Raw genomic sequence first — 57,671 nt, forward strand, 5'->3', positions numbered from 1 at the left:
CGCTCGGCGGCGTCGGGTCCGTGGCCGGCGGCTCCGCGTCCTGGCTTGGCGGCAGATCGCCGATGTCCGGTGGGAGCGCCGGAGGTCCAAGCACCGACAGGCTCCAGAGCGCGACCGCAGCGACCAGCATCCCCTCAGCCATGCCACGCCACCGCGCGCAGCGCAAAAGCCAGCAGAAGCTGCGCCGGGCGCTTGCGCTCGATCGCCGCTCTCACGCCGCTGAGCCGCGTTTGGGTCGCCCAGGACGGCGCGATCGCCAACCTAGATGCAGACGGGCGGCCGGGGCCGGCTGGGGGTCGAAACCAGCTACTGTCGGGCTGTGAGCGAGCGCGAGTTCAAGCCCCTCCGCGTCGCGGTGATGACCGTGTCCGACACCCGCACGACCCACGACGATCGCAGCGGCGCCCTGCTCATCGAGCGCCTCGAAGCCGCGGGTCACTCGCTGGCCGCGCGGGCGATCGTCCGCGACGAGGTCGAGCTCATTCGCGCCCAGCTGTCCACGTGGATCGAAGATCCCGGCGTCCAGGTCGTGCTCGCCACCGGGGGCACGGGCCTGACCGCGCGCGATGTCACCCCCGAGGCCCTCGCCCCGCTCGTGACCAAGCCGATCCCCGGCTTCGGCGAGCTGTTTCGCTGGCTGTCCTACGCCGAGATCGGGACCTCGACGATCCAGAGCCGCGCCGACGCGGCGCTGTGCGAGCAGACCTTGGTGTTTGTGCTGCCCGGCTCGCCGGGTGCGTGTCGGACCGCCTGGGATCAGATCCTCGCGCAGCAGCTCGACACCCGCCACCGCCCCTGCAACTTCCCCGAGCTGTTGTTCTGACGCGCAGCGTCGCGCCCGGCGACGTGGTTGCTCAGGGCGAGATCCGCTGGCCAGAGTTCAGATCATAGACGTGCCCAGGCAGCCCGATCCGAAACCCCAGCCGCTCCACCAACGCGCGGTGCACCTCGATGTCATCTTCGTGATGCATCAGCACCATCTTGTGCCGCACTGACTCCGGTAGCTTCTCGAGCAGCGTGAACGCCCCGTGGACCTGCCCGGGGTAGTCCGTGAAGGTCGAGTCGTGAAAGTACACGCTGGTCCGCGGCTCGATCGACACCAGGAAGTCCGCGTCGACGGTGCAGTCCCCACTCCACCAGGCGATCCGATCCCCACGCCCCACTTCGATCTCGAGTGAACACGACGGCTTGCCAGGCACGTGCTCGCTCTCGCGTGCGACGATCTGATGCCCGTTGCAGTCAAACCGCTCGCTGTGCCGCCACGGGTTGGCGCCCGGCTCCTCCCACCCGCTCGGCTCGACGATCTCGAAGTAAGAGTCGAGCGTGCCTGCGCGGGGGTTGTTGCCAACCTTGAGGTAGCGAAGGGAAGCCGCGAGCGACTCCCACACCTCGTCTCTCACCGCACGGTGCGCCAAAAATTTTGGGCGCTGACCGCCGCTCATGATCGCCGGCGTGTCACCGCACGCTTGGTAGTAGCGCTGGAACGCGAAGTCCTCGAGCCCGAAGATGTGATCACCGTGGACGTGGGTGACGATCTGTCCGTCGATCTGATGCCAGTCGAGTCCCGCGTGCCACAGCTGATCCGGCGCTTGGCGACCGCAGTCGATCAACCACCGCTCGCCGTTCGGGAACCGCACCATTGAGCAGGTGGTCCCGTAGCGGCGCGAGAAGGCCCCCCCGGATCCGAGGAAGCGCAGCGTCATGGGTGAGCCGTCGACCACGGCCGTGGCAGTGTACAGCGTCCGGCCCCGATCCAAAGCAGAAGCGGATTTCTGCGAACCAATCCCGTCCGGCTAGCTCGATTCATGCCAACTCTAGACGGTGGCCAATAGGCCAATCGAGCCCGACGAGCGCCCGCGCCTCGCTCGCTCAGCCCTCGGTCAGCTGATCACGCCGACGGCGCAATGCAGCTACAAGCGCCCAGCCGTTCAGCGTCACGACCCCAAGGACCGCCCCAAACATCACCGCCGAAGGCCAGACGTCCTTCGGGTGCTGATCCACCATGAGCAGGTACCCATCGGGGTTCGCGGATAGCGGTCGCTCGATCCGCACTGCCACGATCGAGGCCGTTGGGACCGTCAGCCGGCCATCACTGAGCGCCACGGGCTCGAGCCGCGCGCCGCTGGCATCGAGCTGCCAGCCGGTCTCGGCCGTGTTGTCACCATAAGTGAACGACAGCTCAGCACCGGATGCCGCGAGGTCTTTGAACTCGAGCAGGTAGGTGGCCCGCCGCGGGAGCACCAAGCCCCCCACCATTGGATCGGCGCTGGCGAGGTCCTCGCCGTTGTTCAGCGCGCGGGTGAGCTCCTGGTACAGCTCGACGTTCGGCTCGACGGCGCCTGACCCAAGCTCGACCGCGTACACCCACACGGTGTCACGCTTCTCGACGAACGCCCAAGGCTTGCCGAGCACACCGATGATCTGGTCCGCCGACTCGCGCGTGGGCCAGGTCGTGCGCCCCAGCTGAACCATCGCGGCCGACTGGGCGACCACGACGCGGAGCTTGTCGTTGGCGCCCAACTCGACCTCACCACCAGCCGCGAGCGCGACCTTGTTGCTGCCCGCAGCCACCGCCGCGGCCGTGGCTGCCGGGTCGAGGTCAACGATGTCGATCAGCTCTTCCGCGTTGAAGAAGGTCTGCAGCTTCTCCCACTGCGGGACCTCGTCGATCCGGCGCATGCGGCCCTCGAAGCGGCCGGGAAACTCGTTGTCGGCGTTCTGCGTGGCCCGAGGGATCGCCACGAACAGGCTCGCGTCGGCCTCGATCAGCCGCATGAAGCCGATCCAACCTTCACTGCTCTGCATGCGCGCGGCGTGCTGCACATCGGGATCACCTTCGAGGACCACCCACGCGTTGTCGAGGCGCTCGGTGAACTGCCCGTCTTTGTAGATGTCGCCGACGTGGCCAAGATCTCGCGGCTCGGACTGCAGGCTGCGCAGGAAGTAACGAAAATCGCTCCAGGTCGCGGCGAGCAAGAACATGCCAACGACGACGACCACGGCCGAGACGATCGGCGAGCGGCCCCATCCAACCTTGCTCCGCATCCCCGCCTCTTCGACGGTGTAGGGGCGCTCACCCAGGTTTGGATCGAGCTCCCCGTCAAGCTGCGCCCCCACCTGATCACGCGCCTGCGCGACGACCCGATCAAACCCATCACCATCGAGCGCCTCGAGGTCGTCGTCGTCGTCGTCCTCGTCGTCCTGAGTGTGGGGTCGATTCTCGGGACCGGCCCCGTCCGCGTCGGTGGCGGTCGGGGCGATGTCGTCCTCGCGGTCCGGATCCTGTTCGTCGCTCACGGGCACCTCGCTATACCACGGGTCGGACTGACTGGCTGCGCGCACCGGGCCATCGACGCCAGACCCCTAAAAAGGTTCCAGGAGCGCGAGGAGCCCCAACGGCCCGAGGAGCGAGCAACCAGACGCGAGGGGTCCTTTACTCCTACTCCCGGAACACCCAGATGTCCCGGCGTCGCTCGACCTTGTCCTGGTCCCGGACCAGGACGGTGACTCGGTTGCTCCCCGGGCTCAGCTCGACCTGCGTGCTGAACTCGAGGGACTTGGCCGCTTCGCCCTCGAGCGCCCGGTTGGCCAGGTAGAACACCTTGCGCTCGGGCTGGGCTGGACCCGAGGGGCGAACCGTCACGACCACATCGCGGACCCGCAAGTGGTGGTGGGCGACCCCCGAGATCTCGACGGTGTCACCGGTGACGACACCGGCGATCTCCCCAAGCGACACGACCGGGGGATCGACCATGCGGTGCTCGCGAGGCACGCGGGTCAGCGCGCCCTTGCCACCGACCTCGACCATGTCCTGGGGGATCCACAGCCGCCGACCTTCGCCGCGCTCGCCACGGATCGCCAGCCACTCGCCCGCGACATCGGTGACCTCGAACACCGCGCCCGGGGGCAGCTCGGCCACGACCGGGGTCGAGCCATCCGCACCATTATAGACGCGCAGCAGCCCCTCGCCCTGGAAGCTTCGCCGACGCTCGCCCTCGATCTCCACGACGCCGTCGCGACCGGGGATCACCCGGAAGCGCAGCTTGTCGTCGACGCTCTCGTGCAGCACGCCATCGCCCACGATCAGCTCGAGCTCCAGCGGCAGCGCGGGATCGGCCTTGGGCGAGATCGAGACCCCAAACGCGCCCAGCACCGACTCGCCGTCCGCGAGCGCGCCGCCGACGTACAAGCCCTCCTCGAGCAGCCCTTGGCGACCGGACAGGTTGCGCAGCAGGACCCGGGCGTCGGGCGCAGCGCCGCCTGAATTGTGGGCCAAGAACCCAAGCAGCACGCGCTCGCCCGGCTGCAGCAGGCCGTCGCCGTTGCCTTGGACCGTGAACGGCTGCTCATCCGGGAACGGCTGCTGGTCCGGGCGCTTGGGCCCCTGCGCGACCAGCCGCGGATCGTCGATCACCCAATAGTCGTACGAGAAGCTCGGTCGCGGCGCCCCGGTCACCGCGAACTGCAGCGTCGCCTCGCCGTCGGGTTTGGGACCGGGCTCGCCGACGTGGGCTTCGACCGTGAGCGTGTCGACGAAGCTCTCGTGCCAGGCCATGACCTGCAGATCGATGTTGCGGCTGTGGGTCGCGCCCGGCTCGAGCCGGCCGATCAACAGCTCGATCCCATCGAGCTCGTCGCGCGCGCAGTCGGTGATCAGGTGCACCCGCTCGAGCGCGCGGTCACCTGGGTTCTCGACCTCGATGTGCAGGCGAAATGGCTCGCCAGCCGTGCGCGGGCCCTCGCCGTCGATCGAGACCGCGACCTTCAGCTGGGCGTCGACGTCGGTGGGATCGTCGATCCCCGACCAGTCGATCTTCCACGGCGCGATCGCGTCGCGGATCCGCTGGTCCTCGCTCTGCGCCAAGCTCTGGACGATGCCCGGCAGCGCCTCGAGCTGGGCGCGGCGCCCAACCTTGCCGCGCAGCGCCAGCGCGACCTCGCGGGCCAGACGGATCTCGGGATCTTGCAGCTCGCGCGGCCCGGCGTCGCCCGTTGGCGGCGCGCTGGGTGTGCCCGCGCTGCCAAAGTAACGCAGCGACAGCTCGCTGCGCGACATCGCCAGCTCTGCGTCGACGTGCGCGTCGTGGATCGCCGAGGGCAGGTGGGCCGTGCGCGCTCGCTCGCGCTGACGCTCGAAGCGCTCGACGTCGTACATGCGCGCGATGCCCTCGAAGCCGCTGAGGTCGACGGGCAGCAAGCGCAGATCCGGGATCACCCCCACGCTCTGGATCTTGCGGTCGCCGGCGACCCGGTACTCCGCGATCGTCAGCTTGAGCGCGACCTCCCGGCCGTAGGGGGTGGCCTTGCGCAGCTCCTGCACGGTGCCCTTGCCAAAGCTCGCGCGACCCAAGACCACCCCGCGATCGAGGTGCTTGAGCGAGCCACCCACGATCTCCGAGGCCGAGGCCGCGTTCTCGTCGACCAGCGCGACGATCGGCGCCTCGATCGGGATCACCAGCCCCTCGGTTGCGTCCTGGTGCTCGCGCCCGAGGGCCGAGCGCACGATCACGAGCTCTCCGCCCGTCACGAATTGATCGAGGATCCCGACCGCCTGGGCCAGCAACCCGCCCGAGTTGCCGCGTAGATCCACGACCAACCCCGCGAGCTCGCCCTCGGCCAAGAACCCCTCGAGCGCTTCCTTTAGCTTCTGGGCCGTGTCCTCTTGGAAGGTCGTGACCTGCACGTAGCCGACCCCATCGGGCAACATCACGGCGCTGATCGTGGGGATCGCGATCAGCCCGCGCGTGATCACGATGCGCTTGATCGCGTCGCCGCGCCGAACCTTGAGGATCACCTCGCTCTCGATCGGCCCGCGCAGCAGCGAGCGCGCGTCATCGGTGCGCAGATTGACCGTCGACTGATCATCGACCTCGAGGATCACGTCGTTGTCGAGCAGCCCGGCGGCCTCGGCTGGCGAGCCCGGCAGCACCCGCACGACCAGGATCCGGCGATCGCTGGCCGCGATCTCGGCTCCGATCCCCCCGAAGCTCCCGCGCGTCTTGACGCCGAGCTCCGCGCTCTCTTCCGGGGTCAGCAGGATCGTGTGGGGATCGAGCGATGCCAGCAAGCCGTTGATCGCGTCGTACTCGAGCTCGTGCAGCGGCTCGTCCTCGAGCGAGAGCACCTCGGCCGCGAACTCGAGCACCTTCTCCATCACGTCGGCGGCGGCGTCGAGGTCATCGACGCCGGCGAGCGAGAAGCGCTGCGATCGCGAGCGGACCGTGACCTCGAGCTCGTCGCCCTCTCGCTTGCCAAAGAACTCGGGCGTGTTGAGCCCGATGTAGTCCATCGCCGCCGCGAGCTGGGCCTTGGGATCGAAGCGCTCCTTGTCGAAGTAGTCGACCCGAACGATGTGGGCCGACCAGATCAGCAGCGGGAAGCTGCGCTCGTCGAGCCGCAGCTGGGCGAACACTTCGTCGCCCGGCTTTGGAGCCGGCTCCGGGTCCGGCTTGGGGTCGGTCGCGGATGGGGCCCCCTCGTCACCCGAGGCGGCCTTGCTCTTGCAGCCCCCCAACGCCGTCAGCGCGAGCAGGCAGATGAGAAGGTTCGCGCCAGACCAACGTCGCAGCGTGCGCATTCGGGCGCATGATAGCCCAGGAGCCCGTGGTGCAATGCCTCACGCCGCTCAAACCCCCGCCCTCTGGGGCGGCCTCATGCCCCTGGATGCCACGCGTGTACTCTGGACGCGAAAGATAGGTTTTGGAGCAATAATGCGGTGTATCGTGTCAAGACGATGATCGGAGCGCCCCTAAGATCATGAGATCATCGAGTTTGGGATCTGGCACGGGAACCGCATATGGGGGCCGCAGTGCGTACCTCCTTCTTGGCCGCCGCGATCGTGTTCTCTGGGGTCTTCACCGCCGCCTGCGCGGATGCCCCGATCACCGCGGGAGACCTCCAGGCCGACGGGCAGCTCCGGGCGCAGCCCGCCGACTCGCAGCAGAGCGTGCACGCGGCCAGTGAGACCAACCGGCCCAAGGCGCAGGTCGCCGAGCGGCTTCAGGTCACCGGGCTCGTGGCCGCGCAGGCCGAGGGCGCGCTCGAAGACGCGACCCGCTTCGCGCTCGACAGCGAATCCATCTATCTCCACTTGCGCGCTGATGGGCTCACGCAGCCTCGCCCGGTCACCTTCGTGTGGCTACACGGCGACCAGCGCCGCGAGACCATGGGCTTCTTGCAGCCCTCCGAGACCCTGTCGCTCGCGGCCAGCTTGCCCCTCGCCCGCTTCGTCGTGGAGGGCATGACCCCACCCGACCCGCAGGTCGAGCAAGAGCCTGACCCGCTCGCGCTCACCGGGGTCTGGAAGGTCGAAGTCTATGGCGCCGACCCCAGCGGTCCCAATCTCGTGTTCGAGCGCGAATTCGAGATCCTCACGGTCGAGGCCGCCGAAGCCCTCGCCCACTCCTGATTTCCTTCGTCGTGTTCTGATCCGTCCTGAGTCGAGTCGAGTCGAGTTGATTGCGCCCGTGGCCATCTGGCCACGGGCGTAAGCTTTTTCTCACACGGAGCTCGCTAGCCGTGGATCCAGGCCCGTAACGCCGGGTGGTCTAGATCCGAATGGACCGGCGCCGTAGCATCCATGTGATGGCGAACAACAACGACAGCGGGTTACGCCCCCAAGAGGTCGAGGTCTTCGCCCGCGGCCTCTGGTACCTCGCCACGATCGACGGCGAAGCCGAGGCCCGCGAGCAAGCGCTGATCCGGGAGTTTCTCGACGAAGCCAACAGCGACCTAAAATGGGAAGAGGTCACCCGCGGTGACTTCGCCCCGATCGAGGCCGCGACCGTGCTCGAGACCACCTTCTTGCGTCGCATCTTCATGAAGGTCGCGGTCGCCCTCGTTCACGCCGACGGCGTCTATACCGACAACGAGCGCACCGCGATCGGCGAGTTCGCGGACGTGTTCGGCATGAGCAACGCCGACTTCGGCGTAATCGAGCAAGAGGGCAAGAGGGTCGGGCTCGCGACGGAATGACGCTTCGAGCTCCCAGTTGGGGGGCGCACCAAGCCCCTCATCCACACACGGATCAATCGGCAGTGCAGGCACGACAGGCAGGACAGGAGAGTCAATGGGACGGATAATGGACTTCATCCGCAACGAGCTCATCGAGATCATCGAGTGGCTCGACGACACCAACTACACCCTCGTATGGCGGTTTCCAGACGAGGATCACGAGATCAAGAACGGCGCCAAGCTCGTGTGCCGTCAAGGGCAGGCGGCAGTGCTGGTCAACGAGGGCGTCATGGCCGACGTCTTTGGGCCTGGCACCCACACCCTCTCGACCCAGAACACCCCGATCCTGTCGACGCTCAAGGGCTGGAAGTACGGGTTCGACAGCCCCTTCAAGGTCGAGATCTACTTCATCAACCTCAAGCAATACATGGATCAGAAGTGGGGCACGCCAAACCCCATCATCATTCGTGATCCAGAGTTCGCCGTTGGCAACCGGCCTGGGCGCGTGCCGATCCGTGCGTTCGGAAGCTACAACTTCCGCATCGCCGACCCGGGCACCTTCTTCAAGGAGATCGTCGGGACCAACAGCATGGTCACGACCGACGAGATCGAGCGCTTCATCAAGAGCCGGGTGCTGCAGGCGTTTGGCAAGGCCGCCAACCAAGCCAAGGTCAGCGTCGGCGACATCGCCGGCCACGTCGACATCCTCGCCAGCGAGGTCAAGAACGGGATCCAGGCGGATGTGACAAGCATCGGCATCGCGCTGACCAGCTTCATCATCGAGAGCATCACGCTCCCGCCGGCGATCCAAAAAGCGCTCGAAGAGGCCGCCGCTCAGGCAGCTCGCGGTGTCGACAACACGATGGCGTGGGAAGGCATGCAAGCCATGCGCGACGTCGCTGCCAACGCGCACAAGGGCTCCGGCAGCGGGGTCATGAACGCCGGCATGGGCATGGGCATGGGCTTTGGCATGGGCAACATGATGGGCAACATGATGAGCCCGCAGAACATGGGGTACCCGCCCCAGCAGGGCTACCCGCAGCAGGGCTACCCGCCACAGCAGGGCTACCCGCCACAGCAGGGCTACCCACCGCAGCAGGGCTACCCGCCGCAACAAGGCGGCTACCCGCCCCAGCAGGGTCAGTACCAGGGCCAGCCGCAACAGGGCCAGCCGCAACAAGGTCAGCCGCAACAAGCCGGCTGGAACCCTGCGCCCGCGCAGCAAGCCGCACCCGCGGCGCCGGCAGCCGACGATCTGCAGACCAAGCTGCTCAAGCTCAAGGCCGCCTTCGAAGCGGGGCTGCTGACTGACGACGAGTACTCGGCCAAGAAGGCCACGCTGCTCGATAGCTTCTAGGTCTAGGGGGCTTTCAAAAGCCCCCTCGCTTCGGCGGCGGAGCCCTCTTCGCTCAAACGCTCGCCTGTCGGCTCGCACTAGCGCCACACACACCGTGCTGTTCGCAAGCGGCGTCCCAAGCTTGGGACGCCGTTCTCACTTCTGCTGTTGGAAACCTCCGGGTCGATCGCTGTCACGGCCCCCCCGAGGGCGACCCATGCACACGCAGCGACCCAGCCCTCCCCTCTTGGCGAGCACCTCGTTCTCACTCGCCGTCGAACAACAGCCGTATCTGCGTCGGCTCGGTGACCACCGGCGAGGCCAGGCTGGGTGCACCGGCGTCTGTGCGCGGCAACCCGCGCCAGCGCCGGACACAGGCGCTCACGGATCGCTACAGACACCGTCATCGCAGACAAAGCTGACCCCGTTGCCATACGACTCATAGCTCTCGTTCGCCATACCGTACGACATGAGCACATCGTCGGGTATGTTTTGTTCGGCGACGTCAAACCCGAAATCCGAATTGGTCACGGTCACGCCCGAAGCTCCATTGTAGAAGCTTCCGATCCACATGGCGCCACCGCCGACCCACATCCTGTCCCCGGCGGTGTTGCGGATCAAGACGGAGTCGTTGATCGTGCACTGCTCCGCGGTCTTGCAGCCGAAGTTGAGGAAGATCGCACCACCAGCACCTTCGGCGACGTTGTCGATGAGCCTCGTGTTGTTCATGTGAAAGCGGCCCCTCATCATGATCGCGCCGCCGTGATGGTGTGCGGTGTTATTGGTGAACGTGCAATCGTTAATCGTGACGACCGGGGCAGTGGCGTACGTAGCTCCAGACACACACAGCGCTCCGCCGACCCCAGCCTCGTTGGCGTCAAATTCCAGGTTCTCGAGCAGCGCGACCCGCTCTGTATTGAATTTGTCCCTCACGTGGAGCGCCCCGCCGCACTTCTCCTCGAAGCCACCAGGTACATCTGAGCCCGTGCCGCCCGTGAAGGTCATGTCGCGGACCGTCACGTCGTTGGCGTCGAGCACCAAGGCCGCGCCCGTGTTGGGCTCCCAGATCGTCTGGCCTGGGCCGGCGCCCTGGATCTCGATGTCACCGTCGACGATGACGTTCTCGTCGTAGGTGCCCGGACAGATCTGAACGAGCGCGCCATCAGGCGCGGCGAACACCGCGGTGGCGATCGTCGGATAGCGGGCAGACTGACCACCCATGAGCGTGAGGATGACGGGATCGAGGTTGGGAGCACAATCAAAGCCGGGGCCGGGATCCCCGTCCCCATCTCCGGTGTCGCCCGAGTCGCCGTCGCCGTCGCCGTCGCCGTCGCCGTCGCCCGAGTCTTCGTCGCCGTCGCCTGAGTCTTCGTCGCCGTCGTCTCCGTCGTCTCCGTCGCCCGAGTCCCCGTCGCCATCCCCATCCCCATCCCCATCTCCGTCACCCGGGTCCCCGTCCCCCTCTCCAGTTGTCTCGGTGGTCGTGTCCGCGACGCCGTCGTCGTCTCCACAGGACAGCGGACCAAGCACCAGGGCCACAACCGGAACACACAACAACGCGGGACGATACTTCACCAACCACGTGTAGCATCGGCTCCGCCCAACCTCATGAAAAGCCCGCACAACCTGGCGTCGCCCCGTCGGGCGCTGGCCTGGTCTCGAGCAGGCCAGCCATCACGAGCATCGCGCACAGAGCGCCGTCATGTGAAGGGGTTGGCGGGTTGATCGACGCCGCCGACCAAGACGGCGCCCACCGTCTGCCCACGAGGTGCCATGCGAAAAAGTGGGTCGGCCAATCTGATCCGGGGGTTGCTTACCCACCCACGCACCAGTGCACGCCTGGGGCCGTCCCTGCGTTTTCGACTCGGCGCTCGCAGTATCCCGATACAGCTTCGGCCTCGCTCCTAGTCAGGAACGGCCCCAGACGCACCCTGGCACGCACGATCTAGCGGTTCGCCTCTCTAGCAGCGCCACACACCGTGCTGTTCGCAAACGGCGTCCCAAGCTTGGGACGCCGTTCTCGCTCCTGCTGTTGGAACCCTCCAGATCGATCGCTGTCACGGCCCCCCAGCGAGAGCGACCCATGCACACGCAGCAAATCAGCCCTCCCCTCCCTCGCCACACCGGCGCCCGGATCTCTGGTCTGCGCGCCGGTGTTTGTTTGTCGTTCTCCATGCTCGCGTGCACGCCCTTCGGCGTCGAGATCGACGACAGCCTCGCTAGCCTCGACCAAGACAGCGAGCTCGTCGAAGCTGTGTTCGAGCCCTTGCCCGACGACGATCGCACGCGACCCGTCGAGACCCACGCCGCGGATCTCCGCTGCTTCAACGACACGCGCCCCACCCAAGCCTGGGAGATCGACGATCCCTCGGCGACGCCCGAGACCGGGATGATGGGCGTTGAGAAGGACGGCAAGTTACTCGCGCTGCCGCTGCAGCGGACCACCTTTGACACCGTGGTCGTTGGCACCGTCGCCGAGACCGAGATCGTCCAGCTGTTCGCCAACCCCTTTGACGAGGCGATCGAGGCTGTCTACGTGTTTCCGCTCCACGAGCACGCCGCCGTCGACGACTACTGGCTGACGATCGGCGAACGCACGATCCGCGGCGACATGCAGACCCGCGCCCAAGCCCGCGAGACCTACGAAGACGCCAAGCGCGACGGCCGAGCCGCGGGCCTGCTCGAGCAAGAGCGGCCCAACATCTTCACGCAGAGCGTCGCCAACATCCCGCCGGGCCAGACCGTAGCGATCTCCATGCACGTGGTTCAGCCGCTCGAGCAGGACCATGGCGTGTACTCGCTGGTGCTCCCGACCGTGGTCGGCCCGCGCTTCATCCCTGGCAAGCCGACTGGGCACCAGGGCACCGGCGTCGCGCACGACACCAAGCAAGTCCCCGACGCGTCGCGCATCACACCGCCGATCATGCCCGAGGGCTTCACCGCCTGCGCCGAGCTGAACGTCAGCGTCTCGCTCGAGTCCGGGCTGCGACCGCGCGCGCTGCGATCCAAGTTCCACGACGTGGACATCCGTCGCGAGGGCGACGTCGCGTTCATCGAGCTCGACCGCGACGCCGGTCCGGTCCTGGCCAACCGCGACTTCGAGCTGTCGTGGGATCTTGGCCAGCGTCAGCCGCGAGCGGCGATCGTCGCCCAGCCTGGCGGCGGCACCGATGACGGCTACTTCACGCTGACGGTCCAACCCCCGGAGCGGGTCCCGGACGAGCAGGCCGTGCCGCGCGAGCTGGTGTTCGTGGTCGACAACTCGGGCTCGATGGGCGGCGTGCCGCTCGACACGGCCAAGGCGCTGATGCGGCGCGCGCTGAAGGGCATGCGGCCCGACGACACCTTCAACGTGCTGCGCTTCTCGGAGGACGCGTCGGGCTTGTCGAGCAGCCTGTTGCCGGCCACGACCAGCAACATCGAGAAGGGGATCGAATACGTGAACGCGATGAGCGGCATGGGCGGGACCCAGATGACCGCCGGGATCGAAGCCGCGCTCGACTTGCCCCACGAGGCCGATCGGGTCCGCATCGTGATGTTCTTGACCGACGGCTACATCGGCAACGAGGCCCAGATCTTCCGGCTGATCGAGGGCGAGATCGGCGACACCCGGCTGTTCAGCCTGGGTGTCGGCGGTGCGCCCAACCGCTACCTGCTCGACGGCATGGCCCGCGTGGGGCGTGGCGCGGTCACCTACGCGGGGATCGGCGAAGACATCGAGCCCGTCGTCGAGCGCTTCTACGAGCGCGTTGCGACCCCCGTGCTGACCGACATCGAGATCGACTGGGAGGGACTCAGCGTCGCCGAGATCTTGCCCGGCAAGATCCCCGACCTGTTCGCCGGCCAGCCGCTCACCGTGTTTGGCCGGTACCAGGGCGCGCCAACCGGAACGATCCACGTGCGCGGCAAGGCTCGCGGCAAGCTCGTCGAGCTGCCGGTCAGCTTCGACGTCGCCAAGGCCGACGAGGTCCAGGGCGTGTCGTCCGTGTGGGCCCGCAACAAGGTCGATGATCTGCTTGGCTACCCCGCGCTCCCGAACGGCAGCGTCGTCGACGCTGCGACCGAGGCCGCGGTCGTGAAGCTCGCCATCGAGTACCGGATCATGACCGCCTACACCTCGTTCGTGGCGGTCGACGAGCAGCGCGTCGTCGACCCCGACGGCACCGTGCGCACGATCGTACAGCCGCTACCGATCCCCCAGGGCACCACCTACGAAGGCTTCGACGGCGGGCTCGGGCTGGTGGGCTCGGGCAGCGGCGGCGGTTCGGGCTACGGCCGGGGTGCAGGCGCCAGCTTTGGCGGACGCGGCGTGCGGGTACCCCAGGTCCGACAAGCCAAGGCCCAAATCTCCGGCAGCCTCGACAGGGACATCATTCGTCGGATCGTCCGCGCCCACATCAACGAGGTGCGCAGCTGCTACAACGCCGGCTTGGTCGCGGATCCAAACCTGATGGGCCGCGTGGCGATCGAGTTCACGATCGCCGCCAACGGCAAGGTCGGCGCGGCGACGGTGAATACCAACACCACCGGCAACGAAGCCGTCGGCCAGTGCATCGCCAAGGCCGCGAAGAAGTGGCAGTTCCCCAAGTGGACCGGCGGGGGCGAAGTGAGGGTCGCCTACCCCTTCAACCTCAGCCCAGGCTGAGCGGCCGAGCACCGCTCACACACCGTCACGCGAAGTCCTCTGGTAGCTCACTCACGAGTTGTCGCCTGCCCGAACGCGCCGGATCGAGAGCTCGGCGCGCGGGATCGACGGCCAAGGTTTCCCGGTCAACGACCACGCAGCCCGCGTGAGAGCAAATGCCAGCTCGATGCGCCCCAGCCCCGACTCAGGCATTGAGACGTCGTCGCCCGGGTCCACGCGGGTGACCCGATCCGCGCGCGCCTCCGCACGCTCTTGTCGGGCCTTGGGGCTCATGTCCACGAGCTGCTCATACCAGCCCAGCGGCTGTTGATGCGCCTCGCGGGGCCCACCTCACTTCTTGGGTTTGGCCTTGGTCTTGGCCTTCGCCTTCGAGGCGAGGGTCTTCGTCCACCCCACCAGCGCGTCCAAGAACGCCGGGTCGACCGGCCGCGGCTCGAGATAGCTGGTCTGGTTCGAGACCCCCTCTTCGCGCTTGAAGTGATGATCCAGCTCCGGGAACCGCTCGATCGTGGCGTCGCGCTTGTACTTGCGCGCGGCCGCGCTGAGGGCCGCGAGGTCCTTGACGGGATCGGTCTCGAAGTCCTTGCCGCCTTGCGCGATCCACATGGGCACCAGCGCACGAAACACCAGCGCCTCGGGATCTTCGACGAGGATCTCGCCGTACCACTGGGCCATCGGCTGCAGCTGCTTGGGCAAGCCAGTGCCGGTCTCGAGCGCGGTGAGGATGTCCTTTTGGGCGGCGAACAGCTCGCGATAGCTGCGCCCCAGCGTTGCCAGCAGCGCCACGCCAATGATCTCGCGAGGCCGCTCGGCCGCGAGCGACAGCGCCCGCCAACCACCCTCGGCGTGGCCAACGGCGATGACCCGATCGGGATCGACCTCGGGCTGGACGAGCAAGGTCCGAAAGGCCCGGCGCGCGTCGGTGCGCTGCCCAACCCAGCTCGGCTCCGCGTCCTCGCTCTGCCCGACGCCGCGCTCGTCGTAGCGCAGCACCACGAAGCCCGCGTTGGCCAGCGCGTCGGTGATCTCGTGGTAGCCCAAGTCGACCGCGGGCGGCCCGGCGAACCCATGGCGATCCGCCGAGACGCTGCCGCCCAGAAACACGACCGCTGGGTACGGACCCTTGCCGTGAACGGCCGGGTCCGGGACCAACACCTCACCGCGCAAGACCGGGTCGTCCTGTTGGCCCGGCAGCTCGACGTCGCGGATCGAGAAGCTCGCGCCCGCTGGCATCTTGTAAGTGAGCGCCGTCGGTCCCGTGACCTCCCAGTCCGGCCACTGCGGGTGGACGATCGGCGTGACCACCAGCTCGTCGTCAGGCACCTCGATCCGGGTGATGCGTCCGCTCTCCAGCCAGATCTCTTCGCCCAGGCTGGTGTCGAGCACGACCGTCTCGCCCTCTCGCTTGACCTTGGCGGACCACGGATCCGCGCGCCCAGCCGACAAGCTGATCAGCCGCCACTCGTTGTCGCCGACCTTCAGCTCGCGCAGCGCGAGCATCAGCTCCTCGTGGATCGTTGACATGTAGCCCATGTACGCGGTGCCCGGCTCGTAGCCGAGCTCGGCCTTCTCGACCGCGTCGAGGCCGGCGTCGGCTTCGATGTTGAGCAGCGATTGGCTTGGCTGGACAGCGAAGCGCAGCTCGGCCGCCATCGATCGTTCCCAGCCCTCCACGAGATCACCGCGCGCGTCGATGAGCAGCTCGGCCGCGAAGCGCAGCGGCTTGCCGCCGGGGGGCAGCAGCTCGACCAAGGTCGAGAACTTGTGGAGCGTCTGACCGTCGCGCTGAACCGGACCGTCGTAGCGCCCAAACGAGCGCCCGATCTGCTCGCCGCCCTGGATGAAGGTGAACCCACGGATCTCGCCCGGCTTGTACAGCCCGACGAGCGCGCGCGACGGCTCGACGACCTCGCCCACCTCGCTCGCGGCGTCCTCGGGCGCCGTGGCCTGCGTGCCAGACGGCGGCGTCGCCAGACACCCACACAGACCCAGCGCGATGGCGCCAGCCACCCCACGAAGGCGTCCGCGAGCGGACGAGAAGCCCTCGCCCGAGCCAACAAAAAATTGAGCGGCAATCCCTGGCCAAGCGCGACGCATCCGTCGGACTATATAGCTCGCGATGCCCTGGGACCGAGATCAGATCGCCACTCGCGCTGCGCAAGAACTGCCCAGCGGCAGCGTCGTCAACCTTGGCATCGGGATCCCAACCCTGATCAGCAACCACCTTCGCCCAGAGCAGAACATCTGCTTGCACTCGGAGAATGGCCTGCTCGGCATGGGGCCGTTCCCGCGTGAGGACGAGGTCGACGCGCAGATCATCAACGCTGGCAAGCAGACGGTCACGATCGTCGACGGCGGCAGCACCTTCGACTCGGCGCTCAGCTTCGCGATGATCCGCGGTCGCCACGTCGACGTCGCCGTGCTCGGGGCCATGCAGGTCAGCCAGCGCGGCGATCTCGCCAACTGGATGGTGCCCGGCAAAAAGGTCGCGGGGATCGGTGGCGCCATGGACCTCGCTACCGGCGCGCGCAAGGTCATCGCCGTGATGCAACAGCGCGACCGCAAGGGGCGCAGCAAGCTCCTGGACAGCTGCACCCTGCCGCTGACCGCCATGCGCTGCGTGGATCTGGTGATCACGGATCTCGGCGTGCTGAGGGTCGACCGCACTGGCAACGCAGGCTTCGAGCTCGTCGAGCTCGCGCCTGGGGTCAGCGAAGACGAGTTCATGGGCGCGACCGGGGCCAGCGTCCGACTGGGCCTGGCCAAGAGCGCGTGAGCTACCGCAACGCCGTGGGGGTTTCATCGGCGAATGGTTCGTGTAGGTTGCGACTCCTTCCGGGCTCGTAGCTCAATTGGCAGAGCAGCGGACTCTTAATCCGCGGGTTGGAGGTTCGATTCCTCCCGGGCTCATACACTGGCCGCCGAATTGGCGGCCTTTGTATTGGTTCTGCCCGCTGCCACGGTGAGTCACTCGAGCTGATCGCAACCCACTTCGGCGTGGTCGAACTTTGATCGACTCGCCCGCATTCACACGACATCTCATTGCGATGATTGCGACGAATATAGCGACTCGGTCGACAGGCCCGGGGGCTGTTTGGAAGCCTACTAGACGCGATCGATCATCCCCCGTAGCCTCGGATCGCGTGATCAAGTACATCGGCTCGAAGCGCACGCTGCTGCCGGTCGTCCTCGACGCCGTCGCAGCGGTCCCTGGCGCCGCTTCAATCATCGATCTGTTCTCGGGGACGTCGCGGGTTGGGCATGCGCTCAAGCGCGCGGGCTACCGCGTGTTGTCCAACGATCACAACACCTACGCGGCGACCCTGGCGCGCTGCTACGTGGCCGCAGATCTCGAGCAGATGCAGCGCGACGCGACCCGCCTGCTCGCCGAGCTCGACGCGCTGCCGGGCGAGCCCGGGTGGTTCACGCACACCTTCTGTGAGCGGTCGCGCTTTTTTCAGCCCAAGAACGGCGCGCGGGTCGACGCGATCCGCGACGCGATCGCGGCCAAGCAGCTCGAGCCCGAGCTCGAGGCGGTGCTGCTGGTCTCACTGATGGAGGCCGCCGACCGGGTCGACTCGACCTGCGGCCTGCAGATGGCGTACCTCAAGCAGTGGGCCGCGCGCTCGCACAACGACCTGAGCCTGCGCCTGCCAGATCTGGTCCCACGCGCGCCTGCCGGCAAGAGCGAGGCGCACCAGCTCGACGCGCTCGCGGCCGCGCACGAGCTCACGGCCGACGTCGCCTACCTCGACCCGCCCTACAACCAGCACAGCTACCTGTCGAACTACCACGTGTGGGAGTCGCTGGTGCTGTGGGATCAACCCGAGGTCTATGGCATCGCGTGCAAGCGCGTCGACTGCCGCACGCGCAAGAGCCCGTACAATTCCAAGCGCAAGTTCCACGCTGCGCTGGCCGAGCTGATCGCCGCCGTCCAAGCCAAGGTCCTGCTGGTCTCGTTCAACAACGAGGGCTACATCGAGCGCGAGCAGATGGAGGCGATGCTCTCGACCCGCGGGCGCGTGACCGTGCTGACCCACGACTACAAGCGCTACGTCGGGGCGCAGATCGGCATCTACAACCCCAGCGGTGAGAAGGTCGGCGCGGTCAGCCACCTGCGCAATCTCGAGTACTTGTACGTGGTCGAGACCGACGCGCTCGAGCAGCCGCTGCAGCTGACGGCGCCGATCGATCCATCCGCCGAGGCCGCGGACGAGCCCCAGACCGAGCTGTTCGAGTAGTCGCGGCACCCGTGAGGTCGCGCCAACGGCGGCGGGAATGCCGAGCTCCGTTCGGGCGTCGCCGGCCCCTCGCGCCGAAACCACGCACCACACGCCGCGAGTTTCGACTTCTGCCAGGCCCAGCCTAAGATCCCGCCGGACCTCGACATGTTCTTTCGCGCCCTCGCCTACATCGTGCTCGGCTGGCTGCTGCTCGCAGCGGTGGCCGGGCTTGGGCATGTGTTCGAGCTGAGCATCATGCTGCCGTCGACGACAGCGGTGCTGCTGGTCCACCTCGCGTTCTCGCGCGAGGGCGAGCTGCCGGCCAAGCTCGCGATCGCGACGGTGCTTGGCTACCTCGAGGATCTTCACCAAGGCGGTCCGCTCGGCACGCTGATCCTGGCCCATCAGGTCTCGTTCTTGGCGCTGTACTGGGCTTCCGGCCGGCTCGCGCTGCACGGCTGGCTGTCTCGGGCCGCCGCGTCGATGCTCGCCGTGGCGGTCATCGATCTCGCCACCTGGGGCACGTTGATGGTGCTCGCGGATCCCATGCGGATCCCTCGTGATGCGCTGATGGTGTCGCTGTGGCAGGCGCGCTGGCACGTGATCGCCACGTTCTTGGTCGCCCACCCGGTCTGGCTGCTGACGACGTGGCTGCTCCGTCGGCTGCGGCTCGAGCAAGCCCCCACGCCGGAACCAACGGAGGCCGCCCCGTGAGCCGCGAGAAGTCCAAGCCGCGCGCGGGCTTCTCGAGCGAGGGGTTTCGGGCTGCGATCGCCCGTCGGGCCAAGCGCTCGAGCGGCGGATCGGGATCGGGCTCGGGCTCGGGCCCCAACTCCGACTCCGGCGCGGGCTCGGGTTCCGGCTCGAGCGGCGACCGCAAGCAGCTCTCGCGCCGCAGCCCCTCCGACGACGTCCGCGTGCTCAAGCCGCGACTGCAGGCGTTCGTGATCATCGGCGGCCTGATCTTTCTCAGCCTGATCGTCCGCCTGTTCCAGCTGCAAATTCTAGAGGGCGTGCACTTCGCCCGCCGGGCCGAGCAGAACTTCGTCGACACGATCGACGTCGAGGCTCCCCGCGGTCGGATCTTCGACACCAAGGGTCGCCCGCTGGCGACCAACCACGCGACCTATGCCCTGTATGTGACGGCGATCCCCCGGGTCCAGGTGGAGTCCGACGAGCCCGGCGAAGAGCCCAAGATCGTGCGCATGCCGATCGACGATCAGCAGATCATCGACCTCGGCGCGCTGATTGACTTCGTTGACGAGGACGACCGGGCCAGCTTCGTGGAGAAGCTCGATCGCCTGCGCGCCGACGAGCGCAACGGTCGCTACGCCGTGGCCGTCCGCAACAACCTGTCGTGGGACGAGAACGCCCGCATCCAGACCCGTGGGTTCGACACCTGGGTCGAGATCCGCGAGTCCGCGCGCCGCTACTACCCCGAGCACGAGCTGGCCGCGTTCGTGACCGGCTTCATGCGAGAGATCGGCCGCAACGCGCTCGAGGACACCCGCTACATCGACTACCGCCCGGGTGATCGGATCGGGGTGACCGGGATCGAGCGACAGTGGGAAAACTACCTGCGCGGGCGACTTGGCGAGCGATCGCGGGTGGTCGATGCGCTCGGCCGCGAGGTCGCCGAGGCGCCGCCGGCCGCGGTCGCGGCCCTGCCCCCCGACCGCGAGCCGATCCCGGGCCAGGACATCTACCTCAGCTTGGATCTGGATCTGCAGCGCGTCGCCGCCACCGCCCTCGCGGGCGAGTCCATGGAGGGGCCGTCTGGCGACGCGCTCTCGCTTGGCGGGAGCCTTGGCGGCATGGGGGCGGTCAAGCGCGCGGGCGGAGCGATCGCCATGGAGGTTCAGACCGGCCGGATCATCGCGATGGTCTCGTCGCCCGCGATCGACCCCAACGTGTGGGAGGGTCGGATCACCCGGCAGCAATACGAAGACTGGCTCAACTCGCCGTTCAAGCCCTTCGTCGACAAGACCGTCCAAGAGAACTTCTACCCTGGCAGCACCTACAAGGTGGTCTCGGCCCTCGCGATGCTCGAGGAGCCAAACTTCAACCCCGAAGAGACCATCGAGTGCGACGGCTACGTCGAGTACGGCGGCCGACGCTTCAACGACACGCACAGGCACGGGATCATCAACCTCGAGCAGGCGATCGTGCAGAGCTGCAACGTGTACTTCTACCACTTGGCGATCGAGAAGGACCTCACCCTCGCCCGGATGGAAGAGGTCGCCCGGCGGCTCGGGCTGGGCGAGCGCACCGGCTTGGGCATCAACGCGGAGGTGCCGGGGGTGGTCCCAACCGAGGCCTCCGAGGCCCGCCAGGGCACGTTTCAGCGCGGCGTCCGGCTGAACTCGGCGATCGGGCAGGGCAACGTCAAGGCGACGGTGCTTCAGATCGCGGTGCTGTATGCGGCGCTCGCCAACGGCGGGTACGTCGTCACGCCCTCGTTGGTCGATCGGGTCGAGACCTCGGACAACAAGCTGGTGCTGCAGACCGAGCCCAAGTTCAAGCAATCCGAGCCCGTGATCGCGCCCTTTGATCGGCAGCGGATCCACAAGGGCCTGATCGGCGTGGTCAACAGCGAGCTCGGCACCGCCTACAGCGAGCGCCTCTCCAGCGTGACCGTGGCCGGCAAGACCGGCACCGCGCAGGTCGGCATCGATCCCAAAGAAGGCGAAGAATTGATCGAGGGTTGGGACGTGACCAAGGACCACGCGTGGTTCGCCAGCTACGCCCCGGCCGAGAACCCCGAGATCGTCGTGGTCGCGCTGGTCGCCCACGGCGGCGTCGGAGCCGACGCCGCCGCCCCGATCGTGATGCGCGTGATCGATCACTACCTGGGCTCGAAGGGCGCGCAAGGCGATCTGTCGGCCCACCCGCGCGCGCCTGGGGTCCCGCCGCCGCTGCCCGGCGAGGCCGAGCGCCAGCGCCAAGCCGAGATCGAGGAGGGCCTGTGAGCAATCCGCTGATCACGGGACCGCAGACATGGTGGACCGAGCTGCGTCGCAGCATCGACTGGGTCGTGATCACGCTGACCTTCGGCATCATCACGCTGGCGCTGATCAACCTCAACAGCACCGAGGGCGGCGACTGGAGCGGCGAGCTGGTTCGGGATCAGCTCCGCTTCGTCGGGATCGGGACGGTCCTGATGATCGGCGTGGCGGCCGTGGACTACCGCGTCTACTACCGCATGGCCTACCCGCTCTACGCGATCGGCGTTGGCTTCGTGCTGTTGGTGCCGATCGTCGGGACCACGATCAACAACGCCACCCGCTGGCTGGATCTCGCGTTCGTGCGGATCCAGCCGTCGGAGCTGATGAAGCTGTTGTTGGTGATCGGGCTGGCTCGCTACCTGCACAGGCTCACGCGCAAGGACGCGCGGCGAACCATGGTCCAGACCTTGGTGCTACCGGGCTTGTTGGTGCTGACCCCCGCGTTGATGGTCATTCAGCAGCCGGATCTGAGCACGGGGATCATCTTGATCTTGATCGCGCTGTCGATGCTCGCGGTCACGGAGTTCGACTTCAAGACCTTGCTGACCCTGCTGGTCGCTGGTGGCATCAGCTTCATGGTCGCGTGGTCGTTCTTCATGCAGGGCTATCAGACCAAGCGCATCGACGTGTGGCTGGACCCCGAGTCCCACCCGGACGAGGCCTACCAGATCGTGCAAGCGCGCACGGCGGTGGGCAACGGCGGTTTCTTCGGGCGGGGGATCGGTCAGGGCACCCAGAACGTGCTCGACTTCGTGCCCTACAAAGAGTCGGACTTCTCGTTCGCCGTGTTCGCCGAAGAGTGGGGCTTCGTTGGCTCAACGATGTTGCTCGCCCTCTACATGAGCCTGGTGCTGTGGTCGATCAACCTGGCCTCGCAGGCGCGCGATCGCTTCGCGGCGTGCCTGTGCGTGGGAATTGGCGCGATGTTCTTGTGGCACGCGGTCCTCAATGTCGGGGTCGTGCTGGAGTTCTTCCCCAACACGGGGTTGCCGCTGCCGTTCTTCTCGCACGGCGGATCCAGCGTGGTCACGCTAATGATCTCGCTGGGCATGTTGATGTCGATCAGCCGCTCGCGCGAGTGGCGGTGAGCCGATCATCACCGGGCACGCCAACAAGATCGGCGCCGCGACGGATCTCGTCACTGGCTCGCCGGCGGATCAGCTGGCTCCGGCTCCGTGACCACACCGGGCGGGTGGCGGCGCTGAAACCAGGTCACGATCCCGCGCAGGGTTGGGTAGCAGAGCACTGTCACCCAAGCCATCAGGATCGTCGCGCCCAGCAAGAACGCCGGGATCTTCGAGACGAACAACTCCCACCAGCCACGCCAGTCGTACGCGCGCACGACCGCCCAACCCGGCAGCGGATCCCCCAGGGCGACGCTGCCGACCCACAGCTCCGCGAAGTAGATCGCGGCGCCGGTGAGCGGGTTGACGATCGCGGTGCCAGCGTAGACCGCTGGCAAGCTCGCCCCCAGCATCGGCGCCAGCGCCAGCGCGACGAGCATCCCGGCGAAGGGGATCGGGATCAGCGACAGCCCCAAGCCCAGCGTGAACCCCAGCGCGATCCCATGCGGCGACGCGTGGAGCCGCAACAGCCTGCCAATGCCCTGCCGAAGCCGAACGAGCATGTGAGGGCTAGAATCGGTACTCCAGCACCAAGGGCAGGATCTGCAAGGGCAGAATGAACGCCGGATCGTTGCTGGACTCTGCGGCCGCGGGCAGGCGCTCGCGGTGGATCACAAACCCCGGGCGCAGCTCGACGTCGATCCCGAGCGCCAGCTCGCGCAGCAAGAAGAAGCGGACACCAGCCGCCGCCTGCAGACCCAGCATCCAGCTGAGCTCGCGAGTCTGCTCCCGGGTGCCGTTGAGGCGCGGGTAGGACCAAAACCCGCCGGCGACCCCAGCGCGGAAGGTTGGCACGATCCACGGGTGCTTCTCGATGAACAGCTTGTGGGTGTAGCCAACCCACAGATCCATGCCGGCAGTGGTCCCCGCCTGGCAGGTGCCAACCTGACTCTCGAGGCCGCAGCTGTCCATGCGGAAGGTCTGCCAGTCGCCACGATCGAACAGCGCCGCGGCGCCGATGTGCAGCCAGTGCGCGCGGTGCAGCTGGCGATCGTACTGAAACCCGATGCGGCCGCGGGGGATGAACCCGTTGGGGGTCAGGCCAACCTGGACCGGAGCGAGCAGGGACACCGCGTTGCCGCCGTAGACGAAGTCGGGCAGCTGGAAACCAGACGGGCTGGTCTTGTAGGTGCCGCCCGGTCCGCCGCTCCCGCGCACAGCCGGAGACGCCGAGCCCGATGCAGAGCCGGACCCCGAGCCCGACGTGGGCGGCGTTGCGAGTGCAGAGCCTGCGAGCGGAAGGCTGGCCGCGAGCAGCACCAAGGCCAGCAGTAAGCGTCGTAGAAGGGGTCGGCGGGGAAGCATGGGTCGAAGCATGGCGAACGCGGCGTCAGTGAAACACTGCCGCGGCCTCGATGCCAGCGCGTCTTCGTGGCCCACCAGTGGTCCAGCACGCTGACTCACCCGCAACCTGGCCCAAAACCTGTCGCTAGCTTCGTTGCTTGGATCCGATCGGTGATTTGTGCGCGGTGATGTGGGCGACCCATGGAGTGCCGGCCAGCATCCGCGGTTCGCGCAGCCCTGCGTTGGACTTGTTGGGCTGCAAGGCCCGGGGGTGTCGGTATCGGCAGCTGGACGCGAAGCACGGGCCAAGACCGCCGCGCTCGACGCGAGCTTCGTGCCGGCGACGAGCCCGGCATGCGGTAAATTACTCGATGCCAGTTGGGCGTCCGAACGCCGCGGGTCTAAGGTTAGGTCAGTGCTCGGGTTGCTCCTGATCGCCGCGCTCGTCGTGGCAACCGTCGCGCTCGCGCGGCAGCTCGACTTGCTCGCGGATCTGCTGCAGCTCGGCGGGGCTTCCATGCTTGTCGGTTTGGTGTTCTTGGCTGTCCACCCCAAGCTCGAGTGGATCGCGTCCCCGCCGGCAGACGACGGCAGCTGCACCGTCGACGAGCTGCCAAGCGTCGCGCCCGTCGTCGACCGCGTCTCGGTCGAGGAGGCCCAAGAGTTGCTCGAGCGATCGCAAGTGACCTTCGTCGACGCCCGTCCGGCCTACCACTACGCCGCCGCCCACATCCCTGGCGCGATGAACCTCCCCGCCGAAGACGCCGAAGGTCTGCTCGACATGCAGTCGCTGTCGCTCCCACCCGACGGCGCCGTGATCACCTACTGCGACGGAGGCAGCTGCGAGCAGTCGGAGTACTTGGGCTTGTTGCTGCGCGAGCGCGGCGTCTGCCAAAAAGTTCGCGTCCTCGAAGGCGGCTGGCAGGCGTGGGTCGGCGCGGGCGGGTCGACCGTCAGCGGTGACACGCGCTTTGGCGACGCGCCAAGCTCCAGCGTCGCGCCGGAGGCGGCCGGATGAGCGCGTCCACGCCCACCCCAAAGTGGATGCTCGCGGCGAGCTGGGCCGGTCGGCTGATCGCGGGCGGGGTGTTCATCTATGCCGCCGCGCTCAAGCTGGTCGACCCGGTCGCGTTCGCCCAAGACATCGCCAACTATCAGGCGTTTCCGTACTGGACCTGGAACCTGGCGGCCGCCGTCGTCCCGGTCGTCGAGCTGCTTGGCGGCCTCGCGCTGATCATCGGTTTCAAGCGGCGGGCCGGGTCTGTGGTGCTGGGCGCGCTGACGCTCGCGTTCATCGGTCTGATCCTCTCGGTGATCGTGCGCGGCATCGATCTCAGCTGCGGCTGCTTTGGCGAGGCCACCCAATCGAGCGCGGTCGGCTGGCCGATGCTGCTGCGGGACGTGGCGCTCTTGGTAGCGATCGTCGCCGCTTACCTGCCTCCCGAGGGGCCGCCCAAGGGCCCGCCCAACCCCTCCGACAGCTCGCCCAAGCGCTTGCTCAAGTAGTCCCGCGCGACCTGGTTGGGCGCCCCCGCGATCGCCCGCTCGTAGGCTGCGATCGCGGCCTCGACCTGGCCAGCGCGACGCAGCAGGTCGGCCCGTGCGGCGTGGAAGGGCTGGTAGTCGTCGAGCGAACCAGACCCGCCAAGCTGATCGAGCAGCGCGAGCCCAGCCTCGGGGCCGTGGGTCCGGGACACCGCGACCGCGCGGTTGAGCTCGATGATCGGCGACGGATAGCGGCGCGCCAGCTCCGTGTACAGCGCGACGATCTGCCGCCAGTCGGTCCCCTCGAAGCTCGGCGCCTCGGCGTGCAAGGCCGCGATCGCGGCTTGCAGCTGATACGAACCGGCGGGACCGATGCTCAGCGCGCGCTTGGTCAGCTCGATGCCCTCGGTGATCTCGGCGTGGTTCCAGAGCGATCGATCTTGCTCATCGAGCACGTGGTCGCGCGCGGCTCGGCGCGAGTGGTGGAGCGTCAGCAGAGCCAGCAAGCCCAACACTTCGGCGCGTTCTGGGAGCAGCTGGGCGAGCAGCCGGGCGAGTCGCAGGGCCTCGTCGCACAGATCCCGGCGCACACCGTCGGGCCCGGTCGCGCAGTAGTAGCCCTCGTTGAACACCAAGTAGACCACCGCCAACACCGAGTCGACGCGCTCGGGCAGGGCGCTCGCGCTCGGGACGACGTAGGGGATCCCGGCCGCGCGGATCTTCGCTTTGGCCCGGACCAGACGCTGCGCCATGGTTGGCACCGGGACGAAGAACGCCGCCGCGATCTCACCCGTGCTCAGGCCCCCGAGCGTGTGCAGGGTCAGCGCGACCTGGGCCTCGCGGTTCAGGGCCGGGTGGCAACAGGTGAAGATCAAGCGCAGGCGGTCATCGGCGATGTCTGGCTGATCCCGCGACATGGCGTCGCGCCGCTCGTCGGCCTCGAGCTCGATCAGCGCCGCGACGCTGGCTTGCTTGGCCCCACGGGTCGCCGCCCGGCGCAGGCGATCGATCGCCTTGCGGCGCGCGGTCGTGGTGATCCACGCGCCCGGGTTGTCGGGGATGCCATCGCTTGGCCACCGCTCGAGCGCGCTGGCCAGCGCGTCGTGCAGCACGTCCTCGGCGAGATCAAACTCGCCAAGGATGCGGATCAACCCAGCTAGCACCGCGCCCGACTCGCGCCGGAACACCCGCTCGACCGCGACGCCAACTGGAATCATGGGCGCTCGACCGTTAGCCGAAGACCATGACCGGGCGGACCTCGACCGTGCCCGTGCGCGCGCCAGGGCACTTGGCCGCCCACTCGAGCGCGCCGTCGAGATCCGCGGCTTCGACCAAGTAGTAGCCGCCGAGCTGCTCTTTGGTCTCGGCGAAGGGGCCGTCGGTGATCATCCGCTCGCCGTCGCGGAGCCTGACCGAGGTCGCGGTCGAGACTGGCTGCAGCGCGTCACCAGCGACGTACGCGCCAGCGGCCTTCATGTCGTTGGTGTAGGACATCCACTCGCCAAACATCGCTTGGCGTTGCTCTTGCGGGACTTGGGCTTCGGCGGACTCGTTGGCGTAGATCAGCAGTAGGTATTGCATCGTCGGGTTCCTTGGGTGGTGAGGGTTCATCCCCTCGACGCACGAGCTCGCGCCCGATCGACAACGTCCGCGAATTTTTTTTCAGATCTCGAATTTTCGGATCCACAGATCCGTGTCGGCGCCCACGACCCCATGAGCGCCGACCGCGATCGCGTAGTTGTGGGTCGTGACGAAGACATCGTACAGGATGTCGACATCGACGTTGTCGAGTACCACGTCGGCCGCGAGCTCGCCCCCCGCGGCGTCGTACCAGCTCAGCAGGCCATCCGAGCCACCCCCGGCGCCGTTGGTAAAGCCGGCGACCACCAGCCCCTGGCCACCAGGCAGCAGCGCGAGCCCGCTCGCGCCGTGCTCGAGGCCGCCGCCGTCGCTGGTTTGCGACCACGCGAGGCCGCCAGCCGCGTCGTACTTGCTGACCGTGAACGAGCGCTGATCGCCGGCCTGGGCGAGCAGGTAGACCTCGCCCCCGGTGCCAACGACGAGCTCCTCGAAGGTGTGGCCCGCTTGGTCGACGATCGGCGCGGTCCAGCCTGGGGTCCCCGCCGCGCTGTAGCGCTCGAGCAGCTGCGCGTCGCCCCGCACCGCCCAGATCTCGCCGCTGGGTGACACGCCAACTGGGCCGAGCGCGCCGGCCGTGGCCTGCAGCTGCGTCCAGGTGTCCAAGTCGAGGGGATCGTAGCGACCCAAGAAGCCGCTCTGCTCGTGGTAGCCAACCGAGGTCACGAAGCCGTCGGCGTCAGCGCCGACACCCAGGATCCCCGAGCTCCCAACGGGGACCAGGGTCGTGAACCCAGAGTTGCCCTTGGTGTCCCAGACCCGCGTCACGCCTTGGCCCCCCAGCAACCCACCGACCACCGGCTCGTCGAAGGGCGTGAGCGCGAGGCTAGGCTTGTCGGTCTGCAGCGAGCTCACGCTCCACAGCGGGTTCCCGTCGAGGTCGAACTCCGCGAGCAGGTAGCTGCTGGCATCGAGCGAGATCAACACGTCGATGTTGCTCTGCGCGTCGACGACGACCTCGAGCCCCACGTCGTCCCCCTGTTGGTCATCGATGTCGACGAACCGCTCCCAGATCAGCTCGCCCGGGAGCTGACAAGAGGCCGAGCAACCATCCCCGGGATCATTGTTGCCGTCGTCGCACGCCTCGCCCGGATCGAGCTGCCCGTCGCCACAACCAAGCGGCGGATCCCCATCCCCGTCCCCAGCGTCCCCGTCCCCCTCGGCCTCACCAAAGTCACCCGCCGCAGGATCCCCGTCCCCATCCCCCACCGCCTCATTGCCCTCCGCGTCCCCATCTCCGTCCCCTGGCCCGCTCGTACCGTTGACCTCGCCATCACCATCGCCAGCCGAGCTGTCACCGCAAGCGGAGCAGATCAACGCGCCGCCGACGAGCGCCAACAACAACGGACCTTTGATTGAGCGCGCCATCCCCCCGATCCTGACGATCCGCGCGTCAGCATGCAAGCACTACCAGACCACGCTCCCTTCTCCCCGTCGCCGCGAACACCACGAGCAAGCCCAACCCGGAAATGTTCACGTACTTGGAGCCCCCTTTCCAGGGGGCCACACATACACCAGCCCGTTGGGAGCGAGCGCAGCGAGTGACCGCGAGGTGCGAAGCCGCCTGTGGGGGTAACAAAAGCCCCCTTCCAGCGAGCGCATCAAGTGACCGCGAGGTGCGAAGCCGCCTGTGGGGGTAACAAAAGCCCCCTTCCAGGGGGCCACACATACGCCCGCAAACAGCCTGCCCGTTGGGAGCGAGCGCAGCGAGTGACCGCGTAGTGCGAAGCCGCCTGTGGGGGTAATAACTAAATCTCGAATTTGCGGATCCACAGATCCCCGTCTTGGCCCGCTTCCTCGCGACCCCCAACCGCGACCGCGTAGCCATCACCCATGACCACGTCGAAGAACACGTCGACATCCATCTCGGCGCCGCCGTCCACGACGATGTCCGGGATGATCGTGCCGCCGTCGGCGTCGTACCAGGCGAGCAGAGCATCCCCGCCCTCGGCGCCCCCGTTGGTGCCGCCGCAGACGAGCACGCCGCCACCGGGCAGCACCGCGAGGCCGCCAGCGACCTCGAGCTGGTCTGGATCGTCATGATCGATCGCCCAGATCAGCTCGCCAGCGTTGTCATACTTGCTGATCGTCAGCAGCGAGTCATCGAGCGCGGCCGAGAGCAAGTAGGTGTTGCCGTCGGCGTCGGCGACCAGGTCTGCATAGACAGCGTCCTCGACCGGAGCCGAGACCCAGCCAGGCACGCCCTCGGCGGTGTAGGTCTCGAGCTGGCGCGGGTTGCTGCGCAGCGCCCAGATCTGTCCATCGCCGCCCACGGTGACCAAGCGCAGCGCGACCCCGTCGGGATCGAGGTGACTCCAGTCTTCGCTGCCCGTGTTGTCATAGCGAGACAGCAGCGCCTTGTTGTTGGCGTGGTAGCCGGCCGAGACGATGAAGCCAAGCTCGTCAACCGCGACGCCAAGCACCCGCGAGTTGTTGACCGGGACGTTCTCGGTCCACTGCGAATTGCCGTCGGTGTCGTACAGCCGCGTCGCGCCCTGGTTGCCGTTGCTGCCGCCGACCACGAGCGCGTCATCGGGGCCAATCGCGAGGCTGGGAAACGGAGTCGTCAGCGACGCATAGTTCCACAGCGCCGAGCCATCGCTGGCGTATTCTGCCAGGCGATAGCTGCCGTTGGTCTCGATCAAGATGTCGATGTTGTCACCGCTGTCGAGCACGACCTCGACGCCGATGTCATCATCGCCGGCGTCGTTGAAGTCGATGATCGACTCCCACAGCAGCGCGCCAGGGAGCACGCAGGCGGCCGTGCAACCGTCGCCTGCGTCGGTGTTGCCGTCGTCACACACCTCGTTGTTGCTGGGCTGAACGAAGCCGTCGCCGCACGCCGGGAGCTCACACGCGCTGGTGCAGTCGTCCTCGTCGACCTCGTTGCCGTCGTCACACGCCTCGCCCGCTTCAACCTCACCGTTGCCACACTCGGCTTGCGGGTCGCCGTCGCCGTCGCCATCGCCGTCGCCGTCGCCATCCCCGTCGCCATCCCCGTCCCCGTCACCGTCACCGTCACCGTCACCCGGGTCACCGTCACCGTCACCGTCGCCATCCCCGGTCTCGGTTCCCGTCCCCGTCTCTGTCCCCGCTTCCATGGGCTGGTCCGCACAAGCGCCAAGGGTGAGACCGAGGGTCAAGGCGATCCATGAAATTCCGGCAGTCCTCATGAGCCAAGCGGACATCAACACGGCGGACGTGTCAACCAAACCCGGCCGCAATAAACAGACCCGAATGCAGCAATTGGCGAGACATGGGTACCGGACTTTCATGTCACGCCATCGATCGTCGCTGTCACGCATGCAGCATCCGCGTTGCCTTGCTCGCGGCACATTGCTCGCTCCACATTGCTGTCGCCGATTGCTCGCGTCGCGGTCCTCGACCCACGACGGTCACCCAGCTCGGCGATGTCCGCCGCCGCGCTACACCGTAGCGGTGCTGTTCACGGCTTGACGTGCCGCGATCGCAGCTTGGATCGCGGCGTCAAACTCCTCGCGCTCGGCGAAGCTCTTGATCTTTGGCCCGATCGTTGCGTTGACCAGCGCCGCCCCCATCATCACGAGGCGCGAGCTGAACAACAAATGCACGTCGTCGAGGTGGGCCTTGTTCTCGCGCATCCAGTCGGTGAGCCGCCGACGAAACTCCGCCTCGAAGAAGGCCAGATCCGTGGCGTCGATCGACAGGCTGATCCGATGGCCAGCGGCGATGCGATCGTTGAAGCGCGAGATGACCGGATCGACGACGATCACGGGCGCGGTCCCGTAGTACCGGGTGATGAACACCGCTGGCGCGAGCTCACGGACCTCCACGTGCCCGTGTTCATGCTCGATGAGCAAGCGGTCGTCGTCGAGTTCGCGGACGTCCATGTGCGGGCAGAGGGGGCAGCACCAAAAGCTGACAGTTCGAGAGTGTACCTAAGACCGTTGAAAGTGCGAAGGTCTGAGTGCGCGGATTCGCCCAATGCTGGGAGCAGACAAAGCCCCTCACGCTCCCATGCCAGCGTGTCCCCGAGCCAGTTTTCGTCGCCAGGGCTCTCGCATGGTACCTCCAAATCTGCAAACCCGGTTAGCTCCAGCGCGTGGGGGTCACAGCCCGGTGACTCAAAATGGTCACTGCTCAGCTGAACCGCCTTTGGTGACCCAAAAATTCGCGCCCCACGTCACCGTTGCCAGCCCAAGCAAGACCTCCTGGGGGCCTGGGCCTGCCGCGACGAGACTGGGCGGTCAGGGTGCGCATGTCCCCCCAGGCGCCAACCCAAACCGCCAACACCGTCCACGAGCGGGCCAGAAGCCTCGCCGCGCCGAAAATTACCCGCGCCCAAGCTGAGCGCAGATCATCAGTCTTTGGACTTCCCCAGGCGTGGCTCCTAAGCTGCGCGAAGACATGACGCAGCCGCCCGGCAGCCCACGGCCGTACGCTGCGCCTCGAGCAGGCGCGGGCCGGGCGATCACGCCGCGCGGCGGAAGCGACGACGACGAGAGCTCGAAGGACGCTCTGGACGCGCTCCTCGAGCTGCTGTCGATCCTCGGGCGTCGCTGGCTGGTCGTCGCGGTCACCACGGTGCTGGCCCTCGCTACTGGTGTGCTGGCGATCTCGCTGCTGCATCCGCAGTGGCGCGCGACCGCGACCATGGTCATCAACCCCAGCGGGCCGCAGGTGCTCGACGACGTGCGGGGCGTCAACGAAGAGCAGGGTACGGATCGCTTCGCGTTCAAGCAGTACTTCGAGACCCAGCGCGAGATCATCTCGAGCCGCAAGGTCCAGGAGGCCGCGCTCGCCCGACTCGGGCTCGCCGACGACCCAACCTTCTTGGGCACGACGGGGATCCGCGACGCCGAGCTGCGCGAGGAGGCCGAGGCCGCCGTCGATCCGGTCACCCGCCTGCAGTCGATGATCACGATCGAGGAGGTCCGCGGATCGCGGGTCATGGCGATCTCGGCCGAGTACCCCGACCCCACGATCGCCCGCGACATCGCCAACGAGGTCGCCAAGGCCTACCTCGCCCATATCAACCGGCGCCGCTCGGACACCGGAGACAAGGCCCAGACCGATCTTCAGGCCGAGCTCGTCACCGCCAACGCCGACCTCCAAGCGGCCGAGAACGCGCTCGAGCAGTTCAAGCGCGAACACCGGATCACCTCGATCTCCCTAGAAGATCGCCAGAACCTGATCGCCCAGGGCATCTCCACGCTCACAGCCTCGGCCAAGGCCGCGCAGGCCGATCGCATCGCGATCGAGGCCGTGTATCGCCAAGCCAAGAAGCTGCGCGAGCAGGGCAGCCTGGCTGGCGCGTCCCTGCTCAGCAGCGGCGAGCGGATCATCTTTGATCGGATGTTGGCCGAGCGGCTCGAGGCCGAGCGCGAGTTCAACGACATCGATCTTCGCTACGGCCAAAAGCACCCGCAGTGGCGCAAGTCCCAGCGCCGCGTGGAGCTGATCGAAGAGCGGATCGATGCAGAGAGCAAGGGCATGATCCGCACGCTCGAGGCCCGCTACAAGGCCGCGGCCGAGACCGAGCAGAAGCTCGAGGCCGCGCTCACGGCCGAGCGCGACGACGCGATCGAGCTCGGCCGGCTCGAGCCAGCCTATCGCCAGCTCGAGCGCGAGACCCAAAACGCCGCCGACGCCTACGCCAAGCTTCGCAGCCGCACCGACGAGATCGGCGTCAGCAACCGGGTGGAGATCCCGCCGGTCGAGGTCCTCGACTTCGCGACGATGCCGGAGCGCCCGGTTCGCCCGCGCAAGCCCCTGCTGCTGGCGATCGCCGCGATCGCCGGGCTGTGCCTTGGGGGCGTGTTCGCGGTCGTCATCGATCTGCGCGACCACCGGATCCGCTCGGTCGCCGACCTCGAGCGGGCGCTGTCGGCGTTCGGCCTGCCCACCTTGGGTCAGCTGCCCTTGCTGCCCGCCGACCCCGCCCTGGGGGTTGGCAACGTCCGCGCCCAGCGTCGCCGCCGCGATCTTTACTCACACCTGTTTCCTCAGTCGCTGATGGCCGAGCGCTGCCGCGGGATCCGAACCTCGCTGGCGTTCATGACCTCGACGACGGACTCGCTGGTGCTGCTCGTGACCTCGCCAGCCTCGGCCGAGGGCAAGAGCTCGACCGCGATGAACTTGGCCGTGAGCTACTGCCAAGCCAAGAAAAAAGTCTGCCTGGTCGACGCCGACATGCGCCGGCCACGGCTGCACCAGGTGTTTCCTCCGGTGGTTGGCAAAGAAGACTATGGCCTGGCCACCGTGCTGCAGGGCGAGCATCAGCTGGTCGACGCGCTGCAGGGCCAGCTCGAGGGCGCGCCCGAGACCCTGCAAGTCTTGACCTGCGGCCGGGTGCCCGACAACCCCGCCGAGCTGCTCGAGTCGCCCTCGTGCCGCAAGACCATGGCCGAGCTGCGCGAGCTGTTTGACGTGGTGATCATCGACTCGCCGCCCGCGCTGCCGGTCACGGATCCGTTGATCTTGGCGCCACAGGTCGACGGCGTGATCGTGGTCGCGCGCTGCCGCTCAACCACGTGGACAGACATCCAACGGGCGCTGACCCAGCTGCGCCAGGGCGACAACAACCTGCTCGGCGTGATCCTCAACGAGCTCGACGCGCGCGATGAAGGCCGCCGCTACAGCTCCGAGTACTACACCTACCGTCCCCACGAAGAAGCTACCGAAGGCGCCTGAACCAAGCCCATGACCAAGCCCGCGATCGAACTCGTCGAGACCCAACTACGCGCGAACCCACGCAAGTGGTTGGTCACGGGGGCGGCCGGGTTCATCGGCTCGCACCTGGTCGAGCACCTGCTCACGCTCGGTCAGCGGGTCGTGGGTCTGGACAATTTCGAGACCGGAACCCACGCCAACATCGAGGCGCTGGTCCGCAGCGCGGTCGCCCGCGGGGCAACCGACGCCGATGATCGGCTGCTGGTCATCGAGGCTGACGTGCGTGAATTCGACGCCGTCCTCGACGCCTGCACGGGCATCGATCATGTGCTCCACCACGCCGCGATCGCCTCGGTCCCACGCACGATCGCCGAGCCGATCGAGGGCTTCACCGTCAACGTCGACGGCAGCTTTCACGTGCTCGAGGCCGCCCGCCAGGCCGGCGTGCGCAGCATCGTTCATGCGTCGTCTTCGGCGGTCTACGGCGACTGCCCCGGCGAGCCAGACACCGGGGCCCAACACGAAGCAACGATCGGCCGCCCGCTCTCGCCCTACGCTGCGCACAAGCACGTGGCCGAGATCCTTGGCCAAGCCAGCAACCGCACCTTTGGGCGCGCGTCGGGCCTGTCGGTCGTCGCGCTGCGCTACTTCAACATCATCGGCGCCCGCCAAGATCCCGAGGGCGCCTACGCGGCAGTGCTCCCCAAGTGGGTCGCGCTGCTGGCCAAGGGCGAGCAGCCGGCGATCTTTGGCGACGGGCTCAACACCCGCGATTTTTGTCCGGTCCAAGACGTGGTCCAGGCCAACCTGCTCGGCGCGACCTGGGCCGAGCGCGTCGCGCCCGAGCAGCGCGAGCGCCCGGGCGATCCCAGCGAGGGCGTGTTCAACATCGGGCTTGGCGGACGCACGACCTTGCTCGAGCTCTACGCGCTGGTCCACGCTGGCATGCTCGAGCTCGGGGCCCCGTGCCAGGGCGTCGCACCTCGACACGAAGCTCCGCGACCGGGCGACATCGTCCACAGCCGCGCCGACATCACCCGCGCCCGCGAGCAGCTTGGCTACGCGCCGCGCACCGACATGGCCGACGCGCTGCGCAGCACGATGAGCTGGCTGCTCGGGCGCCCATGACCCCACCCGCGCGGCCTCGAGCGGTCGCGGAGCTTCTCACCGCCGCCGAGATCCGCGAGCTGACCGAGCGCAGCGACGCCCGCCACCACGCCCACACCAACGAGCCAGACGATCCCGAGCGCCACCATGGATGTGATCGCTTGCGGCCTGCGCGATTTTGGCCCGGTCGTGCGGACCAACCTCGCGCTGGGTTTGCTGCTTGGGTTGGGCTTATTTGACCAGCTTCAGCCTGTCCATTCGATTTCGCGCGATGTAGATCTCACGATCGGCGGACGACGCGAGCCAACTGGGCCGCGCGACTCACGGTCGCGCCGCACGCCGTCAACTATCACCTCGAGCATCACCTGCTGCCCGCCGTTCCGATGTACTCGCTCGCGCGCATGCATCAGGTATTGGGCGAACGCGGTGCGCTTACGGGCTGCCACGTCTCGTCGAGCTATCTCGAGATGCTTCGTGTCGTGACGTCCGCGCACTGATCCTCAGACCAAAACGCACTATCCCTGATTTTTTCATGACCGAATCAGTCGGTCAGGACACAACCAATCTCGAACGTTACACGGCTCGTGTGCGCCCGGGACAGGTTCACACGGCAAGTCCGCGCGGGGGCCCCATTTGGGGCAAACAATGGGTGCCCAGTCCTCTGGATAGTCCTCTGGACACCGCGCCTCCACCGACCCACGCACCGTGAACTCGCTTCCTGGGGAGTTCGCGGTGCGTGACCTATTCACGTTGGTTGTGTCGTACCATTTGGTTTCGGTGATGGATCGCCGAGATCAAATGGGACGACATGATACAGAAAAAATTGATTTGGAGTTCTCTCGCGTGTCTCGGACTGATGCTCGCGTGCGCGGATGACGGGACCGGCGAGGGCACGAGCGGCGACGGCGACACCGACACCGCGACGATGGGCGACGAGACCGACGACACCCAGGAGACCAGTGACTCCAACTCGGGTGACGGTGACGGTGACGGTGACGGTGACGGCGATGGTGATGGTGATGGTGATGGTGATCCCGGCGACGGTGACGGCGACGGCGACGGCGACGGCGACGGCGACGGCGATGGTGATGGCGACGGCGACGGCGATGGCGACGGCGACGGCGACGGCGACGGCGACGGCGACGGCGATCCCAACCAGCCGCTCGTGCTCGTTCACGTTCGCAACGACATCGACACGCTCGTGAAGATCGACGTGGAGACCGGGGTGGAGACGGAGCTCTGCGATTTTGGCGTCAACGTCTCGTACCCGTCGATCACCTTCGGCCTCGACGGCGAGCTGTACGGCTCACGCAGCGGTCAGTTCCTCGACATCATCAACACCTGCGACTGCAGCACGACCTTCATCGGGCCGATGGGCTACAACGGGATCAACGGGATCACCGCCAACGGCCTCGAGGTCCAAGAGCTGTTCGGCATGACCAACGTGCAAGACGTGCTGCTCAACATCAGCACCCTCGACGCGATGGCCGTCGAGGTTGGCAACGGCTTGGGCGTCAACGTTGGCACCCACGGCTCGACCTTCTCGTCGGACATCCAGGGCCTGTTCATGATCAACGGCACCGACGACAACCTCTACGACGTCGACATCGTGTCGGGCATCGCGACCAACACGGGCCCGCTCGACGTCCCGTTTGGCACGGTCGGGATCGAGTGGCACCCCGGCAACGGGATCTTGTACGCCTGCACCGACGGCCACCTGTACGAGGTCGACCCGATGGACGGGTCCACGATCGAGATTGGCAACATGGCCCACCCGTGCACCAACCTCGCCGCGCAGTGGACTCCGGTCGCCTGCGTCGATGGGTAGAGCGCCGATCAGTTTGGGGTCGCGTCGCCAGGTGCGTCTGGAGCCTGCGCATCGGACCAGTTTTGCTCGTGGAGGCGACCCAACATGAAGGAGTTGTCCCGGCTGGACATACAGGCGCCCGCGCTCGGCCGGCCGCGAGGCCGCGCGGGGCCCCACGAAACGGGCTTTGACGACACGCTGGGGCCCGTGCAAGATCATCGGATGACCCTGCGTGTTGGCCTCGCTTCGCTCGGCCTCGCTGCCTGCCTGCTCGGCTGTGGCCTGCGAACCGATCCCGACTACAGCCCCGTGTGCGTGGACGAGAACACCGTCGCTGGCACGGACACCGGCACCGACACCGGCGGCATCCCAACCGCGCCGCGCGTGGGCTCGTGCCAAGATCCGATCGACCTGCCCGCCGGCGACACGATCGTCGTGCGCGGCAGCCTTGGCGGCTGCTCTGGCGTCGAGGGTTGGTGCGGTGGCTCGGGGGCCGAGGACGTCTACCGGATCGGCTCCGTGTCCGGCGACGTGTTCATCGACTTCCTGCCCCAAGAGACCAACTTCAACCCCGTGCTTCGGGTCGTGCGTGGCGAGGATCCATGCCTCGAAGGCGTGATCGAGCAATCGGAGATCTGCGCCGACATCGTCAACTCCGTGCCCGGCCGCGGCTTCTACGATCAAGGCAGCGAGGACACCTACTTCATCATCGTCGACACCGAGCTCGGCGAGTCAGGCAAGTACGCGTTCGAGGTCCGGTTCGGCGACTCGGCGTTCGCGGGCGACTGCTACGACGCCGTCGAGGAGCAGACGATCGAGCTGATGCCCGGCGGCAACTTCGTGTGGGAGGCCAGCCTCGAGCCCAAGCAAGGTCGGCTCGACAGCACCTGCTCGTCGCCCGGCGACGAAGACATCTTCAACCTCGTGCTCACCGGTGGCGGCACCGTCCAGGCCACCGTCGAAGCGATCGAGGGTGACATCCTCCCGATCGTCTCGATCCGCAACGACTGCGCGACCGAGAGCGAAGTCGCGTGCGGCCCCTCGGTCTCGGCCGGGTTCGGCAGCTCAACGACCACGTACCTGGTGGTCGACCAGATCGGCGCCAACAAAGGCCGCTACCGCCTGAGCGTAGACTACTAGGGGCTCCAAAAAGCGGTATTGCTTGACCCAAGGGGGATGGGCTGCGAACCTCTTGGGCGAGCGCCGATGGACGAAATCCTGCAAAAGATCGTCGAGGGTACGCCTGGCGCAAAGGGCGCCATCCTCATGGGGTTTGACGGGATCACCGTCGAGCAGTGGGTGAAGCCGGAGTTCGAGAAAGACTTCGACATCGAGTCGATGGCGATGGAGTTCTCGTTTCGCTTCCTCGAGCTGCGCGACGCGGCCCACAGCCTCGAGATGGGCATGATCTCGGACATCACGATCAAGGCCGACTACGGCACCGTGTTGGTTCGCGTGCTCTCGAAAGAGTTCTTCGTGACGGTGTTGCTCGAGAACGCGGCGCACATGGGCAAGGGTCGCTGGCTGCTGCGCTCGCAGGCCAACGCCTTGAGCTCGGATCTGTATCCGGGCTGACTCCCGTTCCGCGTGGGCGTTCGGGAACGGGTGACGGTTGATGCCTGGTGATCGACCGCGGGTGCTGGTCCTGCACGGACCCAACTTGAACTTGCTGGGCGTCCGCGAGCCAGAGATCTACGGCGCGTCGGGCTTGGCAACGATCAACGCGGGGCTCGTCGCGCTCGGTGAACAGCTCGGGGTCGAGGTCGAGACCCACCAGGCCAACGGCGAAGGGCAACTGATCGACCGCATCCATTTGTTTGGCGGCCATGCGATCCCCGCTGCACACCGGGAAGCAGGCGCCCAAAGTGTGGATCCTCCGTCCGCTGGCCATGGGCTGATCATCAACCCAGGTGGTTTCACCCACACCTCCGTGGCGCTGCGCGACGCGATCGCAGGTGTTGGGCTGCCCACGATCGAGGTCCACCTGTCCAACATCTATGCCCGTGAGCCGCTGCGCCACACGTCGATCACGGGGGGCGCGTGCTTGGGGGTGATCATGGGCCTCGGCCCCGAGTCGTATCACCTCGCGCTCCACGCTCTCGCCGCGCGGCTCTCGGTCTCGCCCTGACCTGGCTTCGCCGTTGGGCAGCGGTTCCAGTACCCTGGGGCGCCTACGAGCGAGCCACCCACCTGGGCCTCGCACCTTCGCAACCAGCCACGGCTCCCAGTCCGCGCAGGCGTCTGCAAGCGGGCCACAAATCTGGCCCGCGCCTGCGAGAGTCTCTAGACTGGCCCAGCCTCCACGGCTGAACTTCGCTTCCGAACTCCGACATGTCCGACCAAGACTCGAAGCTGCCCGACATCGCTTACGTCAGCGAGCTCGCCAAGTTGTTCAAACGGTTCCGTCTCGACGAGCTCGAGATCGAGACTGGCGAGCAACGCATCTTGATGCGCCGCGGCGACCTCACGACCACCGCACAGCTGCCCATGCCGGCGCCGATGCCAGTGGCCGCCGTCGCTGCACCAACGCCCGCCGCCAACCAGGCGCCGACGCCAGCAGAGGTCACCGACGACTCCGCGTACATCACCTCGCCCTTCGTTGGCACCTTCTACACCAGCCCACGGCCCGACGCGCCGCTGTTCGTCAAGGTCGGTGACACGGTCTCGGCTGGTACGACGGTGTGCATCGTCGAGGCCATGAAGCTGTTCAACGAGATCGAGGCCGAGTTCGGCTGCATCATCGAAGAGGTCCTCGTTGGCAACCAGCAGCCGGTCGAATTCGGGACCAAGTTGTTCAGGGTGCGCCGCCTGTGACCGAGATTCGCAAGGTCCTCATCGCCAACCGCGGGGAGATTGCCCTGCGCGTCATTCGGGCCTGCCGCGAGGTCGGCATCAAGACGGTCGCCGTGCACTCCACGGTCGACGAGATGGCGCTCCACACCCGGTTCGCCGATGAAGCAGTCTGCATCGGCCCTGGCCCCGCGCCCAAGAGCTACCTCAACATCCACAACCTCATCGCCGCCGCAGAGATCTCGGGCGCCGACGCGGTCCACCCCGGCTACGGGTTCCTGTCCGAGCGGGCCGAGTTCGCCGACGCCGTTCAAAAGTGCGGCATGACCTTCATCGGGCCGGACCCCGAGCACATGCGCCTGATGGGCGACAAGGTCCAGGCCCGCGAGACCATGCAAAAGGCTGGCGTCCCGGTGCTCCCGGGCACCGGGGTGCTCGAGTCGGGCGAGCAAGCGCGCGCGGCCGCGGAAAAGATCGGCCTGCCGGTCATCCTCAAGGCTTCGGCCGGCGGCGGCGGTCGGGGCATGAAGATCGTCTGGGATCTCGACAAGATCGCCTCTACCCTCGAGACCGCCCAAGCAGAGGCCCTCGCCGCGTTTGGCTGCGGCGACATGTACCTCGAGCGCTACGTCCAGAGCCCACGCCACATCGAGGTCCAGATCGTCGCGGACAAGCACGGCGGCATCATCGACCTGTTCGAGCGCGAGTGCTCGGTCCAGCGCCGCCACCAAAAGGTCATTGAAGAGGCGCCAGCGGCCAACTTCCCCGAGGCCGTCCGCAGCAAGATGCGCGAAGCCGCGATCGCCGCTGGGCGCGCGATCTCCTATCACTCGCTCGGCACGGTCGAATTCCTGCTCGACGGGGATCAGTTCTACTTCATGGAGATGAACACCCGGGTCCAGGTCGAGCACTGCGTGACAGAGATGGTCACGGGGGTCGACCTGGTCCAAGAGCAGCTGCGGCTCGCAGCGGGTGAACCGCTCGGTCACTTGCAGCGCGAGTACAGGCCTCGCGGGCACTCGATCGAGTGCCGGCTCAACGCCGAGGACCCCGTGAACTTCGCGCCGCACCCGGGTACCATCACCGCGCTGCACCTGCCGGGCGGAACCGGCGTGCGTGTCGACACCCACGTGTATCAAGGCTACGCCGTCTCCCCGTACTACGACTCGATGCTCGGAAAATTGATCGTTCACGCCCCCACCCGAGAGCAAGCGATCGCCCGCATGCGACGCGCGCTCGGAGAGTGCGTGATCGAGGGGATCTCGACCAACATCGCCCTCCACCGCTGGATCCTCAAGCAGCCGCCCTTCGTCACGGGCGTCTACGACACTCACTTCCTCGAGCGCGACTTGGACCCCGATGGGATCCGAGCCGAGCTCAACTCTCACGCCTGATCCCCGAGGTGCAAGGCGGTGTCGTTTCGGCGAGACAAGGCTCTTCAGGCAGCTCAGCAGCACGCTGCCCGTGGTGACTTGTCCGCCGCGGTCGGCGAGTACCAGACCGTCGTCGAGCATCAGCCCGACGACGCGGCAACTTGGGTCCTGCTGGCCGACACGCTGCACCGCGCTGGGGACGTCGACGCCGCCGTCGACCGCTACGTCCACGCAGCCAACCTGCTGTTCGAGGCGGGCGAGCTGCCCAACGCCCTGCAGATCTACCGGCAGGCGCTCAACCTCGCGCCCGAGCGCTACGACATTCACCTGCGCACGGCCCAGGCCTTCGAGCAGCTGCGCCGCTACCCGGAAGCCGTCGCGCTCTACGAGAAGGTCGCTGGCGTGTACCTGCGCAGCGGCAACACCCGCGAGGCGCTGCAGCTCTACGAGCGCGTCGCGGATCTGATGCCCCGCGAGATCGCCAAGCGCCTGCGCCTCGCGGAGCTGTTCTCGCGCGAGCGTCGGGTCGACGACGCGGTCCGGCACTTCTCGGCCGGCGCCGACTTCCTGCGCCAAGCGGGGCGCCCCGAAGAGTACGTCCGGGTCGCCGAGCGCCTGCTCTACCACCGTCCACTCGACGAGGTCACCCGCGAGCTCGTTCGCGTGTACCTCGAGCTCGATCAGCCCCGCCGCGCGCTGATGAAGCTCAACGAGCTGCTGCAGCGCCAGAACAACGACCCCGAAGGCCTCGAGCTGCTCGCCGACACCTTCGTGCGCATGGGTAAGGCCGACAAGGCCTGCTCGGTCGTGCTCGAGCTGGTCAAGCATCAACGCCAAGCTGGCCCAACAGGGATCCGCACCAGCGTTCGCGTGCTTCGCAAGGCGCTCGGCTGGGTTCCAAACAACAAGAAGCTGGAGAAGGCGCTGGAAGAGCTGGGCGACGTGCCCTCGCCGACCCCGGCCCCCACCCCGCCGCCTCCTCCCGGCCGTCCAGATCCGCAGACGCTGGCGATCCCAGCCGACGACGACGATGACGACGACTTCGACGAGATCGAAGAGTTCGACGAGATCGAAGAGCTCGACGAGATCGAAGAGCTCGAAGAGCTCGAAGACGACGACGAAGCCGCGTCCGCGTCCGCGGCCCCGCCTGCTCCTGCCCATCGTCCACCGCCCCCGCCCACCACCGACGACTCGGCGGCGGTTCGACCCCGGCGCCACTCGCTGACCGAAGAGGTCATCTCCGAGGGCACCCAGGGCGGCAGCGACGACGCCGAGTTCGACACCGACAAGCAGCTCGAAGAGATCCGGGTGCTCATGAAGTACCACCTGTTCGAGCACGCCCTTGGGCACGCCGAGCAGATCCTCGCGGCCTCGCCCACGCACACCCAGGGCCTCGAGCTCTCGGCCGAGATCCTCGCCGCGCTCGGCCGCAACGACGAGGCCGCCAACGCCCGGGCTCGGCTCGCGGCCCAGCTGATCTCCCGCGACCCCGCTATCGCCGCGCGGCACGTCGAGCTGGCGCTGGCGCTGATCCCCAACCATCCGCTCGCGTCCGAGCTCGGCGAGCGGCTGTCAGAGATGTCCGGCGTCGACGTTGGCGTCGCCAGCCACGACGACGCGCTCCCGCGCGACGATGATCCGCTCGGCTCGCTCGATCTCGACGACGACATGCTCGGCCCGATCGAGGCCAGCGACTCGCTGATCGGCGACGTCGAGGACCTCGAAGATCTCGATCATCTTGATCATGGCATCACGACCAAGTTTGGCCGCGACGCGCTCGATGCAGCCCAGGCCGAGCTCGACGACCCGCTCGACGGCTCCGAAGACAGCGGCATCGACATTCGCTCCGCCGATCCCGGGCTCCACGGCCAGCTCAACCAGCTCGGCGACGACGACTCGGACTTTGCGATCTCCCTGGACCAACGCGCCGAGCATGAGTCCCAGGCAGAGATCCGCTACGAAGATCGGTTTGGCCTTGGCGGCGACGAAGACGAGCCCACGCTCGGGGACACCGACGATCACCTCAACCCGTCGCCGCCCGAGCCGTCTCCGATCATCGGCCGCATCGAGCCCGACGCCGACGCCGGCGATCGAGACGAGGACAACCCGTTCGGTGATGTCGACGATGACGACGAGCCCGATCCCGAGCCCGAGCCAACGCCAGAACCCGAGTCGCGGCCAGCCGCGTTCGGTGTTCCCGACGACGACGACGACGACGAGCCAAGCCCGGCGCAACTGGGCGAGCCGTCCTCGGCGGATCTGATCGGTGTTCCCGACGACGACGACGACGACGAGCCCGAGCCCGAGCCCGAACAAGAGCCCGAACAAGAGCCCGAGCCCGAACAAGAGCCCGAGCAAGAGCCCGCCCCAGAGCCCGAAGACTGGCTCGACCTCACCGCCGAGCTCGAGGAGCTCGAGTTCTACCTCGCCCAGGACCTCGAAGAAGACGCGCTCGCTGCCTACAACGACCTCGTCGAGCTGTTTCCAGGCCACCCCGAGCTCGCCAAGATCGCCCACCGGTTCCCAGACGCCGCCGGCGCTGCCGCGGCCGTCGAGGTCGCCGCCTCTGCGCCCTTGCTCGACCTCGAGGACGAAGACGAGGACGAGATCGACTTCCTCGCTGGCATCTTCGACGACGCCGCCCCAACTCAACGCAAGCAACGCGAGGTTGCGATCCAGACCCACGAGGTCACCGACGCCGACGCCAGCGACCACTTCGATCTTGGCACCGCGTACCGCGAGATGGGGCTCCACGACAAATCCTTCGCCGAGTACGAAATCGCCGCCAAGGACCCACGCTGGCAGGCCAAGGCCCTCGTCATGATGGGCAACCTCAGGCTGCAAGGCGGCGATCTCGAGGCCTCGGTCGAGCTGTTCGCCCAGGCCGTGGAGGCCGCCCGCACCAAGGACGAGCGCTGCGAGGCCAACTACGAGCTCGCGATGGTGAGCTTGGCGATCGGTGAATTCGAGCAAGCCAGGGCCGCCCTCGAGCGCGTGGAGCCCGGCTACCGCGACCGCGACGATCGCCTACTAGAGCTGGAATAGACCCTTGCTTTAGACCCCCACAGCCGCCTTCGCACTTCGCAGGTGCCTTTTTAGACCCCCACAGCCGCCTTCGCACTTCGCAGGTGCCTTTTTAGACCCCCACAGCCGCCTTCGCACTTCGCAGGTGCCTTTTTAGACCCCCACAGCCGCCTTCGCACTTCGCAGGTGCCTTTTTAGACCCCCACAGCCGCCTTCGCACTTCGCAGGTGCCTTTTTAGACCCCCACAGCCGCCTTCGCACTTCGCAGGTGCCTTTTTAGACCCCCACAGCCGCCTTCGCACTTCGCAGGTCACTCGCTTCGCTCGCTCCCGGCGGGCTGGCTGTCCGCGACCGCATGTGTGGCCCCCTCGAAGGGGGCTCTTGTCTGGGCACCTACGGCCTCCTAGCGGCGCTCCATCTGCGGGCTCTTGTCTGGGCACCTACGGCCTCCTAGCGGCGCTCCATCTGCGGGCTCTTGTCTGGGCACCTACGGCCTCCTAGCGGCGCTCCATCTGCGGGCTCTTGTCTGGGCACCTACGGCCTCCTAGCGGCGCTCCATCTGCGGGCTCTTGTCTGGGCACCTACGGCCTCCTAGCGGCGCTCCATCTGCGGGCTCTTGTCTGGGCAGCTGCGGCCATCGCTCGGCGCTCCATCTGCGGGCTCTTGTCTGGGCAGCTGCGGCCATCGCTCGGCGGTCGATCTGCGCCTTCGTGCTTCGCGGGTCGCTCGGTTCGCGCTTCGCGGATCACTCGCTTCGCTCGGTTGATCTATGGTCTGGAGCTCGTCATGAAGAAAATTGGTCCGTCTACTCTCGCCGTTCATGGTGGTGAGCCGCATGTTCGGCCGAGCCGCTCGATCACTGAGCCGCTCGTGTTGGCCAGCACTTACCCGTTCGAGCACACCGAGGAGCTGCACGCGTTCATGCAGGGGGAGCTCGAGCGGCCCGAGGAGTATGGGCGCTATGGCAACCCCACGGTCGCGGCGGTGGAAGCCAGGCTCGCGGCGCTGGAGGCTGGGGGGGCCGAGGGGTTTGGCGCGGTGCTGATGGCCTCGGGGATGGCGGCGATCACCTCGACGCTGCTGGCGATGCTCCGCGCGGGCCAGCACGTGATCTTCACGGCCGACGTGTATCGCAAGACGCGGGTGTTTGCGCGGAGCTACCTCGACAAGTTTGGGGTCGCGGTCGACATCGTCGAGCCAAGCCTGGCGGCGATCGAGGCTGCCGTTCGCAGCGAGACCAAGATCATCTTCACCGAGGCCCCGACCAACCCCTACCTGCGGGTTGTGGATCTCGAGGGCGTCGTGGCGCTGGCCAAGCGGCACCGGATCAAGACCATCGTCGACGCGACCTTCGCAACGCCGATCAACATGCGCCCGTGTGATCTTGGCGTCGATCTGGTGATCCACTCGACGACCAAGTACCTGGGCGGCCACAACGATCTGCTTGGCGGAGTCGTGGTCGGGCGCAGCGGTCTCGTCGAGGCGATCCGCGAGCAAGTTGGCACGCTGGGCGCGGTGTGTGATCCCCACAACGCGTTCTTGCTTGGCCGCGGGCTCAAGACCCTCGCGCTGCGGATCGAACGGCACAACCGTAGCGCGCTTGCGATCGCCACCATGCTCGAGGAGCACCCCAAGGTCGCGCAGGTCTGGTACCCGCTGCTGGCCTCGCACCAAGACCACGCGACGGCGCGGCGCTACCTCAGCGGTGGCGGCGGCGTGGTCAGCTTCGAGGTCCACGGCGGACTCGAAGCTGGCACCAAGCTCGTCGACGCGGTCCGGATCCCCAAGCTCGCGCCCAGCCTTGGCGGGGTGGAGAGCCTGATCGAACAGCCAGCGCTGATGAGCTTCTACGACCAGGGCCCCGAAGGGCGCGCGCAGCTGGGCATCCGTGAAGGGCTGATTCGCCTGAGCGTCGGCATCGAGGACCTCGAAGATCTCCGCGCCGACCTGCTCGCCGCGCTCGACCAAATGTGAGTTTCCCATGAGCCACGCCGTGGCCCCGGGTGGGTCCGCCCAGCGCTGCACACGCTCATCGTGAGGATGCGTCGAGAGGCCCCTAGAGGCCCACACATGCCATCAAACAGCCATTTGCCAGCCCAGCGCGCCAGCGCGGCGAGCTACCAAGGGCGAAGCGGCCGTGCAGGGCAAAGTGCAGGATCCACGCGGGGGTATGATATAGCGCCGTGCTTCAGCCATGGACAGCCAGATCGAGCAGATTACCCCTGTCGAGTGCCGCGTTCGGGTCACGGTTCCGTGGACGACGGTCGGCCCTCGCCTCGACACCAAGCTTCGCACCCTCGGACAAAAAGCCCGCGTCCCGGGCTTTCGACCTGGCAAGGTCCCAGCGCGCGTGCTCGAGAAAATGTTTGGCAAGAGCGCCCGGCAAGAGCTCGCCAACGAGCTGTTCCAGGAGACCTTCCAGACGGCCATGTCCACGCACGAGGCCAACCCCCTCACGCAGCCGGTGCTCGAGTCGAGCGCGCTCGAGAAGGATGCGGACTTCGTCTACGCCGCGCGCTTCGAGATCGCGCCGAAGATCGAGCCCAAGGACTACAAGGGCGTGCCGGTCCGCCGTCGGCCCGCGACCGTCGACGAGGCCAAGGTCGAAGCCGAGCTGGCCAAGAAGCAAGAAGAGTTCACGGAGATCCGGCCGATCGAGCGCGAGGGCGACGACGCCCGCACCACGACGCGCGACGGCGACGTGTGGACGGTCGACATCGACGGCAAGATCGGCGACGAGCCGCTCAGCCGCAAAGACCTCGAGATCACGTTGGGCAAGCCCGACACCGAGGTCGTCCCCGGCCTCGGCGCAGAGATCGCCAAGTTCGATCTCGCGATGGTCGGCAAGTCGCGTGAGGTCGTGTTCGTGCCCCCGTCCGAGCGGGTCAAGCCGCAGTTCCGCGACAAGCCCGTCAAGCTCGTGATCGCAGTGCGGGACGTGCGCGAGACCGTAGTCCCCGAGCTCGATGACGAGTTCGCCCGTGACACTGGCGAAGCCGAGACCTTGGAGGAGCTCAAAGAGCAGATCCGCGCCAAGGTCAGCGAAGAAGACACCGACGTCGCCGAGCGCGAGGCCCGCCAGCGGCTGGTCGAGGCGCTGCTCGAGCGAAACGAGTTCGATCCTGCCCCTTCCATGGTCACGCGTGAGGTCCAAGCGCAGGTCGACATGTTCAAGCGCCAGCTCGCCCAGCAGGGCATGACGCTGCAGCAGATCGGCAGCAACGAAGCGCAGATGGCCGCGAACATGCGCCCACAGGCAACCTTCAACGTCAAGGCGTTCCTGCTGCTCGAGGCCATCCGCAAGGCGGAGGGCATCGAGGTCCCCGAGGAAGAGCTCGAGGAAGAGGTCAAGCAGATGGCCGAGGCGCAGGGTCAAAACCCCGCGCGCCTGCGTGCAACCATGGAGAAGAACAACCAGCTGCTACTTCTGCGCGCTCAGATGCGAGAAGAGCGGGTCTTGGACTTTCTCATGGGTGCCTCGGAAGTCACCGAGGCTCCCGATCCAGTCGAGACCAACGACGACGCCGCGGGCGAAGGCGAGCCCACCCCCGAATCGGCTTGAGCCGTTCCATTGGACTCTTGGGAGTGCCATCGGACCAACTTTGGCAGCCCGCGCCTGTAACGACCCTCTCCATTTTGGTAGGGTCGTGTTGGCTTGCCAGGCGCCAGCGTGGCACCCATCATCGTGTGCCCACTACATGATCGTTCAACGTCGTCCAACCAGTGACGGCGCCAGACGTAGCGACGCTGCTGCAACCGTCAGCTCTGCGCCTGCTGCATGCAAGATGCACACTCTCCTGCCCCACTTCCGGCGGCCTCTTCGCGATTTTCCCCAGCCTTGCAACCCAGCGCTCTCGCGTTCAACATACGAGAGACTGTAACGGAGCCTACGAATGCCCGTCTTCGGTGACTACACTCCGCATACCATGAGCATCCCCTTCGTCGTGGAGCAGACCCACCGCGGTGAGCGCTCGTGGGATATCTACAGCCGCCTCCTCAAGGATCGGATCATCTTCCTTGGCGACCCGATCAACGACCGCGTTGCCAGCTTGGTGATCGCGCAGCTGTTGTTCCTCGAGTCCGAAGATCCCGACAAGGACATCCGGCTCTACATCAACTCGCCAGGTGGCGTCGTCACGGCCGGTCTCGGGATCTACGACACCATGCAGTACGTGCGCTGCCAGGTCGCCACCTACTGCCTCGGCCAGGCCGCCTCGATGGGCGCGTTCTTGCTCGCGGGCGGCGCCAAGGGCAAGCGCTTCGCGCTCCCGAACGCGCGAATCATGATTCATCAGCCCCACGGTGGGGCTTCTGGGCAGGCCACGGATATCGAGATCCAAGCTCGCGAAATCCTGCGTCTGCGTGAGATGCTCAACTCGATCATGGCGAAGCACAGCGGGCGCACGATCGACGAGATCCTCGCAGACACCGATCGCGACAACTTCATGAGCGCCGACGAGGCCAAGAAGTACGGCCTCGTGGACGAGGTCCTCCGACGCGACGACGACGCCTCGGGCCCAGAGGGCGCGGACAAAGAACAGGGATAAGTATGCCGGCGAACAACAAGGGAAGCGGAAACCTGAGCTGCTCGTTCTGCGGGAAGTCGCAGAAAGAGGTCAAGAAGCTCATTGCTGGGCCTTCCGTCTACATCTGCGACGAGTGCATCTCGCTGTGCAACGACATCCTCGCCGAGGAAGTCCAGAAGGAAGAGCGGCAAGAGGGTCCGGGCAAGGTGCCCAAGCCTCGGGACATCCGGGTGATCCTCGACGACTACGTGGTGGGCCAGGACTGGGCCAAGAAGATCATCTCGGTCGCGGTCTACAACCACTACAAGCGGATCAACGTCAAGAACACGGCCGACGAGCCCGAGCTGCAAAAGAGCAACATCTTGCTGCTTGGCCCAACCGGCTCGGGCAAGACCCTGCTCGCGCAGACCCTCGCGCGGATCCTGGACGTGCCCTTCGCGATCGCCGACGCGACCAGCCTGACCGAGGCGGGTTACGTGGGCGAGGACGTCGAGAACATCATCGTCTCGCTGCTGCAAAACGCCGACCACGACGTGGAGAAGGCCCAGCGCGGGATCATCTACATCGACGAGATCGACAAGATCGCGCGCAAGGGTGACAACCCCTCGATCACGCGCGATGTGTCCGGTGAGGGCGTGCAGCAGGCGCTGCTCAAGATCCTCGAGGGCACGGTCGCCTCGGTCCCGCCCAAGGGCGGCCGCAAGCACCCGCAGCAGGACTTCTTGCAGGTCGACACGACCAACATCCTGTTCATCTGCGGCGGCGCGTTCGCGGGCATCGAGGACATCATCGAGGCGCGGGTCTCGGCCAAGACCATGGGGTTTGGCGCCAAGGTCCAGCGCAAGCAAGAGAAGCGTCACTGGGATCTGCTGCAGCAGGCCCAGAGCGAAGACCTCATGAAGTTCGGGCTGATCCCGGAGTTCATCGGTCGCCTGCCGGTCGTCGCCCCGCTCAAGGAGCTCGACGAAGAGGCGCTCGTCTCGATCCTGACCGAGCCCAAGAACGCGCTGGTCAAGCAGTACAAGCGGCTGATGCGAATGGACGGCGTGGAGCTGACCTTCGCAGAAGATGCTCTGCATGCGATCGCCCGCAAGGCCAAGGAGCAGCGCGCTGGCGCCCGTGGGCTGCGGTCGATCCTCGAGCGAGCAATGCTCGAGGTGATGTACGACATCCCGAGCGTGGACAACATCGCAGAGGTCCACATCAACGCCGAGACCATCACGGAGGACAAGCGTCCGGTGTTGGTCTACGAGGACAAGAAAGAAGCGAGCTGACGGTTGCTCGCTCCGTGATGAAAAAGCCTGCGCTCGCGCGGGCTTTTTCTTTGGTTCGTCCAGCCGACGAGGGGCCCAGCCAGCCGACGTGGGGCCCAGCACCCCCAGCGTCCGCCGAAGGCACCCGAGCCCCCTTCCAGGGGGCCACACATGCGCCCGCGAACAGCCAGTCCCGAGGAGCGAAGCGACCAGACGCGCCAGCGGCTGCAGTCGGCGAAGTCCAAGGTCGCTGTGGGGGTCATAGATTTGTCCGCTCAGGATAGAAGCCTACGCAGGGCGACTCCGTTGAACCCGCCACGAGGTCGCACGATGGCTCAACGAACCGCACTGCTCGCCCCCGTTCTGCTCTGTTCACTGCTTGCCCCGGGGTTGGCCCATGCGGCGCCGCCCGCCGAAATCGCGGCCGAGCCAGCTCCCGCGGCCGAGCCGGCCCCCGCGCCCGTCCCGATTGAAGTCACTGCCTTTGCGGCGCCAGCTGATGCGAGCCCGCCTGTCGAGGGCCCCGTCGCCGGCGATCCCACGACCCACGCGCCCGCCGCCGCGCCTGTGAACCCCGAGCCCGAGGTGTTTCCAGACGCAAACATCGTCGACCCCGACGACTACGAAGAGCCCGACTACTACGAAGAGCCCTACGACCCCGGACCGGAGAAGCGCACCACCCTCGAGCTGCAGTCGGGCTACTTCGGGCTCGGAATTGCGCCCGGCATGACCATTCATCACCGTGGGTTTCATCCGAACACGCGCTTCGAGCTCGAGTTTGGTGGGACCCTCGAGCACGAGTACCGGGATCTCGCGCTTTCGTTTGGCGTCGCCACCCAAGTCACGCCCTACTACGAGCGCAAGACGCCCAGCTTTGGCGCGGACGTGACCTCCACCGTCGTGCTTGGGCCCATCTACCTGCGCACGGGGCTGGGCGCGGTCGGTGGGCTGCCGCGCAACCACAACCTGCAGAACACCACGGCGGCGATCGGTGGTGTGGTCGGGACCGGGCTGACCTTCCATCGCGCGCCCCAAATCCGCGTGGGGGTCGACTACGACTTGCGCGTGACGACCAGGCTCGAGCCGATCCACACCGTGTTCATTGCGCTGCGCCTGGCTTGCTGCCGCAGCGACTGACCCGCGATCGCACCCGGCGGGTGCCGGCCGCGCTCAGTGGCCGTTGTTGAAGGTGTCGACGGCGAGCTTGCCGTTGGTCTGGAAGCCCCTCTCTGCGGCGCGGGCCTCTGCCAAGCCGGAGGTTCGCAGCACCCACATGCGCTCGACGCCGGTGACCTGCTCGTTCTCGCGTGCGTGGATGTCGATGATGTTGTTGCCCGGCTGCAGGGGGACTTCGGCCGAGAACTCGAGGCGGCCGGTCGTGGGATCGACGGCGGCCTCGTAGTAGACCTTCTCGGCGCTGCCAAACAGGTTGCGCGAGGGGTTGTAGACCGTGATGTAGACGTCGCGGACCTGCTCGCCGTCGATCGCCGTGCCGCTGATCGTGATGGTCTCGCTGGCGGTCTGGGCTGAGAACGGGGCCAGCTCGATGTGCGGCGGCGAGACCGAGAACACGGGCGTTGTGGTGCCCGGCTTGCGCGGCGCGGCGCTGTCGAGCTCGACCCGGTTGGCCTCGATGTAGGCGTGCTGATCCTTGCCGAGCTCGAGCTTGTGCCAGCCGCCAGCGGTGCCGAGCGAGGCGAAGCGGGTGCCGCTGGGCGCCTGGGCCAAGATCGCACCGTTGGCGTCAGGGGCCGCGTAGAGATCTACGGCGCCGCCGCCCGCCGTGCACGTGACCCCCTGCTTGTTCGCGTCGAAGCTCAGCGACTTGCTGATCGGGAACACGATCTCCTCGGTCACGTACTCGCCGATCTTGTTGTCGCTGACGGTGAGCTGCAGCTCGACCTCGTTGACCGGCTTTTGGACCTCGAAGCCAAGCTCGACGAAGTCCGACTTGCCGACCGCGAGCGCGCCGAGCTTGGCCCGGCCGTCGTGGAGGAACACGGCGTCGCCCGAGCCGTTGCGCAGCTGCACGCGGGCGTCTTGGGCGTCGCCGGGGCCAGAGTTTTGGACCCACACACGCAGCTGCACGCGCTCCCCGACCTGCAGCAGGCCGTCGCCGTTGCCGGTGATGTCGTGGCCGTGAGCCGGGTCGTCGAGCACCTGGTAGCCGTAGGCAAAGCTGGGGCGCGGGATGCCCTCGGCGGCGATGTCGATCCAGGTGGGCGTGCCCTGCTCGAGCACCGCGCCGTGCTGGGAGACCACATGAAAATCAATGCGATCGACCCGCGACAGCTCGTAGGCCGAGACCGAGAGCTTGAGCGTCGCCTTCTTGGTCTCGCCCGGCATGATCTTGCCGAACAGCAGCTCGCGCTCATCGAAGTAGTTGTAGTCGCTGTCGGAGATCGCCCGCACGCGGTAGGCCGGCGCGTCGCCGGTGTTGGTGAGCTCGACGGTCAGGACCCCATGCTCGCCGCCGCGGATCGTGTGGTTGGGCTTGTCCGTGCTCAGCGCGAGCGAGAGCGCGGGCGCAGCGTTGGCGGTTGGGGCCGGGCCCTCGGACCAGTCGATCTTTTGGGACGCGAGGCTCTTGGCGATGCGGGCGTCCTCGAGCTTGGCCTGGGCCGCCGTGAACTGCGGCAGCGCGGCAAGGATGTCGCTGCGCCGCGAGCTGGGCGCCCAGATCGCGAGGTCGCGCGCCATCCGAAGCTCGGGATCTTCGAGGAGCAGATCCACGCGCTTGTCGGTGTTCTCTTCGAGCTCGACGCGGGTCAGCGCGCTCGAGCCATCGTTGGCCGAACCTTGCTGAAGAAAGTACAGCGGCCCCGCGGTGATCACCTGCTGCTTGGTCTTGGCGCTCTCGAGGTGCGAAGACAGCGACTCTTCGCGGACCAGATCAAACCGCTTGCGCCCGTAGTAGGCCAAGTACTCTTCACCCACGAACACCGGCACGGTCTCGAGGTCGGGGCTGACACCGACCGACTGGATCGAGACGTCACCGGGGGTCAGGTACTGGGCGATCGTGAGCTTGAGCGCGAGCTCGGTGTCGGCGACGCGGCGATCGTGGAGCACCTGGACCGAGCCCTTACCGAAGGTCCGACGCCCAACGATGACGGCGCGGTCGAGGTTGCGAAGCGCCCCGGCGACGATCTCTGTGGCGGAGGCGGAGCCCTGATCCACGAGCACGACCAAGGGCACGTCGGCGAACTGGTACTGACCGTTGGCCTTGCTCTCTTCGCGGGCCGAAGCGACGCCGACCGTGGACACGATCGTGCCGCGATCCACGAACGCGTCGGCGACCTCGACGGCCGCCGTCAGCAGGCCGCCAGGGTTGTCGCGCATGTCCAAGACCACGCCGCTGACGCCGGCCTTCTCGAACGCGGTCAGCTGGTCACGCAGCTCCTTGCCGGTGGTCTGGGCGAAGTTGCGGGTGATCTGGACCAGGCCGATCTTGATGTCGTTGCCCTGCGCGTCCTTGCCCGGGAGGATCTCGCCGACGACGCTGTCGAGCTTGATCAGCGCGCGCTCGATCGAGAATTTTTTGGGCTTCTCGAGCCCCTCGCGGCGGACGTAGACGGCGATCATGCTGCCGGCCGGCCCGCGCATCAGGCCCACGGCCTCGTTGAGGGTCATGGTCACCGTGGACTCGTCGTCGATCTGGACGATGCGATCGCCGGCCTTGAGCCCGACCTTGCTGGCGGGGTTGCCGGGCAACACGCGGATCACCGTGAGCTCGCCCTCGCGCATGCCAACCTCGATCCCGAGCCCGCCAAAGTGACCCGAGGTGTTGGTGCGCATGTCCTCGAACGCGTCGGGGCGCAGCAGGTTGGTGTGCGGATCGAGGGTGGAGAGCACGCCCTCGACCACGGCGTACTCGGCCTCGCGCTGCTCGTCTTCGCTCAGGGAGGCGTGATCGTTGATGAACGAAAAAACCTCGCGGACCTGGGGCCCGACCGCCCACAGCGCGTTGGCGTCGGCCGCGAACTCGCGCTCGGTGGTGCCAACGCGGACCTTGACCTTGCCGTTGCCGGATGGCTTGACCAGGACCTCGGGGATCGCGGCCTCGAGCGCCTCGAGCCCGGCCATGGTCATGACCGAGGGATCAACCCGCTGCGGCTCCACGTAGTACTTGCTGATGTTCCACAAGGTCCAGTCGAGCACCCGCAGATCCATGGGATCTTCGTCGACCCCAAGCCGGGCGTGATCGCCGAGATCCCCGCGCCCCGCCTGGGCCTCCGTGTCGGCCAGCGCGGTCAACCCCAGCGCGAGCGCCAGCGAGCCGAGCACGACGGCGGGAGTGGACCAAGTACGTCGAGCTGGGGAGCCGCTGCGATTCACCACCCGCCGAGTTTAGACCCGCGCACCCGCATGAGCCAGGGACTGTTGCCAGCGCGGCCGACGTTTTCTCGTTTGTGTGGGGTTTCGGCTCGGGTCAGTTTTTTGGCGGCGGCGAACGCCTGCTGGCTGGTCTGCACGGAGCGCGGTCAGATCTGCCGTGGGCAGGGGGTAACTTCGTCCCGCGATGCAGTCTGGCGTAGACTCCGCTCAGATGGGCAACGGTAAGGGCAAGTCGGCCGAGGTCGACGCCGAACAGCGACTCCCCGCCAAGCGCGAGCAGGCGGTGCCTGCGGTCGTCGATGTCGATGCCGACGACGACGAGGGCGACGACGACGACAACGACAGCGACGACGACGACGACGTGCTGCCAGACGTCAGCCCCGCGACCGACGAGGAGCTCGACCAGATCGCGGCGTCGCTGGCCGGGGCCAAGCTCCCGCGCTCGGCGCCAGAGAGCAGCCGCGCCCTGGCCGTCCGCGACCCGATGGCCGCGTACATGTCCGAGGTCCGCCGCTACCCCTTGCTGACCCGCGAAGAAGAGCACGACCTCGCCGTCGAGTGGGTCGAGAACGGCAACAAAGAAGCCGCCAAGCGGCTCGTGACCTCGAACCTGCGCCTGGTCGTGAAGATCGCCAACGAGTATCGGCGCGGCTACCAGAACCTGTTGGACCTCGTGCAAGAGGGCAACGTTGGGCTCATGAAGGCCGTGCAGAAGTTCGACCCCTACCGCGGGGTCAAGCTCTCGACCTACTCGGGCTGGTGGATCCGCGCCTACGTGCTCAAGCACATCCTCAACAACTGGCGCCTGGTCAAGATCGGCACGACCCAAAACCAGCGCAAGCTGTTCTTCAACCTTCGCAAGCAACGCGACGCCCTGGTCCGCGCTGGCGTCGATCCAACCGCCGAGAACATCGCCAAAGAGCTCGACGTCTCCCCCGAAGAGGTCGTCGAGATGCAAAAGCGGATGGCGGCACCCGACGCCTCGCTCAACGCCCCGCTTGGCTCGGGCGGCGACGAGGGCACCAGCCGCACGCGCATGGACACGCTCGAGGACGACGCGGGCGGCCCCGAGGATCAAGTCTCGGGCGATCAGTTCAAGCGGCTGCTCCACGACAAGCTGCGGACCTTCGGCGCCACGCTCTCGGGCCGCGAGGCCGAGATCTTCACGGATCGCTTGGTCGCCGACGAGCCGGTGACGCTGCAGGATCTTGGCGAGCGCTGGGGTGTCAGCCGCGAGCGCGCGCGGCAGGTCGAGAAGCGCATGGTGTTGCGGCTGCGGGCGTTTCTCCAAGAAGAGCTCGGCGACGCCGTGCAGATCGCCCTTGGCCAGGAGTAGCTAGCCTTTTATGACCCCCACAGAGGCCTTCACACTTCGCAGGTCACTCGCTTCGCTCGCTCCCAACGGGCTGGCTGTTCGCTGTCGCATGTGTGGCCCCCTAGAAGGGGGCTCTTGTCTGGGCACCTGCAGTTGGGTGGGTGCCTCTCCATCTACGTGTTCCATTATGGCCCCCGCAGCCGTAGTGCACGTTGCCGACGTCGGCCGCTTCGCGTCTGGTCGGTCGCGTGGCTGTTCGCATCCAACGCGTTTTCCGGCGTGCATGGGTCGCGCTGGGGTTGGAGAGACATAGCGAGATGGCGGGCAAGCTGGTGCTGATCGGGACGCCGCTGGGGAACCGCGAGGACCTGTCGGATCGGGCGCGGCGGAGCTTGCTCGAGGCGGATCTGTTGTTGTGCGAGGACACCCGCTCGCCGCAGCGATTGCTGTCGGACGCGGCGTTGCCCGAGCGCCTGAGCTGCTTCGTTGGCAATGAACATCAGCGGGTCGAGCTGCTGCTCGAGCGGCTCGCGGCGGGGCAGACCGTGGCGTTCGTGAGCGAGGCGGGGCTGCCAGTTTGGAGCGACCCGGGGCGGCTGTTGGTCGCGGCGGCGGTCGAGGCAGGCTTCGAGATCGACGTGATCCCCGGACCGACGGCGGGCACCTGCGCGCTGGCGGCTTCGGGGTTTCTCGCCGAGGGGGCGCGGTTCTTGGGGTTCATCGCCCGCGGCGGCAAGCAGCGCGACGCGACGCTCGATCAGCTCGCGCTCGAGACCGGCGCGGCGGTGATCTACGAGGCCGGCAACCGAACGCCCGCGTTGCTGCGCGAGCTCGCGACTCGGGTTGGGTCGCGCCGCGTGCTGATCGCTCGCGAGCTCACCAAGCTGCACCAAGAATGGCTGCGCGGGACCGCGGCCGAGCTGGCCCAACAGATCACCGAGCCGCTGCGCGGCGAGGTCACGCTGGTGATCGAGGGCGCGCTGCCCAAGGACACCCACGACGAGGTCGACCCTGCGGAGCAAGCCGCGCGGGCCGTGCTGAACGTGATGCTGGACGCGTCGCTCAAACCCCGGGCCCGTGCCAAAGCCCTGGCGAAGCTCACCGGACTCGATGCCCGCGCCCTCTACGAGCGCTTGGCAACTTAGAGAGGCTCGGCTCGTGCGCGGCTTCGCCTTCGCGCGCGTCGCTGGGCACACTCTCAGCAGCCGCAGGTCGCTGGCTGCTGAAACGGATCGCAAGCCGCTGGACCGCCGCAGACGATCTCGCACTCGACGAACGCCCACACACCCATCTCGCACACGGCGATCGTCGTGTCGTCGACACACGTGGGCACCGATGACGGATCACACGGGGTGTCCTCGCTCGTGCACCAACAGCTCTGCTCGCCTTTCTCGCTCTCGAGGCAGCCAACTTCATCCAGCCCCGCGTCTGCGCACACGTCCGAGCAGGGAGTTGTTTGGAACTGTTGAACCTCGTCGCACACGGCGACCGTGCTCTCGTCCACGCACGTGGCTTCGCTCGGCGTGCAACCGGATGGATCGAGGAGCTCGCAGATGCACCTGCCGTCGCAACCGACGGAAACGTAGGCCGGTCCGAGCTCGGCGCACACGCTCGCGCAGTCTCGCTCGACCCAGACGTTGGACTCACAAGAAATGGCGGAGTCGTCATCCAGGCAAAGGTCGTACGCAGATCGACAGGGGTCGCCCACCTCGTAGAGCGGCGGGGCCGGATCCTCGGTGCACCCGAGCAACAGCGACACCGCGAAGCACTGCAACATTCGGCTGGCCATCACGGTTCTCCCTCGACCGGCCGCGGGCCCAACGAGGGCCAGATCGCGAGGTTCACCTCGCCCCCGTCGTAGCCGAGCAAGGCTAACCCGATCTCGTGCTTGCCGGCTTCGAAGTAGAGATCCAGGATCGGGCCACCCTCGTAGAAGTGAAACTCTTCGTCGATATCACCCCAGTAGCTCGGCGGTACGTCCACGCCGAGGAACGCGTCGGCTCGGATCGCCTCTTCGAGGGGTCCTGTGGCACATCGGCTGAGGAAGATCCCAAAAGCATTCGAACTCACCGAATAGTACCCAGCGGCTGGAATGACAAAGGTGCGTTCGACCATCAGGGCAGTCCCACGGGCACGCACGTCCTCCTTGGTGTCGCAGTCGATGTCGACAATCGTCCGCCAGCCGCCGAGATCATCCATGAAGTCGAGTGGCGCCCCATCGCAGGTGTCCAGGCTTGGGTATCCGTACGGCGCCTCGGCGAAGTACATGGCCTCGGCCGCGGCGAAGTCCAGACCGTAGACATCCGCGAAGCGCTTGTCGGCGTGCTTTCCCAACCTCACCAGCTCGCCGAGCTTCGCGGTGCCCCAGGTCTCGCGCAGCCATCGCACGAAGTGTCGAGCCGTGCGTCGATCCACGTTCAAGGCCGAGAGCCCCAGGTTGTCCGCGGGCGCCGTGACGCCAAACCGGGTCAGCTCCCCGCCGTAGACGTCCGCGAGCCCTTCGACAAAGAAGGGCACAAAGTATGGAATCGGAGCGTGGACCAACTCGTGCTCGAGGGCGTACCGCGTCGTGTGAATCACGGTCCCGTCGGCCGACGTGCATCCAATTATCCTGGGGTCCGCGGGACAGTAGTGCTCTCGAGCCGTCTCCCACGTTTCCTCCGGCCAGATCGACACCGAGACCTTCTCCTCGACCGAGAAGCCGAGATCGTCTTCAATCCGACCAAGGATCGCTTCGAACGCGAGGAGGTCCCCGGCGCACAGCGGCACCTCTGGATCCGTGTGGATGCGGAGGTGC

General features: G+C 67.0%; 46 protein-coding genes, 1 tRNA gene and 1 pseudogene (2 of these 48 running past the window's edge). 31 read left to right on the plus strand and 17 right to left on the minus strand.

The annotated features are described in order from the left end of the window. Positions 1-142 carry the beginning of a hypothetical protein gene (locus tag DB30_RS06785; RefSeq protein WP_052547164.1) on the minus strand. 1,088 nt of this gene lie to the left of the window's left edge, so 142 of the gene's 1,230 nt are visible here — the first part of the coding sequence; its start codon is at positions 140-142; its stop codon lies off the left edge, out of view. A 177-nt stretch (positions 143-319) separates the two neighbouring features. Here DB30_RS06785 and moaB point away from each other — a divergent pair, with 177 nt between their 5' ends. Continuing rightward, the gene (gene moaB / locus DB30_RS06790; RefSeq protein ID WP_276204338.1) at positions 320-823 is read left to right on the plus strand and encodes a molybdenum cofactor biosynthesis protein B; all 504 of its coding nucleotides are present in this window, start codon (positions 320-322) and stop codon (positions 821-823) included. A 31-nt stretch (positions 824-854) separates the two neighbouring features. Here the strand turns inward: moaB and DB30_RS06795 are convergent, their stop codons facing one another. From DB30_RS06795 to DB30_RS06805, 3 genes are all read right to left on the minus strand, one after another. Further along, entirely contained in the window at positions 855-1,721 is an 867-nt protein-coding gene (locus DB30_RS06795; protein ID WP_146658183.1) for an MBL fold metallo-hydrolase, read from the minus strand. 148 nt (positions 1,722-1,869) lie between these two features. Further along, complete coding sequence (locus tag DB30_RS06800; protein WP_146658184.1) at positions 1,870-3,297, minus strand: hypothetical protein; 1,428 nt, start codon at positions 3,295-3,297, stop codon at positions 1,870-1,872. Positions 3,298-3,439: 142 nt separating this feature from the next. Next, positions 3,440-6,577, minus strand: coding sequence for an MXAN_5808 family serine peptidase (locus DB30_RS06805; RefSeq protein ID WP_052547167.1), 3,138 nt, complete (start codon positions 6,575-6,577; stop codon positions 3,440-3,442). Between the two features lie 231 nt (positions 6,578-6,808). Between DB30_RS06805 and DB30_RS06810 the strand changes: the two genes are divergently transcribed. The 3 genes from DB30_RS06810 (at position 6,809) to DB30_RS06820 (ending at position 9,310) form a co-directional block, all read left to right on the plus strand. Then, positions 6,809-7,408 carry a hypothetical protein gene (locus tag DB30_RS06810; protein WP_146658185.1) on the plus strand — a complete coding sequence of 200 codons (600 nt, stop codon included), beginning with the start codon at positions 6,809-6,811 and terminating at the stop codon, positions 7,406-7,408. Positions 7,409-7,584: 176 nt separating this feature from the next. After that, positions 7,585-7,974 carry a TerB family tellurite resistance protein gene (locus DB30_RS06815; protein ID WP_052547169.1) on the plus strand — a complete coding sequence of 130 codons (390 nt, stop codon included), beginning with the start codon at positions 7,585-7,587 and terminating at the stop codon, positions 7,972-7,974. Between the two features lie 94 nt (positions 7,975-8,068). Next, complete coding sequence (locus DB30_RS06820) at positions 8,069-9,310, plus strand: SPFH domain-containing protein (RefSeq protein WP_146658186.1); 1,242 nt, start codon at positions 8,069-8,071, stop codon at positions 9,308-9,310. 360 nt (positions 9,311-9,670) lie between these two features. Here the strand turns inward: DB30_RS06820 and DB30_RS06825 are convergent, their stop codons facing one another. Then, positions 9,671-10,864, minus strand: coding sequence for a right-handed parallel beta-helix repeat-containing protein (locus DB30_RS06825; RefSeq protein WP_205632925.1), 1,194 nt, complete (start codon positions 10,862-10,864; stop codon positions 9,671-9,673). 508 nt (positions 10,865-11,372) lie between these two features. Here DB30_RS06825 and DB30_RS06835 point away from each other — a divergent pair. Continuing rightward, a complete protein-coding gene (locus DB30_RS06835; RefSeq protein ID WP_146658188.1) occupies positions 11,373-13,934 on the plus strand; it encodes a VIT domain-containing protein in 2,562 nt (853 codons plus the stop codon). A 51-nt stretch (positions 13,935-13,985) separates the two neighbouring features. Here the strand turns inward: DB30_RS06835 and DB30_RS06840 are convergent, their stop codons facing one another. Together DB30_RS06840 and DB30_RS06845 are read right to left on the minus strand one after the other, a co-directional pair. Beyond that, positions 13,986-14,213 carry a hypothetical protein gene (locus tag DB30_RS06840; RefSeq protein ID WP_146658189.1) on the minus strand — a complete coding sequence of 76 codons (228 nt, stop codon included), beginning with the start codon at positions 14,211-14,213 and terminating at the stop codon, positions 13,986-13,988. A gap of 51 nt (positions 14,214-14,264) precedes the next feature. After that, on the minus strand, positions 14,265-15,944 hold the full coding sequence (locus tag DB30_RS06845) for an alpha/beta hydrolase family protein (protein WP_052547174.1): 1,680 nt from the start codon (positions 15,942-15,944) through the stop codon (positions 14,265-14,267). Positions 15,945-16,053: 109 nt separating this feature from the next. Here DB30_RS06845 and DB30_RS06850 point away from each other — a divergent pair, with 109 nt between their 5' ends. The 6 genes from DB30_RS06850 (at position 16,054) to rodA (ending at position 22,250) form a co-directional block, all read left to right on the plus strand. Next, complete coding sequence (locus DB30_RS06850; protein WP_052547175.1) at positions 16,054-16,710, plus strand: 3-oxoacid CoA-transferase subunit B; 657 nt, start codon at positions 16,054-16,056, stop codon at positions 16,708-16,710. Between the two features lie 61 nt (positions 16,711-16,771). Beyond that, positions 16,772-16,844 (plus strand) — tRNA-Lys (locus DB30_RS06855). Positions 16,845-17,077: 233 nt separating this feature from the next. Next, on the plus strand, positions 17,078-18,175 hold the full coding sequence (locus DB30_RS06860; protein WP_146658191.1) for a DNA adenine methylase: 1,098 nt from the start codon (positions 17,078-17,080) through the stop codon (positions 18,173-18,175). 147 nt (positions 18,176-18,322) lie between these two features. Further along, positions 18,323-18,871, plus strand: coding sequence for a hypothetical protein (locus tag DB30_RS06865; protein WP_052547176.1), 549 nt, complete (start codon positions 18,323-18,325; stop codon positions 18,869-18,871). After that, a complete protein-coding gene (gene mrdA / locus DB30_RS06870; protein WP_052547177.1) occupies positions 18,868-21,126 on the plus strand; it encodes a penicillin-binding protein 2 in 2,259 nt (752 codons plus the stop codon). The genes DB30_RS06865 and mrdA overlap by 4 nt, the downstream gene beginning before the upstream one ends. Further along, complete coding sequence (gene rodA, locus DB30_RS06875; RefSeq protein WP_052547178.1) at positions 21,123-22,250, plus strand: rod shape-determining protein RodA; 1,128 nt, start codon at positions 21,123-21,125, stop codon at positions 22,248-22,250. The genes mrdA and rodA overlap by 4 nt, the downstream gene beginning before the upstream one ends. Positions 22,251-22,300: 50 nt before the next feature. On the opposite strand, the gene DB30_RS06880 is transcribed toward rodA, so the two are convergent. Further along, positions 22,301-22,789 (minus strand): DUF2062 domain-containing protein, encoded by a 489-nt coding sequence (locus DB30_RS06880; RefSeq protein ID WP_052547179.1) that lies wholly within the window; start codon positions 22,787-22,789, stop codon positions 22,301-22,303. Between the two features lie 7 nt (positions 22,790-22,796). Then, the gene (locus tag DB30_RS06885) at positions 22,797-23,549 is read right to left on the minus strand and encodes a hypothetical protein (protein ID WP_146658192.1); all 753 of its coding nucleotides are present in this window, start codon (positions 23,547-23,549) and stop codon (positions 22,797-22,799) included. A gap of 436 nt (positions 23,550-23,985) precedes the next feature. Between DB30_RS06885 and DB30_RS06890 the strand changes: the two genes are divergently transcribed. Both DB30_RS06890 and DB30_RS06895 read left to right on the plus strand, forming a co-directional pair. Next, positions 23,986-24,588, plus strand: a complete 603-nt coding sequence (locus tag DB30_RS06890; RefSeq protein WP_052547181.1) for a rhodanese-like domain-containing protein — start codon at positions 23,986-23,988, stop codon at positions 24,586-24,588. After that, positions 24,585-25,076: a MauE/DoxX family redox-associated membrane protein gene (locus DB30_RS06895; protein WP_052547182.1), complete on the plus strand. Its 492-nt coding sequence runs from the start codon at positions 24,585-24,587 to the stop codon at positions 25,074-25,076. Before DB30_RS06890 ends, DB30_RS06895 begins: the two co-directional genes overlap by 4 nt. Here the strand turns inward: DB30_RS06895 and DB30_RS06900 are convergent. The 5 genes from DB30_RS06900 to DB30_RS06920 all read right to left on the minus strand — a co-directional run bounded on the left by DB30_RS06900 (position 25,001) and on the right by DB30_RS06920 (position 30,562). Then, positions 25,001-26,272, minus strand: a complete 1,272-nt coding sequence (locus DB30_RS06900) for an RNA polymerase sigma factor (protein WP_052547183.1) — start codon at positions 26,270-26,272, stop codon at positions 25,001-25,003. The genes DB30_RS06895 and DB30_RS06900 overlap by 76 nt on opposite strands. A 13-nt stretch (positions 26,273-26,285) precedes the next feature. Further along, positions 26,286-26,636: a YciI family protein gene (locus DB30_RS06905; protein ID WP_052547184.1), complete on the minus strand. Its 351-nt coding sequence runs from the start codon at positions 26,634-26,636 to the stop codon at positions 26,286-26,288. 81 nt (positions 26,637-26,717) lie between these two features. Continuing rightward, positions 26,718-28,061, minus strand: a complete 1,344-nt coding sequence (locus DB30_RS41260) for a hypothetical protein (protein ID WP_146658193.1) — start codon at positions 28,059-28,061, stop codon at positions 26,718-26,720. Positions 28,062-28,441: 380 nt separating this feature from the next. Further along, a complete protein-coding gene (locus DB30_RS41265; protein ID WP_052547186.1) occupies positions 28,442-29,794 on the minus strand; it encodes a DUF4215 domain-containing protein in 1,353 nt (450 codons plus the stop codon). 324 nt (positions 29,795-30,118) lie between these two features. After that, complete coding sequence (locus DB30_RS06920) at positions 30,119-30,562, minus strand: hypothetical protein (protein ID WP_052547187.1); 444 nt, start codon at positions 30,560-30,562, stop codon at positions 30,119-30,121. A gap of 517 nt (positions 30,563-31,079) precedes the next feature. Between DB30_RS06920 and DB30_RS06925 the strand changes: the two genes are divergently transcribed. From DB30_RS06925 to DB30_RS07000, 16 genes and pseudogenes are all read left to right on the plus strand, one after another. Further along, positions 31,080-33,365 carry a GumC family protein gene (locus DB30_RS06925; protein ID WP_052547188.1) on the plus strand — a complete coding sequence of 762 codons (2,286 nt, stop codon included), beginning with the start codon at positions 31,080-31,082 and terminating at the stop codon, positions 33,363-33,365. A gap of 9 nt (positions 33,366-33,374) precedes the next feature. Further along, positions 33,375-34,472 (plus strand): NAD-dependent epimerase/dehydratase family protein, encoded by a 1,098-nt coding sequence (locus DB30_RS06930; RefSeq protein WP_052547189.1) that lies wholly within the window; start codon positions 33,375-33,377, stop codon positions 34,470-34,472. Further along, positions 34,469-34,690, plus strand: coding sequence for a hypothetical protein (locus DB30_RS06935; RefSeq protein ID WP_146658194.1), 222 nt, complete (start codon positions 34,469-34,471; stop codon positions 34,688-34,690). Before DB30_RS06930 ends, DB30_RS06935 begins: the two co-directional genes overlap by 4 nt. Positions 34,691-34,744: 54 nt before the next feature. After that, positions 34,745-34,948: pseudogene (locus DB30_RS43025) on the plus strand (fatty acid desaturase family protein); the annotation flags it as partial. 359 nt (positions 34,949-35,307) lie between these two features. Continuing rightward, positions 35,308-36,279, plus strand: coding sequence for a hypothetical protein (locus DB30_RS41270; RefSeq protein WP_052547191.1), 972 nt, complete (start codon positions 35,308-35,310; stop codon positions 36,277-36,279). An 84-nt stretch (positions 36,280-36,363) separates the two neighbouring features. Further along, entirely contained in the window at positions 36,364-37,398 is a 1,035-nt protein-coding gene (locus DB30_RS06950) for a hypothetical protein (RefSeq protein WP_052547192.1), read from the plus strand. 66 nt (positions 37,399-37,464) lie between these two features. Continuing rightward, positions 37,465-37,833, plus strand: a complete 369-nt coding sequence (locus tag DB30_RS06955) for a roadblock/LC7 domain-containing protein (protein ID WP_052547193.1) — start codon at positions 37,465-37,467, stop codon at positions 37,831-37,833. A 40-nt stretch (positions 37,834-37,873) separates the two neighbouring features. Next, positions 37,874-38,386, plus strand: coding sequence for a type II 3-dehydroquinate dehydratase (locus DB30_RS06960; RefSeq protein ID WP_052547194.1), 513 nt, complete (start codon positions 37,874-37,876; stop codon positions 38,384-38,386). Between the two features lie 203 nt (positions 38,387-38,589). After that, positions 38,590-39,072 (plus strand): acetyl-CoA carboxylase biotin carboxyl carrier protein, encoded by a 483-nt coding sequence (gene accB, locus DB30_RS06965; RefSeq protein ID WP_146658196.1) that lies wholly within the window; start codon positions 38,590-38,592, stop codon positions 39,070-39,072. Further along, on the plus strand, positions 39,069-40,442 hold the full coding sequence (accC, locus tag DB30_RS06970) for an acetyl-CoA carboxylase biotin carboxylase subunit (protein ID WP_146658197.1): 1,374 nt from the start codon (positions 39,069-39,071) through the stop codon (positions 40,440-40,442). Before accB ends, accC begins: the two co-directional genes overlap by 4 nt. Before the next feature lie 18 nt (positions 40,443-40,460). Further along, a complete protein-coding gene (locus tag DB30_RS06975) occupies positions 40,461-43,466 on the plus strand; it encodes a tetratricopeptide repeat protein (RefSeq protein WP_146658198.1) in 3,006 nt (1,001 codons plus the stop codon). A gap of 765 nt (positions 43,467-44,231) precedes the next feature. Continuing rightward, positions 44,232-45,419, plus strand: a complete 1,188-nt coding sequence (locus DB30_RS06980) for a trans-sulfuration enzyme family protein (RefSeq protein ID WP_052547208.1) — start codon at positions 44,232-44,234, stop codon at positions 45,417-45,419. 220 nt (positions 45,420-45,639) lie between these two features. Continuing rightward, positions 45,640-47,007, plus strand: a complete 1,368-nt coding sequence (tig, locus tag DB30_RS06985) for a trigger factor (protein WP_052547196.1) — start codon at positions 45,640-45,642, stop codon at positions 47,005-47,007. Between the two features lie 364 nt (positions 47,008-47,371). After that, positions 47,372-47,992: an ATP-dependent Clp endopeptidase proteolytic subunit ClpP gene (clpP, locus tag DB30_RS06990; RefSeq protein WP_052547209.1), complete on the plus strand. Its 621-nt coding sequence runs from the start codon at positions 47,372-47,374 to the stop codon at positions 47,990-47,992. Positions 47,993-47,994: 2 nt separating this feature from the next. Beyond that, a complete protein-coding gene (clpX, locus tag DB30_RS06995; protein ID WP_052547197.1) occupies positions 47,995-49,245 on the plus strand; it encodes an ATP-dependent Clp protease ATP-binding subunit ClpX in 1,251 nt (416 codons plus the stop codon). Between the two features lie 309 nt (positions 49,246-49,554). Continuing rightward, a complete protein-coding gene (locus DB30_RS07000) occupies positions 49,555-50,361 on the plus strand; it encodes a hypothetical protein (RefSeq protein ID WP_146658199.1) in 807 nt (268 codons plus the stop codon). 33 nt (positions 50,362-50,394) lie between these two features. On the opposite strand, the gene DB30_RS07005 is transcribed toward DB30_RS07000, so the two are convergent. Beyond that, positions 50,395-53,508, minus strand: a complete 3,114-nt coding sequence (locus tag DB30_RS07005) for an MXAN_5808 family serine peptidase (protein WP_052547199.1) — start codon at positions 53,506-53,508, stop codon at positions 50,395-50,397. A gap of 262 nt (positions 53,509-53,770) precedes the next feature. Between DB30_RS07005 and DB30_RS07010 the strand changes: the two genes are divergently transcribed. Continuing rightward, a complete protein-coding gene (locus tag DB30_RS07010) occupies positions 53,771-54,895 on the plus strand; it encodes an RNA polymerase factor sigma-32 (protein WP_052547200.1) in 1,125 nt (374 codons plus the stop codon). Positions 54,896-55,191: 296 nt separating this feature from the next. After that, positions 55,192-56,019 (plus strand): 16S rRNA (cytidine(1402)-2'-O)-methyltransferase, encoded by an 828-nt coding sequence (gene rsmI / locus DB30_RS07015; RefSeq protein ID WP_052547201.1) that lies wholly within the window; start codon positions 55,192-55,194, stop codon positions 56,017-56,019. Between the two features lie 53 nt (positions 56,020-56,072). Here the strand turns inward: rsmI and DB30_RS07020 are convergent, their stop codons facing one another. Beyond that, positions 56,073-56,663 (minus strand): hypothetical protein, encoded by a 591-nt coding sequence (locus DB30_RS07020; protein ID WP_052547202.1) that lies wholly within the window; start codon positions 56,661-56,663, stop codon positions 56,073-56,075. After that, positions 56,663-57,671: part of a hypothetical protein coding region (locus tag DB30_RS07025; RefSeq protein WP_052547203.1), annotated on the minus strand (this coding region is incomplete at its 5' end). The annotated region continues 55 nt past the right edge of the window; the window shows 1,009 of its 1,064 annotated nt. The genes DB30_RS07025 and DB30_RS07020, both read right to left, overlap by 1 nt.

Origin of the sequence: Enhygromyxa salina, from assembly GCF_000737335.2 — a bacterium.
GTDB lineage: Bacteria > Myxococcota_A > Polyangia > Nannocystales > Nannocystaceae > Plesiocystis > Plesiocystis salina_C.

Excerpts from the sequence above, each read along its gene's own strand:
- DB30_RS06820 (WP_146658186.1), top strand. The coding sequence starts at position 8,069 with ATGGGACGGATAATGGACTTCATCCGCAACGAGCTCATCGAGATCATC.
- DB30_RS41270 (WP_052547191.1), top strand. The coding sequence starts at position 35,308 with ATGCTCGCGTGCGCGGATGACGGGACCGGCGAGGGCACGAGCGGCGAC.
- DB30_RS06935 (WP_146658194.1), top strand. The coding sequence starts at position 34,469 with ATGACCCCACCCGCGCGGCCTCGAGCGGTCGCGGAGCTTCTCACCGCC.
- clpP (WP_052547209.1), top strand. The coding sequence starts at position 47,372 with ATGAGCATCCCCTTCGTCGTGGAGCAGACCCACCGCGGTGAGCGCTCG.
- DB30_RS06880 (WP_052547179.1), bottom strand. The coding sequence starts at position 22,789 with ATGCTCGTTCGGCTTCGGCAGGGCATTGGCAGGCTGTTGCGGCTCCAC.
- DB30_RS06835 (WP_146658188.1), top strand. The coding sequence starts at position 11,373 with ATGCACACGCAGCAAATCAGCCCTCCCCTCCCTCGCCACACCGGCGCC.
- DB30_RS06905 (WP_052547184.1), bottom strand. The coding sequence starts at position 26,636 with ATGCAATACCTACTGCTGATCTACGCCAACGAGTCCGCCGAAGCCCAA.
- DB30_RS07000 (WP_146658199.1), top strand. The coding sequence starts at position 49,555 with ATGGCTCAACGAACCGCACTGCTCGCCCCCGTTCTGCTCTGTTCACTG.
- DB30_RS06955 (WP_052547193.1), top strand. The coding sequence starts at position 37,465 with ATGGACGAAATCCTGCAAAAGATCGTCGAGGGTACGCCTGGCGCAAAG.
- DB30_RS06865 (WP_052547176.1), top strand. The coding sequence starts at position 18,323 with ATGTTCTTTCGCGCCCTCGCCTACATCGTGCTCGGCTGGCTGCTGCTC.
- DB30_RS06815 (WP_052547169.1), top strand. The coding sequence starts at position 7,585 with ATGGCGAACAACAACGACAGCGGGTTACGCCCCCAAGAGGTCGAGGTC.
- DB30_RS06925 (WP_052547188.1), top strand. The coding sequence starts at position 31,080 with ATGACGCAGCCGCCCGGCAGCCCACGGCCGTACGCTGCGCCTCGAGCA.
- DB30_RS06805 (WP_052547167.1), bottom strand. The coding sequence starts at position 6,577 with ATGCGCACGCTGCGACGTTGGTCTGGCGCGAACCTTCTCATCTGCCTG.
- DB30_RS06980 (WP_052547208.1), top strand. The coding sequence starts at position 44,232 with ATGAAGAAAATTGGTCCGTCTACTCTCGCCGTTCATGGTGGTGAGCCG.
- DB30_RS06960 (WP_052547194.1), top strand. The coding sequence starts at position 37,874 with ATGCCTGGTGATCGACCGCGGGTGCTGGTCCTGCACGGACCCAACTTG.
- DB30_RS06900 (WP_052547183.1), bottom strand. The coding sequence starts at position 26,272 with ATGATTCCAGTTGGCGTCGCGGTCGAGCGGGTGTTCCGGCGCGAGTCG.
- accB (WP_146658196.1), top strand. The coding sequence starts at position 38,590 with ATGTCCGACCAAGACTCGAAGCTGCCCGACATCGCTTACGTCAGCGAG.
- DB30_RS07010 (WP_052547200.1), top strand. The coding sequence starts at position 53,771 with ATGGGCAACGGTAAGGGCAAGTCGGCCGAGGTCGACGCCGAACAGCGA.
- DB30_RS07020 (WP_052547202.1), bottom strand. The coding sequence starts at position 56,663 with ATGGCCAGCCGAATGTTGCAGTGCTTCGCGGTGTCGCTGTTGCTCGGG.
- DB30_RS06850 (WP_052547175.1), top strand. The coding sequence starts at position 16,054 with ATGCCCTGGGACCGAGATCAGATCGCCACTCGCGCTGCGCAAGAACTG.
- DB30_RS41260 (WP_146658193.1), bottom strand. The coding sequence starts at position 28,061 with ATGGCGCGCTCAATCAAAGGTCCGTTGTTGTTGGCGCTCGTCGGCGGC.
- DB30_RS06895 (WP_052547182.1), top strand. The coding sequence starts at position 24,585 with ATGAGCGCGTCCACGCCCACCCCAAAGTGGATGCTCGCGGCGAGCTGG.
- DB30_RS06950 (WP_052547192.1), top strand. The coding sequence starts at position 36,364 with ATGAAGGAGTTGTCCCGGCTGGACATACAGGCGCCCGCGCTCGGCCGG.
- tig (WP_052547196.1), top strand. The coding sequence starts at position 45,640 with ATGGACAGCCAGATCGAGCAGATTACCCCTGTCGAGTGCCGCGTTCGG.
- DB30_RS06920 (WP_052547187.1), bottom strand. The coding sequence starts at position 30,562 with ATGGACGTCCGCGAACTCGACGACGACCGCTTGCTCATCGAGCATGAA.
- DB30_RS06930 (WP_052547189.1), top strand. The coding sequence starts at position 33,375 with ATGACCAAGCCCGCGATCGAACTCGTCGAGACCCAACTACGCGCGAAC.
- rsmI (WP_052547201.1), top strand. The coding sequence starts at position 55,192 with ATGGCGGGCAAGCTGGTGCTGATCGGGACGCCGCTGGGGAACCGCGAG.
- DB30_RS41265 (WP_052547186.1), bottom strand. The coding sequence starts at position 29,794 with ATGGAAGCGGGGACAGAGACGGGGACGGGAACCGAGACCGGGGATGGC.
- clpX (WP_052547197.1), top strand. The coding sequence starts at position 47,995 with ATGCCGGCGAACAACAAGGGAAGCGGAAACCTGAGCTGCTCGTTCTGC.